General features: G+C 74.6%; 7 protein-coding genes and 1 pseudogene (2 of these 8 only partly in view). 5 read left to right on the forward strand and 3 right to left on the reverse strand.

The features are described from left to right. A protein-coding gene (locus ACOTKD_RS33745; protein WP_424892815.1) for a BTAD domain-containing putative transcriptional regulator crosses the window boundary here: on the reverse strand, window positions 1–1,134 show its 5' portion. It extends 2,313 nt beyond the left edge of the window; the window shows 1,134 of its 3,447 coding nt (coding positions 1–1,134); its start codon is at window positions 1,132–1,134; its stop codon lies beyond the left edge, outside the window. A gap of 634 nt (window positions 1,135–1,768) precedes the next feature. Here ACOTKD_RS33745 and ACOTKD_RS33750 point away from each other — a divergent pair. Further along, complete coding sequence (locus tag ACOTKD_RS33750; RefSeq protein ID WP_424892816.1) at window positions 1,769–6,133, forward strand: SDR family NAD(P)-dependent oxidoreductase; 4,365 nt, start codon at window positions 1,769–1,771, stop codon at window positions 6,131–6,133. A 69-nt stretch (window positions 6,134–6,202) separates the two neighbouring features. Here ACOTKD_RS33750 and ACOTKD_RS33755 read toward each other — a convergent pair whose 3' ends face one another. Further along, complete coding sequence (locus ACOTKD_RS33755; RefSeq protein ID WP_424892817.1) at window positions 6,203–6,394, reverse strand: ferredoxin; 192 nt, start codon at window positions 6,392–6,394, stop codon at window positions 6,203–6,205. Window positions 6,395–6,407: 13 nt separating this feature from the next. Next, entirely contained in the window at window positions 6,408–7,508 is a 1,101-nt protein-coding gene (locus ACOTKD_RS33760; protein ID WP_424892818.1) for a cytochrome P450, read from the reverse strand. 373 nt (window positions 7,509–7,881) lie between these two features. Here ACOTKD_RS33760 and ACOTKD_RS33765 point away from each other — a divergent pair, with 373 nt between their 5' ends. The 4 genes and pseudogenes from ACOTKD_RS33765 to ACOTKD_RS33780 form a co-directional block, all read left to right on the forward strand. Beyond that, a complete protein-coding gene (locus ACOTKD_RS33765) occupies window positions 7,882–31,113 on the forward strand; it encodes a type I polyketide synthase (RefSeq protein WP_424892819.1) in 23,232 nt (7,743 codons plus the stop codon). A 78-nt stretch (window positions 31,114–31,191) separates the two neighbouring features. Next, complete coding sequence (locus ACOTKD_RS33770) at window positions 31,192–42,198, forward strand: SDR family NAD(P)-dependent oxidoreductase (RefSeq protein ID WP_424892820.1); 11,007 nt, start codon at window positions 31,192–31,194, stop codon at window positions 42,196–42,198. Window positions 42,199–42,248: 50 nt separating this feature from the next. Beyond that, window positions 42,249–47,735, forward strand: a pseudogene (locus ACOTKD_RS33775) (SDR family NAD(P)-dependent oxidoreductase); the annotation flags it as partial. Window positions 47,736–47,769: 34 nt separating this feature from the next. Next, on the forward strand, window positions 47,770–57,671 hold part of the coding region annotated (locus ACOTKD_RS33780; RefSeq protein ID WP_424892821.1) for a type I polyketide synthase (this coding region is incomplete at its 3' end). The annotated region continues 4,066 nt past the right edge of the window; 9,902 of 13,968 annotated nt are visible.

A 57,671-nucleotide genomic window follows, 5' to 3' on the forward strand; every position in this document is an offset into this window, starting at 1 on the left:
GCCGCGGCCGGTGAACGGGGACTGGCTCGCCGACCGCGGGGTGCGCCCGGCCGTGCCGGCCCCGTCGGACTCATCGGCTCCATTCGCCCCGCCGACCCCAACGGCCTTGTCGTCCGTCCCTGTCGTACGGAGTGCCCCCGCTGCTTCGGAGGTTCCGCCGGGGGTTCCAGCAGCATGCTGCCCGGCCCCGGCGGCCTGTGCGGCCGGTGTGACGCGCGTAGCGTCGTGGGGCGGGAGGCTCCTGCCGCCTGGAGCGGCAACAGCAACGGTGGCTCTTCGCGCGGCGTCGCCCCCTTCGGCCCCGGCCGCCTCGCCCGTCACCACCGCATCGGGCTGCTCCTCCTCCCGGGCCTCACCTACGGCAGCCGTCGCCGGAACCACCGGGCCGCCCGCAGGCTCCTCCGCCGCCGGCTCATGGCGCAGGATCGCGGTCCGCACGCGGCGGAGCGCGGCGGTGGTGCCCACGCCGAACTCCTCGGCCAGGTGGCTGCGCGTCCGTTCGTACACCTCCAGCGCCTCGGCTTGCCGTCCGAGCCGGGAGAGGGCGGTCATCAGCTGGCCGACGAGGCGTTCCCGCGCGGGGTTGCGGCGCGCCTCCCGGTCGAGGTCCGCGGCCACCTCCTCGGCCGCCCCGAGGGCCAGGCGGGCCTCCGCGCAGGACTCGACGGCCGTGAGGCGGACGTGTTCGAGCCGGGTGCTCTCGTCGCTGAGCGGCGGGTGGCCGTCGAACTCCCCGTAGGGCGCGCCCCGCCACAGCGCCAGCGCCTCCGTGAGCCGGTCGCGCGCGGCGAGCGGATCGCGGCGGTCCAGCAGCCGGCGCCCCTCGGCGACGAGGAGTTCGAAGCGGAAGGTGTCGATCTGTTCGGGGGCGAGCTCCAGGACGTAGCCGCCGGCCCGGTGGCGCAGGACGGACGCGCCGCCGGCCCCGGCCGCCGGCTGGAGGGCGCGGCGCAGGTGGGAGACGTGGCTCTGCAGCGTGGCGACGGCCTGGCGGGGCGGCTCCCCGCCCCACAGCTCCTCGACGAGCAACTCCGTGGGGACGACGCGGCCCAGGCGGATGAGGAGGAGGGCGAGCAGCGCCTGCCGGCGCGGCGGTCCGAGCGGGAGGTCCTGCCCGTCATGGCGGGCCGACATGGGACCGAGCACACTCAGAAGTGGCTCGATCGCAACGGTTACCGCCGGCTCATCCGGGGGCGGCGGATTCGGCGCGGTGGGTGCGGGCATGTCGGTCCCAATCGGTTGGCACGCGCGACCGTGCTGACGGGCAGCCGGCACTGCACTGCCGGCGCCTTCCAAATCGGATCCTTGCATAAGGAAGCAGGGCATTCCAAGATCGCGACCAGCCATCGGCAAGCCGACTGCAAGGTCTTCGCAAGGGTTTCGTCAGATCATTGAAAACCCTCTGCAGCCGGCGGCAAGGAATCGTCAACGGCATGGTCAGGCCACCCGCAAGGGCGGTGGCGCACGATGCGCGTCATCGGAGAACACCGCTCACCCGGGGGACAGGACCATGACGCAAAAGCACACCCTCGCGGAGGTGGCGTGACGCATTCCGCCACCCGGTCGCGTGCGGTCCCGGCGCCCGGCCCCCTCGGGGCCACGGCCGCGGCGCCGAGCGGATCCTCACGGGCGAGCACCTGACCCTGCGCGGGACGAGTCCCGGCGCGGCCGCCGGGGCCTCCTCGGCGTCCCCCCGTGCCGGCGTCCCCCTGAACGCCGTCGACCGGTGCGCCGCAGCGCCGCGTCGGCCTAGGACGGAGAACGCGTCATGAACAACGGAACCGGCGTCCCCGGCCACGACCAGGACATCGCCGTCGTCGGCCTTTCCCTGCGGCTGCCCGGCTCGCGCACCCCCGACGAGTTCTGGGACCACCTGGCCCGGGGCCGCTCCCTGATCACCGAGGTGCCCGAGCACCGGCGCCGGCAGCACCGTTCCGGCCACCCGTCCTCCGAGTCCGACACGACCGGCAGCGTCTGGGGCGGCTTCGTCGACGACGCCGACTGCTTCGATGCGGACTTCTTCCGGATCACCCCGCGCGAGGCGCGGTCCATGGACCTGCAGCAGCGCATCGCCCTGGAGCTGAGCTGGCACGCCCTGGAGGACGCCGGATACCGCGCCGACCGGATGGCGGGCTCCCGCACCGGCGTCTTCATGGGCGCCTGCCAGGCGGACTACGCCGAGCTGTTCGAGCAGGAGGCCGAGGGGGCCGGCGCCTGCGACCCGGCCGGCGCCGCCCTCGCCGACCGGGTGGCCCGGCACTTCGGCTTCCGCGGCCCCGGCGCCGCCGGCGACACCGCGTCCGCAGGCTCTCTGGTGGCCGTCGAACAGGCCGTGCGGGCGCTGCGCAGCGGCGACTGCGACCACGCCCTCGCGGGCGGCGTCAACCTGTCCTGGTCGCCAAGGCACTTCGTGGCCTTCGCCAAGGCGGGCATGGCCTCGCCCGGCGGCCGGTACAGGGCCTTCGACGCGAACGCCAACGGCTACGTGCGCGGCGAGGGCGGCGGCGTCCTCCTCCTCAAGCGAGCCGCGGACGCCCGCCGCGACGGCGACGCCGTCCACGCGCTGATCAAGGGCATCGGCAGCGACCAGGGCGAGCGCACCAGCTCCCTGACCGGCACCGACCCGGCCGCGCAGGCCGAACTGATCACCGCGGTCTACCGCCGGGCGGGCATCGCGCCCGAGACCGTCACGTACGTCGAGACGCACGGCCCCGGCGCCCCCGTCGGCGACCCCATCGAAATCCGCGGCCTCGTGCAGGCCTTCGCCGACCTGCACGAGAACCGGCCCGGCACGGTGGCGAGCCGGCCCGGCACGGTGGCGGGTCGGCCTGACCGGGTGGTGGGCCGGCCCGGCACCGTGCCCGGCCGGCTGGGGACAGCGGCGCGGTCCGGCACCGTTGCGGTCCGACCGGGAACAGCGGCGGGCCGGCCCGCCTCCGCGGTGGGCCGGCCGGGAACCGCGGTGAGTCGCCCGGGAACCGGCAAGGGCCGGCCCGCGACCGCGCGGGGGCACCGCTGCGGAGTCGGCTCGGTGAAGACCAGCACCGGCCACCTGGAGGGGGCCGCCGGCGTCGTGGGCATGCTCAAGGTCATCCTCGCCATGCGCCACCGCAAGCTGCCCGCGACCGTCGGCTTCGAGAAGCTCGACCCGCACATCAAGCTGGACGGCAGCCCGCTGTACATCGTGGACCGCCTGACCGACTGGACCGCCGGGCCGGGCACCGGCCCGGCGGCGCCGCTGCGCGCGGGCGTCAGCTCCTTCGGCTGCGCCGGCACCAACTCCCACGTACTGCTGGAGTCAGGCGATCCCTGTGCTCCGGCCGGGGAAGCCCCGGCCGGCATGGTGGGCAGCGAGCAGTGGCTGCCCGTCTCCGCCATGGACGAGGACCGGCTCCGCGCGACGTGCGCCGGGCTCGCCCGCTGGGCCCGCACCCGCATCGAGCACGCCGACGCCCCGGCCCTGGCCGACGTCGCCCGCACCCTGCGCGAGGGCCGCGTGCCGATGTGCGAGCGGGTGGTGTTCCGCGCGAGTGACCTCGCCGAGTGGGCCGCCCAGCTGGAGAGCGTCGCCGAGGGGGAGCAGTCGCCCGCCGGCTGCTTCCGCGGCCGGACCGGCGCGGACATCTTCGGCGCGGAATCCCCCGACGGGCCCGGCGCGGACTCCCTGGCGGCGCTCGCCGTCCGCCGGCTGGAGCTGGGCTACCACGACGAGTTCGCGGCCGCCTGGGTCCGGGGGATCCCCGTCGACTGGGCGCAGTGGCCGGAGCACGGGCGCCGCGTCCACCTCCCCGGCTACGCCTTCGCCCGGACCCCGCACCGGTTCCTGCCCACCGTCCGCCCGGAATCCGGCGGCGCGCCCCCGCTGTCCGCGCCGGCCGCCGAGCCCGCGCCGCTGGGCACCGGGCGCCGGGACGCCGACGGTTGGACCTTCCCCCTGCACTTCGACGCCGCCCAGGGCTTCGTCCGCGACCACCTCATCAACGGCGCCCGGCTCGTCCCCGGGGTGATCGCCCTCGAACTCGCCACGGCGGCGGCCCGCCAGCAGGCGGTCGCGGGCCCGCACGCCGGGCGGACGCCCCGCGTCCGCGACGCCGTGTGGATCCGGCCGCTGCCCGTCGCCGACCAGGGCCTGGCGCCCAGGCTCCGGCTGACCCCCGCGGGCTCCGGCTACGACTACGCCGTCACCGACGTCAACGGCACCCCCTACGCGACCGGCCGCGTCGAGTACGCCGAGCACGCCGAAGCCCCGCCCCGGGCGACGGACCCGGGCACGCTGCGCGACCGCTTCCCCGAGCGCATCGACGTCGCCGGGGGCTACGCCGCCCTGCTCGGCCACGGCATCGAACACGGCCCCGCGCTGTGCGCCCTGCACAGTCTGCACGGCGGACCGGACGGCGTGCTCGCCGGACTGAAGCTGCCCGCGGGCGCCCCGGCCGACATGGTGCTGCAGCCCGCGATCCTCGGCAGCGCCCTGCTCGCGACCCTGGCCCTCGGCACCGGCGACGACGGCGAGGGCGGCTGGCTCAGCCAGGCCCCGCCCCCGGTCCCGTTCACCCTGGACTGCCTCGAAACCCACGCGGCGACGACCCGGGAGATGTGGGCGTGGCTACGGCCCGCCGCCGGCGGCCGCCCCGGCACCGACATCGACCTGCTCGACGAGAGCGGCCGGCTCTGCGTACGGTTCACCGGCTACACCACCAGGAAACTGCCCGACATCCCCGCGCAAGGGCCCTATCCCGCCGCGGGCGAGGAGCTCATGGAGGTCACCGGCGTCTGGACGGAGGCCCCCGCCCCGGCGCCCGGCGCGACCCCGCGCGACGTGACCGTCCTCAACGCCTTCCTGGACCAGGACCTTGTCGCGGCGAGTGCCGCGCGCCTGGGCGCGGACGTCCTGCACCTGGACGTTCCCGCGGGCGCCCCCGACGCCGTCGCCATGAAGGCGGCCTTCGCCGCCTGCTACCCGCACGTCCAGCGCCTGCTCGGACAGGGCCGGCACGCCCTCGTCGTCGCACCCGGCGCACCGGACTCGCCGGTCCACGCCCCGCTCGCCGCGCTCCTGAGGACCGCCCACCAGGAGAACCCCTCCTTCACCGGCGGGCTCGTCCTCCTCGACGGCCACGACCCCCGCGACCCCGCCGCCTTCGAACGCATCGTCAGGGCGGAGGCGGGCACCGGGGACGGCGGCGGCACGGCCGGCGGCGTCACGGAAATCGCCTACGACCGCGACGGCCGCCGCCTGCGCCGCACGACCGTCGAACTCCCCCCTGCCGCCACGGGGGAGAGCCTGCTGCGCGACGGCGGGGTCTACTGGATCACCGGTGGTGCGGGAGGCCTGGGCCTGCTCGTGGCCGAGCGGCTGTGCGAGCGGCACCACGCGACGGTCGTCGTCGGCGGCCGGCCGGCACACAGCCCGGCCGTCGACGCGCTGCAGGCCCGCCTGCCGCACGGCGAAGTGACCTACCGGTGCACGGACGTCACCGACGCGGACGCCGTGCGCGCCGTGGTCACGGACATTCACCTGCAGTACGGACGGCTCGACGGCGTGTTCCACGCGGTGGACGTCTTCGACGACGGCTACCTCGCCCGCACACCGTTCGCGAGCACCGCCGCCGTCCTCGCGCCCACGGTGGACGGCGCCGCCCACATCGACGCCGCGACCTATGGGCACGGTCTGGACTTCCTGCTCCTGTTCGGCTCCGCGACGGGTGCCTTCGGCAACGTCGCGCAGGCCGGCCACGCCGCCGCCGGGGCCTTCCTCGACGCGTTCGCCGCGCGCCGGCAAGCGGCCGGCAGCGTGACCCGCGCCGTCGACTGGTCGCTCTGGGCGGACGGCGGCACGCGTCTGGACGACGCCGCCCTCGCCCACTTGCGCCGGCGCACCGGCATCGTGCCGCTGCCCACCGAGACGGGCCTGACCGCGATCGAACGCGCCCTGCGCTCCGACGGGCCCGTCCGCCGCGTGGTCCTTTACGGCGAGAAGCCCAAACTGCGCGCGTACGCCGGCCTGGACCCGGCCGGACGCCCCGCCCTGCCCGCACCGTGGAAGAGCGCGGCCGCGCCGGCCGCCGCCCTCGGCGACCTCGAACTCCGCTCCCGCACCCAGGGCTTCCGGAGGACGCTGCGCGCCGCGTGACCACACGCTTGACCCGAGGGACCGCGCCGGCCCGGCGGCGCTCCGGCGGTGGAGCCGGAGCGCCCGGCCTCAGGTGATGCTGATGACCGCCGTCGGGCACCGCTCGGCGGCCTCCTCCACCGCTGCCCGCTGCTCGGCGCCGGGCGCGGCGTCGAGCAGGATCACCGTGCCGTCCTCGTCGTCCTGGTCGAAGACGCCGGGGGCGACGAGCACGCACGTGCCCGCTCCGCAGCACAGGTCCTTGTCGATCTCGATCCGCATCAGGGCCGCCTCCTCACCAGCGCACCGGCAGGCCCAGGACGCCGTACGTCACCATCATCTCCCGGGTGCCGACCTCCTCCGCCGGAACGGCCAGCTCCAGCCCGGGGAAGCGGCGCAGCAGCGACTCGTAGCCGATGGCGAGCTCCAGGCGGGCCAGGTGGTGGCCCATGCACTGGTGGGGCCCGCTGCCGAAGGCGAGGTGGCGGGTGGCGCCGCGGCGGATGTCGAAGACGTCGGGGTCCTCGAAGCCGGCCGGGTCGCGGTTGGCGGCGGGCAGCGACACCGTGACGACCTCGCCCTTGCGGATGGACTGCCCCTCGAACGCGAAGTCCTCGGCGGCCACCCGGATCGGGCCGATCTGCACCACGCTGAGGTAGCGCAGCAGCTCTTCGACGGCACCGTCCATCAGCGACCAGTCGGCGCGCAGGGCCGCCAGCTGCCCGGGGTGGCGCAGGAGGGCGTAGGTGCCCAGCGCCAGCATGTTGGTGGTGGTCTCAAGACCGGCGATGAGCAGGACGATCGTGATGCCGAGCAGCTCTTCGTCGGTCAGGTCGGTCTCGACGGTGAGCCGGCCGAGGATGTCCGGCCCCGGGTCCTTGCGCGCGGCGGCGATCAGGGCGTGCAGCATGCCGCCGAGCAGCACCATCGACTGCTGCATCTCCTCGCCGCTGCTGGAGAGGCTGAAGAGGACGTCGACGTGGTGCCCGAACTGCGCACGGTCCTCCTCCGGCAGCCCCAGCAGCTCCGAAGTGACCAGCGTGGGCAGCGGCTTGGCGAACGCCTCCACCAGGTCGACGGGGCCACCCCCGCTCTCCATGCCGTCCAGCAGGCGGTCCGTCATCTCCTGGATGCGCGGCCGGAGTTCCCGCACCCTCCGAACGGTGAAGTGCTTGCTCAGCAGGCGGCGGTAACGGGTGTGGTCGGGCGGGTCCATGTTGACGAACATGCCCGCGGGCAGCGCGTCGGTGCTCAGCTCGGAGCCGGGCACCTTGACCGGAGAACGCTTCCCGGCCGGCAGTGAGCTGAACCGGGTGTCGCCCAGCACGGCCCGCGCGCTCTGCAGCCCGGTGACCAGGCGGCCGATGTGCCCGTCGGGGTACTGCAGCGGGGTCACCGGGCATTCCTCGCGCGCTTCCGCGAAAGGGGCCGGCGGGTCGAAGGGACAGCCCGAGGGGCGGGCCGTCGGGAAGGTCCGTGCTCCGCGATTCTCGGATTCTCGCGATTGCGTCATGAACGGTGAAACCTCTTCGCCAGAGGAAAAAAGGGGGAAAGGCTATACGGCCCATGACTCTCCTACAACTGCCCCTAGGGTTCTCCTTAGTGATCGCATGTGCGCCGCAGCGACGCGCGAGCGCGCCGTCCGTTTGGGATTCCCCTAGACCTGATCCCGTACCCCGCCGGAAACGCGGCCCCAGGCCCTTAACTAGGGTCACACCGCCATGTGCGCGGTGCCTTTTCGTTCTCTGTGTGGGTGGGTGGAGCGCAATATGGTCGAGTCCGGGCTCAACGGAACGGGGAATCGGGCCGGTTCGGCTTCGAAGGCTTCGGCGGCCTCAGCGGTTTCGACGGCCCCGGCGGCTTCGGCCGAGGCCGTGGCCGTCATCGGTCTGGCCTGCCGGCTGCCGGGGGCCGACGGTCCGGCCGCCTTCTGGCGGCTGCTCGGCGAGGGCGCGGACGCGATCACCGACGTCCCCCCGGACCGCTGGGACGGGGCCGCCGTGGCCGACGCCGACCCGACCGCGCCGGGCAGGACCGACATCCGCCGGGGCGGGTTCCTCGACCGCATCGGCCACTTCGACGCCGGGTTCTTCGGGCTCTCCCCCAAGGAGGCCGCGGCCATGGACCCGCAGCAGCGGCTCGTCCTGGAGCTGGCCTGGGAAGCGCTGGAGGACGCGCACGTGCGCGCCGGGACGCTGCGCTCCACCCGCACCGGCGTGTTCGTCGGCGCCATCTGGGACGACTACGCGACCCTGCACCACCGCTCCGGGCTCACGGCCATCTCCCCGCACACCGTCACCGGCCTGCACCGCAGCATCATCGCCAACCGGGTCTCGTACTTCCTCGGCCTCAACGGCCCCAGCCTGACCGTGGACTCCGGCCAGTCCTCCTCCCTGGTCTCGGTCCACCTCGCGTGCGAAAGCCTCCGCAAGGGCGAGTCGACGATCGCCCTCGCGGGCGGCGTGAGCCTCAACATCGTCCCCGAGAGCACCCTGGGCGCCGCCAAGTTCGGCGGCCTGTCACCGGACGGCCGCTGCTTCACCTTCGACGCCCGCGCCAACGGCTACGTCCGCGGCGAGGGCGGCGGCATCGTCGTCCTCAAGCCCCTGGCCCGGGCGATCGAGGACGGAGACCCGGTCTACTGCGTGATCCGCGGCAGCGCGGTCAACAACGACGGCGGCGGCGACGGCCTGACCGTACCCCTGCAGTCCGGGCAGGAGCAGGTGCTCCGGCTCGCCTACGAACGGGCCGGGGTCGACCCCGCCCACGTCGGCTACGTGGAACTGCACGGCACCGGCACCAAGGTCGGCGACCCCATCGAGGCGGCCGCGCTCGGCGCCGTGCTCGGCACGGGCCGCGACCCCGGCCGGCCGCTGCGCGTCGGCTCGGCCAAGACCAACGTCGGCCACCTGGAGGGCGCCGCGGGCATCACCGGCCTCCTCAAGGCCGCCCTGTCGCTCCGCCACCGCGCCCTGCCCGCCAGCCTCAACTTCGAGACCCCGAACCCGGCGATCCCGCTGACCCGGCTGAACCTCCGGGTGCAGACCGAGCACGCCGCCTGGGAGAACGAGGACGACCGCCCGCTGCTCGCCGGAGTCAGCTCGTTCGGCATGGGCGGCACCAACTGCCACATCGTGCTGGAGGAACACCGCGCGGGCGCGGAGACGGGTGCGGGTGCGGAGGCGGACACGGGAACGGCGGCGCCGACGCCGTGGCCGCTGTCCGCCAAGACCGCCTCCGGGCTGCGCGCCCAGGCCGCCGCCCTGCTCGCGCACGCCGAGGCGCACCCCGGCCTCGCCCTGCCCGACGTCGGCTGGTCGCTCGCCAACGGCCGCACCGCCTTCGAGCACCGGGCCGTCGTCGTGGGCGAGGACCGCGACGACTTCCTGCGCGCCCTGCGCGAGCTGTCCACCGGCGGAATCGACGCCGCACTGACCACGGGCCGCACCGGCCCGCGCGGGCAACTCGCCTTCCTCTTCTCGGGCCAGGGCAGCCAGCGAACCGGCATGGGCCGCGAACTGGCCGAGGCCTTCCCGGCGTTCGCCGCCGCCCTGGACGAGGTGTGCGCACAGCTCGACCCCCGGCTGCCGCGGCCGCTGCGCGAGGTCATGTTCGCCCCCGAGGGCTCCGAGGAAGCGGCCGAACTCGACCGGACCCTCTACACGCAGACCTCCCTGTTCGCCGTCGAGGTCGCCCTGTTCCGGCTCCTGGAGAGCTGGGGCATCACCCCCGGCCTGCTCATGGGCCACTCCATCGGCGAACTCGCCGCCGCGCACGTGGCCGGCGTCCTCTCCCTCGCCGACGCCTGCACTCTGGTCGCCGCGCGCGGCCGCCTGATGCAGGAGCTGCCCGCCGGCGGCGCCATGACCGCGGTCCAGGCCGCGGAGGACGAGGTCCGCGCCCGCATCGGCGACCGCACGGACCGCGTGAGCATCGCCGCGCTCAACGGCCCGGACTCCGTCGTCGTCTCCGGCGACGAGGACCTCGTCACCGAGATCGCCGACGCCTTCGCCGCCCTGGGCCGCAAGACCAGCCGGCTGCGGGTCAGCCACGCCTTCCACTCCCCGCACATGGAGCCCATGCTGGCGGAGTTCCGCCGGGTGGCCGAAGGCCTGACCTTCCACGCCCCGCGCATTCCGATCGTGTCCAACGTGACGGGCCGGCTGTCCGAGGATCCCGCGGGATACGAAGGGCGCTCGGCCGAGTACTGGGTCCGCCACGTCCGCGACGCGGTCCGGTTCACCGACGGCGTCGCCCGCCTCGACGAGCACGGAGTGCGCACCTACCTGGAGCTCGGCCCCGGCGGCGTACTGACCTCCATGGCCCGCGCCGGCGCCGGGGCCGGCAGTGACGCCCTGTTCGTCCCCGCCCTGCGCGCCCGCCGCCCCGAGGCACAGGCCCTGCTGGCAGCGGTCGCGTCGCTGCACGTCCACGGCCTGGACCCGGACTGGACCGCCCTGTTCGGCGGTCAGGGCGCACGTCGTAAGGTCGCGCTCCCCACCTACGCGTTCGAGCGGCAGCGGTACTGGCTGGACGGCGGCACCGCCTCCCCGGACGCCGGCACCACCTGGGCTCCTGCCGTCCCGCAGCCGGACGAGACCGCCGGGACCGCCGCGACCGCGAGCGCGCCCGCCGGCGCCCTGGGCCGGCGGCTCGCCGGCCTGCCCGAGGCCGGGCGCGACGAAGCCGTGCTCGACCTGGTCCGCGCCCACATCGCCGCCGTGCTCGGACACTCCGAAGCCGGCACGGTCGAGACCGAGTGGACGTTCAAGGACCTCGGCTTCGACTCGCTCAGCTCGGTGGAACTGCGTAACCAGCTCAGCGAGGCCACCGGGCTGCGCCTGCCCAGCGGCCTGCTGTTCGACCACCCGACCCCTGCCGCGCTCGCCCGCCACCTCGGCGCGGAATCCCTGGGCGAGGGCGCCGCGGTCGCCCCGCCCGGGACCGTCGCCGACCCCGACGAGCCCATCGCCATCGTGGCCATGAGCTGCCGCCTCCCCGGCGGAGTGCGCTCGCCGGAGGACCTGTGGCGGCTGGTCGCCTCCGGCGGCGACGCCGTCTCCGGATTCCCCACGGACCGCGGCTGGGACGTCGAAGCCCTCTACGACCCCGAGCCCGGCACCCCCGGCAAGTCCTCGACGCGGCAGGGCGGCTTCCTCCACGAGGCGGCCGAGTTCGACGCCGGCTTCTTCGGCATCAGCCCCCGCGAGGCCGCCGCCATCGACCCGCAGCAGCGGCTGGTCCTGGAGACCGCCTGGGAGGCCTTCGAGCGCGCCGGCATCGACCCCGCCACGCTGCGCGGCAGCCGGGCGGGCGTGTTCATCGGCGCGACGGCACAGGACTACGGCCCCCGGCTCCACGAGCCCGTCGACGGCATCGAGGGCTACCTGCTCACCGGCACGACGACCAGCGTCGCATCGGGCCGCGTGGCCTACTCGTTCGGCCTCGAGGGCCCCGCGGTCACGGTGGACACGGCGTGCTCGTCGTCCCTCGTCGCCCTGCACCTGGCCATCCAGTCGCTGCGGAGCGGCGAGTGCACGATGGCCCTGGCCGGCGGCGTCACCGTGATGTCCACGCCCGGCATGTTCGTGGAGTTCAGCCGCCAGCGCGGCCTGTCGGCCGACGGCCGGTGCAAGGCCTTCGCGGCCGGCGCGGACGGCACGGGCTGGGCCGAAGGCGTCGGCATGCTGCTCGTGGAGCGGCTCAGCGACGCCGAGCGCAACGGCCACCAGGTGCTGGCGGTGGTGCGCGGCAGCGCCGTCAACCAGGACGGTGCGTCCAACGGCCTGACCGCGCCGAACGGTCCTTCGCAGCAGCGGGTCATCCGCCAGGCCCTGGCCTCCGCCGGCCTCGCGCCCGCCGACGTCGACGCGGTCGAGGCGCACGGCACGGGCACGCGGCTCGGCGACCCGATCGAGGCGGAGGCCCTCATCGCCGCCTACGGCCAGGGGCGGGACGGCGACCGGCCGCTGTGGCTGGGTTCGCTGAAGTCCAACATCGGCCACACGCAGGCCGCCGCGGGCGTGGCCGGTGTGATCAAGATGGTGATGGCGATGCGGCACGGTGTGCTGCCGCAGACGCTGCACGTGGACGAGCCGACGCCGCATGTGGACTGGTCGGCGAGCGGCGTACGGCTGCTGACCGAGGCGGTGGAGTGGCCCGCGGCTGCGGGCGACATGCCGCGCCGGGCCGCGGTGTCCTCGTTCGGCATCAGCGGCACCAACGCGCACGTCATCGTCGAGCAGGTTCAAAGGAGCGAAGAGCCCGTCCGGGAGACGGCTGCTGCGGGACCGGTCCCGTGGGTGCTGTCGGCGAAGAGCGAGGCGGCGCTGCGGGACCAGGCGGGCCGGATGCTGTCCTTCCTGGACGCGGAGGGTGCCGAGGTCCGGCCGGCCGATGTGGGCTTCTCGCTGGCCACGTCGCGCGCGGTGCTGGAGCGCCGCGCGGCGATCGTGGGTGAGGACCTCGCCGACTTCCGGCGGGGCCTGGAGGCGCTGGTCTCGGGTGCTGCTCCGGTGGGCGGGGCCCTCGGGGGCAAGGTCGGGTTCCTGTTCTCGGGGCAGGGGTCGCAGCGGCAGGGGATGGGGCGTGAGCTGTATGCGGCGTACCCCGTTTTTGCTGCGGCGTATGACGAGGTGTGCGCGGAGCTGGATGCGCCGGTCGATGTCGATGGGGAAACGCTGCACCAGACCGGGTGCACCCAGCCCGCGTTGTTCGCTGTTGAGGTGGCCGTGTTCCGGCTGCTGGAGTCGTGGGGTGTGCGGCCGGATTACGTGGCGGGTCACTCCGTGGGCGAGATTGCGGCTGCGCATGTGGCAGGTGTGCTGTCTCTGCGGGATGCGGCGAAGTTGGTGTCGGCCCGTGCCGGGCTGATGCAGGCGCTGCCCGCGGGCGGTGCGATGGTAGCGGTGCAGGCGACTGAGGACGAGGTGCTGCCGCATCTGACCGACGGTGTCGGCATTGCGGCGATCAACGGTCCGCAGTCGGTCGTGGTCTCCGGTGCGGAGGACGCGGTCACCGCGATCGCCGAGGTCTTCAAGCAGCAGGGCCGCAAGACGTCCCGCTTGAAGGTCAGCCACGCCTTCCACTCGCCGTTGATGGACCCGATGCTCGCCGACTTCGCCGAGGTCGTGGGCGGTCTGTCGTTCAGCGAGCCGCAGATCCCCGTGGTGTCCAACCTGACCGGCCTCGTGGCCGAGGCGTACACCCCCGAGTACTGGGTCCGGCACGTCCGGGAGGCCGTCCGTTTCGCCGACGGTGTCCAGACCTTGCACGAGCTGGGTGTCACGACGTTCGTGGAGATCGGCCCCGGTGGCGTCCTCAGCGCCCTCACCCAGGGCTGCCTGGACGACGAAGCCGTCGTCACCGTCCCTGCTCTGCGTGCCGACCGTCCCGAGCCTGAGGCGATCGCCCTCGCCGTCGGTCAGCTGCACACCCACGGCGTCTCCCCGGACTGGCAGGCGCTGTTCCCCGGCGCCCGCCGCGTCGACCTGCCCACCTACGCCTTCCAGCGCGAGCGCTACTGGCTCGATGCGCCTCAGGCGGCGCTCGCCGGCGCCCCGGAGGCGATGGACGCCGAGTTCTGGGACTCCGTCGAGAGCGAGGACCGCGCGTCTCTCGGTGCGCTCCTGGGGCTGGCCCCCGACGAGCTGGACGTGGTCGCGCCCAAGCTGTCCGCCTGGCGCCGTCAGCGGCGCGAGCAGTCCGCCGCCGACGGCTGGCGCTACCGGATCACCTGGCAGCCGCTCGGTGACATGGAGCGCGCCGTTCCGGCGGGGACCTGGCTCTACGTGGTCTCCGAGGAGACCGCGTGGACCGCGTCGATCCACGCCGGGCTCACGGAACTCGGTGTCGAGCTCGTCCCGTTCGTCGTGGACGAGGACACCGACCGCGACTCCCTGGGCCGGGCCCTGGCCGACGCGGGGCAAGGTCGGGCCGACGGCATCGTGTTCGCCGCGGCAGGTGCTGAAGCGGGGGCCGCGGCAGGGACGGACGCCCTCCAGCGGCTCGTCCTGCTCGTCCAGGCTCTCGGCGACGCCGGGATCGAGGCCCCGCTGTGGTGCCTGACCACCGGCGCGGTGTCGACCGGCCCCTCCGACCCGCTCACCGACCCCGCCTCGGCCCGGATCTGGGGTCTGGGCCGGGTCGTGGCCCTGGAGCAGCCGCAGCGCTGGGGCGGGCTCGTCGACCTGCCCGCCGACCCCGGCTCCCGCTCGCTGGAGCGGCTGGCCGGCCTGCTGACCCGGGCCGACGAGGACCAGCTCGCCGTACGCGCCTCCGGCGTGTCCGCCCGCCGTCTCGTCCGCGCGCCGCAGAGCGCGGCACCGGTGGACGCGCCCTGGTCGCCGCGCGGCACGGTGCTCGTGACCGGCGGCACGGGTGCGCTCGGCGGGCACGTGGCCCGCTGGCTCGCCGGCGCCGGCGCCGAACACCTGCTGCTCACCAGCCGTCGTGGACCCGAGGCTCCCGGCGCCGCCGAGCTCAAGACGGAGCTGGAGGAACTGGGCGCGCGGGTCACCGTCGCCGCGTGCGACGCAGCCGACCGCGACGCGCTCGCCGCCCTGTTCGACCAGCACACCGTGAACGCCGTGGTGCACACCGCGGGCGTGCTCGACGACGGCCTGGTCGAATCGCTCACGGCCGAGCGGCTGAACCACGTGCTGCGTCCCAAGGCGGACGCCGCGCTCCACCTGCACGAGCTCACCCGGGACCGCCGGGACCTCGACGCGTTCGTCCTCTTCTCGTCGATGACCGGCGTCTGGGGCAACGGCGGCCAGGGCGCCTACGGTGCCGCGAACGCCTTCCTCGACGCCCTCGCCGAGCAGCGCCGGGCGCAGGGCCTGCCCGCGCTGGCCGTCGCGTGGGGGTCCTGGGCGGACGGCGGCATGGCCGACGGCGCCGCCGGCGACCACCTGCGGCGGCGCGGCGTCCGGGCGATCGCGGCCCGGCCCGCGATCTCCGTGCTGCACGGCGCACTGACCCACGGCGAGACCTCCGTGACCGTCGCGGACGTGGACTGGGACCGCTTCGTCCCGGCCTTCGCCGGTACGCGCCCCTGCCCGCTGCTGCAGGGCGTGCCCGAGGCCCGTACGGCCCTCGAAGCCCGCGCCCGGGCCGCGCAGAGCACCGAAGCGCCCGCGTCCGCTCTGGTCCGGCGCCTGCTGGACGCCGCACCGGGGGAGCAGGACCGCGCCCTGCTGGACCTGGTCCGCGAGCAGGCCGCCACGGTGCTCGGCCACACGGGCAAGGGCGGTTTCGAGGCCGACCGGACGTTCCGCGAGACCGGCTTCGACTCCCTCACCGCCGTCGAACTGCGCCACAGGCTCAACACGGCCACCGGCCTCAAGCTGCCCACCACCCTCGTCTTCGACCACCCGACCCCCACTGCCCTCGCCCGTCACCTGCGCGAGGAACTCCTCGGCCGGCACGGGCTGGAGGCGGAGGCCGCGCGTGCGACGACCGCCGCCGCGACCGACGAGCCCCTCGCGATCGTCAGCATGAGCTGCCGCTTCCCGGGCGGCGTCCAGTCGCCGGAGGACCTGTGGGAGCTGCTGCGCTCCGGCCGCGACGCGGTCTCCGGCTTCCCCACCGACCGCGGCTGGGACATCGACTCCCTCTACGACCCCGACCCCGACCGGTCCGGCCGGACGTACGCGCGTGACGGCGCGTTCATCGACGGCGCCGACCGCTTCGACGCCGGCCTCTTCGGGATCTCGCCGCGCGAGGCGCTGGCGATGGACCCGCAGCAGCGCCTGCTCCTGGAGACCGCGTGGGAGGCGTTCGAGCGCGCCGGCATCGCCCCCGCGTCCGTCCGCGCCAGCCGGACCGGTGTCTTCATCGGCACCAACGGCCAGGACTACGCCAACGGGCTGCGCAACGCCCCCGAGGAGATCGAGGGATACGCGCTCACCGGCAAGGCGGCCTCGGTCGTCTCCGGCCGCATCTCGTACACGTTCGGCCTCGAAGGCCCGGCGGTCACCGTCGACACGGCGTGCTCGTCGTCGCTGGTGGCCCTCCACCTCGCCGCGCAGGCACTGCGGAGCGGCGAGTGCACGATGGCCCTGGTCGGCGGCGTCACCATCATGACCACGCCGGACCTGTTCGTGGAGTTCAGCCGCCAGCGCGGCCTGTCGCCCGACGGGCGGTGCAAGGCGTTCGCGGCCGGTGCCGACGGCACGGGCTGGGGCGAAGGCGTCGGTCTGCTCCTGGTGGAGCGGCTCAGCGACGCCGAGCGCAACGGTCACCAGGTGCTGGCGGTCGTACGGGGCAGCGCGGTCAATCAGGACGGCGCGTCCAACGGCCTGACCGCCCCCAACGGCCCCTCGCAGCAGCGCGTGATCCGGCAGGCCCTGGCCTCGGCCGGGCTCACCCCGGCCGACGTGGACGCGGTCGAGGCGCACGGCACGGGCACGAAGCTGGGCGACCCGATCGAGGCGCAGGCGCTCCTCGCCACGTACGGCCAGGAGCACTCCGGCGACCGGCCGCTGTGGCTGGGCTCGGTCAAGTCCAACATCGGTCACACGCAGGCCGCCGCGGGCGTGGCCGGTGTGATCAAGATGGTGCTGGCGCTGCAGCACGGTGTGCTGCCGCAGACCCTGCACGTGGACGAGCCGACCGCGCACGTCGACTGGTCGGCGGGCGCCGTGCGCCTGCTGACCGAGCCGGTGGACTGGCCCGGCACCGCCGGACCCCGCCGGGCCGCGGTGTCCTCCTTCGGCATCGGCGGCACCAACGCCCACACGATCATCGAAGAGGCGCCCGCCCCGGCCGCCGCCGCACCGGCCGGGGAGCACCGCCCGGTGCCCGTGCCGTGGGTGCTCTCGGCGAAGAGCGAGGCGGCGCTGCGGGCACAGGCGGAGCGCCTGCTGGCCTTCGCGGCCGACGACGTGTCGCCCGTCGACGCCGGATTCTCGTCGGCCACGACGCGATCGGCGCTGGAGCACCGCGCGGCCGTGATCGGCACCGACGCGGCCGAGCTGCGGGCGGGGCTGGAGGCCCTCGCCGCCGGCGAAGCGCCGGCGAACGTCGTCACCGGGCGCGCGCACTCGGCGGACAAGGCCGGCTTCCTGTTCTCGGGCCAGGGCTCGCAGCGGATCGGCATGGGCCGTGAGCTGTACGAGGCGTACCCCGTCTTTGCCGCGGCCTACGACGAGGCGTGTGCGCTGCTGGACGCGCCGGTGGATGTCGAGTCGGAGGAGCTGAACCAGACGGGGTCGACGCAGCCCGCGTTGTTCGCTGTTGAGGTGGCGCTGTTCCGGCTGCTGGAGTCGTGGGGTGTGCGGCCGGATTACGTGGCCGGTCACTCGGTCGGTGAGATTGCGGCTGCTCATGTGGCGGGTGTGTTGTCGCTCGCCGACGCGGCGAAGCTGGTGTCGGCGCGTGCCGCGCTGATGCAGGCGCTGCCGGCCGGTGGTGCGATGGTGGCGGTTCAGGCCACTGAGGACGAGGTGCTGCCACACCTGACCGAGCAGGCCGGCATCGCGGCGATCAACGGGCCGCAGTCGGTCGTGGTCTCCGGTGCCGAAGGTGCCGTGCTGGAGGTCGCCGAGGTCTTCAAGCAGCAGGGCCGCAAGACGTCCCGCCTGAAGGTCAGCCACGCCTTCCACTCGCCGCTCATGGACCCCATGCTGGAGGAGTTCGCGCAGGTCGTCCGCGGTCTCACCTTCCATGAGCCGCGGATCCCGGTGGTCTCCACCCTCACCGGCCGCCTGGCGGAGCCGTACACGCCGGAGTACTGGGTCCGGCACGTCCGCGAGGCCGTCCGCTTCGCCGACGGGGTCCGGACCCTGCACGACCTGGGTGTCACGACGTTCGTGGAGATCGGCCCCGGCGGCGTCCTCAGCGCCCTCGCCCAGGGCTGCCTCGACGACGACGTCACCACCATCCCCGTGCTCCGCGCCGACCGCCCCGAGCCGCAGGCGATCACCACCGCGTACGCCCAGCTGCACGTCGGCGGCCTCGAAGTGGACTGGCACGCCTTCTTCCCCGGCGCCCGCCGCATCGGCCTGCCCACGTACGCCTTCCAGCGCGAGCGCTACTGGCTCGACGCCCCCGCCTCCGCCGGTGACATGCGCGCGGTGGGCCAGGGCGAGGCCGGTCACCCGCTGCTCGGCGCCGCCGTGCCGCTGGCCGGCGGCGACGGGCACCTGCTCACCGGGCGGCTCTCGGTGCACACGCACCCGTGGCTGGTGGACCACGCCGTGAACGGGGTCGCCCTCCTGCCGGGCACCGCGTTCGTCGAGCTGGCGATCACCGCTGCCGACGCCGTGGGCTGCGACCTGCTGGAAGAACTGACGCTGGAGACACCGCTGCTCGTGCCCGGGCGCGGCGGCGTCGCCCTGCAGGTGCGCGTCGGCGCCGACGACGGCTCGGGCCGCCGGCCGCTGACCGTGCACTCGCGGACCGACGACGGGAACGCCCACGCGCACGAGGACGAGTCCGAGCGGGCCTGGGTCCGGCACGCCTCCGGCTCCCTGGCCGTCGCCACGGCCCCCGTGGACGGCTCGCTCGCCGCGTGGCCGCCCGTGGGCGCGGAGCCGGTCGACGTCGGCGGGTTCTACGACCGCCTCGCGGGCATGGCGCTCGACTACGGCCCCGTCTTCCAGGGGCTGCGTGCCGCCTGGCGGAGCGGGGACGACTTCTTCGCCGAGGTGGAACTGCCCGGCGCGGAGCACACGAACGCGAGCGCGTACGGTCTGCACCCCGCGCTGTTCGACGCCGCCCTGCACACCGTCTGGCTGGGTGCGGTCGAGCCCGAGGCCGGGACGGGCAACGGGCTGCTGCCCTTCGCCTGGAGCGGCGTGCGCCTGGCGGCCGCCGGAGCCTCCGCCCTGCGGGTGAAGGTCTCGCGCGCCGGCACCGGCACCTCCACGGTGTCGCTGGTGCTGGCCGACGGCACCGGCGAGCCGGTCGCACGGATCGACTCCCTCACCCTGCGCCCGGTCCCCGCCGACCAGTTGCGCGCCGGTTCCGGTGACGACTCGGTCTTCGGCCTGGAGTGGACACCGCTCAGCCTGCCGGCCGCGCCGGACGGCACGAGGACCGAGACGTACGAAGACCTCGCCGCGCTGCAGGCCGCCGGCGCACTGCCGGACGCCGGCACCGACGCGGTGGTCGTGCCGTGCCCGACCGGGTCCGGTACGGACACCGCCGCCCGGGCCCGCGAGGTCGGCAACGCCGTGCTGGAGCTGGTGCAGTGGTGGCTGGCCGAGGAACGCCCGTCGCGGCTCGTGCTGGTGATGCGTACGGGAGACCTTGCCCAGTCGGTGGTCCGCGGACTGGTGCGCTCGGCACAGAGCGAGAATCCCGACCGCATCGTGCTGGTCGAGACCGATGGCGCGCCCGATTCCGACGCAGGTCTCGCCGGGCTGCTGCCCGCCCTGATCGCCTCCGGCGAGCCGCAGGCCGCGGTGCGCGCGGGCGAGGTCCTGGTGCCGAGGCTGGTCCGCACCGCCGCGCCGGACACGGAGACGCAGCTCCCGGATCTCGGTTCCGGCACCGTCCTGCTCACCGGCGCGTCCGGCGGGCTGGGCGGACTGTTCGCCCGGCACCTGGTCGCCGAGCACGATGTTCGCAGCCTGCTGCTCGTCAGCCGCCGCGGCGGGGACGCGCCCGGCGCGGCCGAGCTCGCCGCCGACCTGACCGCGCGGGGCGCCGACGTCACCTGGGCCGCCTGCGACGTGGCCGACCGCGATGCCGTCCGTGAACTCCTGACCGGGCGGAGCCTGTCCGCGATCATCCACACCGCCGGCGTCCTGGACGACGGAATCATCGGTTCGCTGACTCCCGAGCGGCTGGACGGCGTGTTCCGCCCCAAGGTGGACGCGGCGCTGAACCTGCACGAACTGTCCGGTGAGCTGCCCGGCGGCCTGTCCGCGTTCGTGCTCTTCTCCTCCGTGGCGGGCACCCTCGGCACGCCGGGTCAGGGGAACTACGCCGCCGCCAACACCTTCCTCGACGCCCTCGCCGAGCACCGCCGCGCCCAGGGCCTGCCCGCCACCTCGCTGGCCTGGGGCCTGTGGGCGCAGGACAGCGACAGCGCGATGACCGGCGGCCTCGACCACACCGATCTCACGCGCATCAAGCGCATGGGCCTCGCCGCGATCCCGCCGGCGGAGGGCCTGCGCATGTTCGACGCGGCCCTGGCTACCGGGCGGGCGGCGGTCGTCCCGGTCCGGCTGGACACCTCCGCCTTCCGCGACGGGCAGGGACAGCAGTCCGTGCCGCCGGTCCTGCGCGGACTGGTCCGGCTCGCGCCGGTGCGGCGCGCGGCAGCGGCGGCGAAGGCGGCCTCGTCCTCCCTGGGGCAGCGGCTGGCCGGGCTGCCGGAGGCCGAGCGCGAGCAGGCGGTGCTGGACCTGGTCCGCACCGAGGTCGCCGCCGTGCTCGGGCACGCCGGCGCACAGTCGGTCGGCGCGGACGACTCGTTCAAGGACATCGGGTTCGATTCGCTGACCGCCGTCGAACTGCGCAACCGGCTCAACGCGGCCGTCGGCATGCGCCTGCCCGCCACGCTGATCTTCGACTACCCGAACCCGCTCACCCTCGCCCGCTTCCTCACCGCCGAAGCCGCAGGCTCCGGCGAGGCGGCGGCCGTGCCGGCGACCGTCCCCACGGCCGGCGGCACGGTGGACGAGCCGATCGCGATCGTGGGCATGGCCTGCCGGTACCCCGGTGGCGTGCGGTCGCCCGAAGACCTGTGGCAGCTGGTGTTCTCCGGCCGCGACGCGGTGTCGGGCTTCCCCACCGACCGCGGCTGGGACGTCGAGAAGCTCTACGACCCGGACCCCGACCAGTGGGGCACCAGCTACACCCGAGAAGGCGGCTTCCTGCACGACGCGGCCGACTTCGACGCCGAGTTCTTCGGGATCTCGCCGCGGGAGGCGCTGGCGATGGACCCGCAGCAGCGGCTGCTGCTGGAGACGTCGTGGGAGGCGTTCGAGCGCGCCGGCATCGATCCGGCCTCGGTGCGGGGCAGCAGGACCGGTGTGTTCGCCGGCGTGATGTACCACGACTACGGCGGGCGCGTGCACACCTCGCCCGCGGGCCTTGAGGGCTACCTCGTCAACGGCAGTGCCGGCAGTGTCGCTTCGGGCCGCGTCTCGTACACGTTCGGCCTCGAAGGCCCGGCGGTCACGGTCGACACGGCGTGCTCGTCGTCCCTGGTGGCCCTGCACCTGGCGACCCAGGCGCTGCGGAGCGGCGAGTGCTCGATGGCTCTCGTCGGCGGTGTCACGGTGATGGCCGGCCCGTCCGTGTTCGTGGAGTTCAGCCGTCAGCGCGGCCTGTCGGCGGACGGCCGGTGCAAGGCGTTCGGGGCCGGTGCGGACGGTACGGGCTGGGCCGAGGGCGCGGGCATGCTGCTCGTGGAGCGGCTGTCCGATGCCCGGCGCAACGGGCACAAGGTGCTGGCCGTCGTCCGCGGTACGGCAGTGAACCAGGACGGTGCGTCCAACGGCCTGACGGCCCCGAACGGCCCGGCGCAGCAGCGGGTGATCCGGCAGGCGCTCGCGAACGCCGGTGTGTCCTCGGACCAGGTCCACGCGGTCGAAGCGCACGGTACGGGCACGAAGCTGGGCGACCCGATCGAGGCGCAGGCGCTCCTCGCCACGTACGGGCAGGAGCGTCCCGAGGGGCAGCCGTTGTGGCTGGGTTCGCTGAAGTCCAACATCGGTCACTCGCAGGCGGCCGCGGGCGTCGGTGGTGTGATCAAGATGGTGATGGCGATGCGGCACGGCGTGCTGCCGCGGACGCTGCACGTGGACGAGCCGACGCCGCACGTGGACTGGTCGGCGGGCGCGGTGCGGCTGCTGACCGAGGCGGTGGAGTGGCCCGCGGGCGACGCGCCGCGGCGGGCGGCGGTGTCCTCGTTCGGTGTGAGCGGTACGAACGCCCACGTGATCGTCGAGCAGGCACCTGCCACCGCCGAAGAGTCCCCGGCTCCGATGCCTGACACGGTTGTGCCGTGGGTGCTGTCGGCGAAGAGCGAGGCGGCGCTGCGGGACCAGGCGGGCCGGATGCTGTCCTTCCTGGACGCGGAGGGTGCCGGGGTCCGGCCGGCCGATGTGGGCTTCTCGCTGGCCACGTCGCGCGCGGTGCTGGAGCGCCGCGCGGCGATCGTGGGCGGGGACCTCGCCGAGATCCGGCGGGGCCTGGAGGCGCTGGCCTCGGGTGCTGCTCCGGTGGGCGGGGCCCTCGGGGGCAAGGTCGGGTTCCTGTTCTCGGGTCAGGGGTCGCAGCGGCTGGGAATGGGAGGTGAGCTGTATGCGGCGTACCCCGTCTTTGCTGCTGCTTATGACGAGGTGTGCGCGATGCTGGACGCGCCGGTGGATGTCGGCTCGGAGGAGCTGAACCAGACCGGTTCGACGCAGCCCGCGCTGTTCGCGGTCGAGGTGGCACTGTTCCGCCTCCTCGCATCGTGGGGTATCCGGCCGGATTACGTGGCGGGTCACTCGGTCGGTGAGATTGCGGCTGCTCATGTGGCAGGTGTGCTGTCTCTGCGGGATGCGGCGAAGTTGGTGTCGGCCCGTGCCGCGCTGATGCAGGCGCTGCCGGCCGGTGGTGCGATGGTCGCCGTGCAGGCGACCGAGGACGAGGTGCTGCCGCACCTGACCGACCAGGTCGGCATTGCGGCGGTCAACGGTCCGCAGTCCGTGGTGATTTCGGGCGCTGAGAGCGCCGTCACCGCGATTGCCGAGGTGTTCGCCGGTCAGGGCCGTAAGACGTCCCGTCTGAAGGTCAGCCACGCCTTCCACTCTCCGCTCATGGACCCCATGCTGGAGGAGTTCGCGCAGGTCGTCCGTGGCCTGACTTTCAGTGAGCCGCAGGTCCCGGTGGTTTCCACCCTCACCGGCCGCCTGGCGGAGCCGTACACGGCCGAGTACTGGGTCCGGCACGTCCGGGAGGCCGTCCGTTTCGCCGACGGCGTGCGGACCCTCAGCGACCTGGGCGTGACCACGTTCGTGGAGATCGGCCCGGGTGGTGTGCTGAGCGCCCTCACCCAGGGTTGCCTGGACGACGAAGCCGTCGTCACCGTCCCTGCCCTGCGTGCCGACCGTCCCGAGCCTGAGGCGATCGCCCTCGCCGTCGGTCAGCTGCACACCCACGGCGTCTCCCCGGACTGGCAGGCGCTGTTCCCCGGCGCCCGCCGCGTCGACCTGCCCACCTACGCCTTCCAGCGCCAGCGCTACTGGCTTGACGTACCGCGAGCATCCGGTGACGTCCGGGCCGCGGGTCTGGGGGCGGCGGACCACCCGCTGCTCGGCGCCGCGATCGCGACCGCCGGCAGCGACGGGGTACTGCTCACCGGGCTGCTCTCCCTCGACTCCCACCCGTGGCTCTCCGACCACGCCGTGAACGGGACCGTTCTGCTGCCGGGCACCGCGTTCGTCGAGCTGGCGGTCCGGGCGGGCGACGAGGCCGGCTGCGGATGGATCGAGGACCTCACCCTGGAACTTCCCCTGGTCGTGCCCGAGCGCGGCGCCGTCACCCTTCAGGTGGCGGCCGGACCCGAGGACGAGGCGGGCCGGCGGCAGCTGACCGTGCACTCACGCGTCGAGGAGGGTTCCTGGGTACGGCACGCGACCGGTGTGCTGTCCTCGGCGGAGGCGCCGCCCGCTGCGGACATCGGCGCATGGCCGCCCGCAGGTGCGGAGGCCGTCGACCTGACCGCGTTCTACGAGGGCATGGCCGCCTCAGGCCTGGACTACGGTCCGGTCTTCCAGGGCCTGCGGGCGGTGTGGCGCGGCGGGGACGACGTCTTCGCCGAGGTCGAACTGCCGGAGGAGCCGGGCGCCGACGCGGCTTCGTTCGCCCTGCACCCGGCGCTGCTGGACGCTGCTCTGCACGCCCTGGCCGCCGGCGGGCTGGTCTCCCTGGACGACGGCCCGGCCCTGCCGTTCGCATGGTCCGGTGTCGCCGTCCACGCCACCGGCGCGGCCATGGTGCGGGTGAAGCTGTCGCGGACGGGCAGCGGTTCGATGACGCTGGCCGTGGCCGACGGCGCCGGTGAACCGGTGGCCTCGGTCGAGTCGCTGTCGCTGCGGGCCGTGTCGGCGGAGCAACTGCGCGGGGCCGGTGACGGCAGCCCGCTGTTCGGGCTGGAGTGGACGCCGTTCACCCTGCCCTCCGCCTCCTCCGAAGCGCTGGTGATCGAGTCCGTCGCGGACTTCGCCGCGCTGCGGGAGCCGGAAGGGACCTCGAACACCCCGGGCATCCCGGACGTCGTAGTCGTGCCCTGCCCGGCAGGGACCGGCGAGGACATCGCCGCCCGGGTCCGTGACGTCACCCATGCCGTGCTGGAGCTGGTGCAGCAGTGGCTGATGGAGGAGCGTCCGGAGCGCCTGGCGCTGGTGACCCGACCCGGTGACCTGGCCCATGCCGCGGTGCGGGGTCTCGTGCGCTCCGCTCAGTCGGAGAACCCGGACCGGATCGTGCTGGTGGAGGCCGAGGACACCGACGAGGTCGTCCGCGTGCTGCCCGCCGTTGTTGCTGCCGGTGAGCCGCAGTTCGCGGTGCGCGGCGAGCAGGTCCTCGTACCGCGCCTGACGAAGGCCACCGGAGCCGCCTCCGGCACGCCGGACTTCGGCGCCGGCCCCGTCCTGCTGACCGGCGCGTCCGGCGCGCTGGGCGGCATCGTCGCCCGGCACCTGGTCGCCGCCCACGGCGTGCGCAGCCTGCTCCTGCTCAGCCGGCGCGGCGCGGACGCCCCCGGCGCGGTCGAGCTGGAGGCCGATCTGGCCGCGCGGGGCGCCGAGGTGCGCTGGGCGGCCTGCGACGCGGCCGACCGCGACGCCCTCTCCGCCGTGCTCGCCGACGCGCCGGTGACGGCCGTCGTGCACACGGCCGGCGTCCTCGACGACGGCGTGATCGCCGCGCTGACCCCGGAGCGCATGGACGCGGTGCTGCGCCCGAAGGTGGACGCCGTGCTGAACCTCCACGAGCTGACGGGCGACCTGTCGGCGTTCGTGGTCTTCTCGTCGGTGTCCGGGATCCTGGGCAGCGCCGGGCAGGGCAACTACGCGGCGGCGAACACCTTCCTCGACGCCTTCGCCGAAGCCCGCCGCGCCCAGGGCCTCCCCGCGACCTCGCTGGCGTGGGGCCTGTGGGAGCAGGGCAGCGGCATGGCCGACCGCCTCGACCAGGCCGACCTCACCCGGCTCAAGCGGGTGGGCCTGGCCCCGATAGCCGTCGGCGAAGGACTGCGGATGTTCGACGCGGCGCTGGCCCTGGACCGGGCGACCGTCGCCCCGCTGAGACTGGACCTCGGCGGTCTGCAGGGCACGGTGCCTCCGGTGCTGCGAGGACTGCGCGGCCCCGTACGGGGAACGGCGCGGCGCGCGGCGCAGACCGCACCGAAGGGAACGCTGGGGCAGCGGCTGGCCGGGCTGCCGGAGGCCGAGCGCGAGCGGGCGGTGCTGGACCTGGTCCGCACCGAGGTCGCCGCCGTGCTCGGACACGCCTCCGTCCAGGCCGTCCAGCCGGAACACGCCTTCCAGGACGCCGGATTCGACTCGCTCACCTCGGTGGAGCTGCGCAACCGCCTGAACGCGGCGACCGGGCTGCGGCTCCCCGCGACCATGGTCTTCGACCACCCGACGCCCGCCGCGCTCTCCCGCTTCCTGCTGGCCGAGACGCTGGGCGTCCAGGAGCGGTCCGAGGCCGCGGTCGCCGCGGTCGCCGGGACGGACGAACCGATCGCGATCGTGGGCATGGCCTGCCGGTTCCCCGGCGACGTGCGGTCGCCCGAGGACCTGTGGCACCTCGTCGCGTCCGGCGGCGACGCGATCTCCGGCTTCCCCGAGGACCGCGGCTGGGACGTCGAGAACCTCTACGACCCCGACCCCGACCGCTCCGGCAAGTCCTACGTGCGCCACGGCGGCTTCCTCCACGAGGCGGCCGAGTTCGACCCGTCCTTCTTCGGGATCTCGCCGCGCGAGGCGCTGGCGATGGACCCGCAGCAGCGGCTGCTGCTGGAGACGTCATGGGAGGCCTTCGAGCGCGCCGGCATCGACCCCGCCTCGGTGCGGGGCAGCAGGACCGGTGTCTTCGCCGGCGTGATGTACCACGACTACGGCGGCCGGGTGAAGACGGCCCCGGAGGGCATGGACGCCTACCTGGGCAGCGGCAGCGCGGGCAGCATCGCTTCGGGCCGCGTCTCGTACACGTTCGGCCTCGAAGGCCCGGCGGTCACGGTCGACACGGCGTGCTCGTCCTCGCTCGTGGCCCTGCACCTGGCGACCCAGGCGCTGCGCACCGGCGAGTGCTCGATGGCCCTGGTCGGCGGCGTCACCGTCATGGCGACCCCCTCCACGTTCGTGGAGTTCAGCCGTCAGCGCGGCCTGTCGGCGGACGGCCGGTGCAAGGCCTTCGCCGCCGGTGCGGACGGTACGGGCTGGGCCGAGGGCGCGGGCATGCTGCTCGTGGAGCGGCTGTCGGACGCGCGGCGCAACGGGCACAAGGTGCTGGCCGTCGTCCGCGGTACCGCGGTGAACCAGGACGGTGCCTCGAACGGGCTGACCGCACCCAACGGTCCCTCCCAGCAGCGCGTGATCCGGCAGGCGCTCGCGAACGCGGGCCTGTCCTCGGACCAGGTCCACGCGGTCGAAGCGCACGGCACGGGCACGAAGCTGGGCGACCCGATCGAGGCGCAGGCGCTGCTCGCGACGTACGGGCAGGAGCGGCCGGAGGACCGGCCGTTGTGGCTGGGTTCGCTGAAGTCCAACATCGGTCACTCGCAGGCGGCCGCGGGCGTCGGTGGTGTGATCAAGATGGTGATGGCGATGCAGCACGGCGTGCTGCCGCGGACGCTGCACGTGGACGAGCCGACGCCGCACGTGGACTGGTCGGCGGGCGCGGTGCGGCTGCTGACCGAGGCGGTGGAGTGGCCCGAGAGCGGCCTGCCGCGCCGCGCGGCGGTGTCGTCCTTCGGCATCAGCGGCACCAACGCCCACGTGATCGTCGAACAGGCGCCTGCCACCGCCGAAGAGTCCCCGGCTCCGAAGCCTGACGCGGTCGTGCCGTGGGTGCTGTCGGGCAGGACGGAAGCGGCGCTGCGGGCGCAGGCCGAGCGCCTGCTGTCCCTCTCCGACGCGGCCACGGACCTGCGGCCGGCCGACATCGGCTTCTCGCTTGCCACCTCGCGCTCGGCGATGGAGCACCGGGCCGCCGTCGTGGGGGAGAGCCGGGACGAACTCCTGGCAGGGCTCCGCGCGCTGGCCGCGGGGTCCCCGTCCGCCCGGGTGGTCATGGGCGAGCCGGGCGCCGTGGGCAAGACCGGGTTCCTGTTCTCGGGCCAGGGTTCGCAGCGGATCGGCATGGGCCGTGAGCTGTACGCGGCCCACCCCGTGTTCGCCACCGCGTATGACGAGGTGTGCGCGATGCTGGACGCGCCCGTCGACGTCGACTCGGAGGAACTGAACCAGACCGGGTCGACGCAGCCCGCCCTCTTCGCTGTTGAGGTGGCGCTGTTCCGGCTCCTCGCATCGTGGGGTATCCGGCCGGATTACGTGGCGGGTCACTCGGTCGGTGAGATTGCGGCTGCTCATGTGGCAGGTGTGCTGTCTCTGCGGGATGCGGCGAAGTTGGTGTCGGCGCGTGCCGGGCTGATGCAGGCGCTGCCTGCGGGCGGTGCGATGGTCGCGGTGCAGGCGACCGAGGACGAGGTGCTGCCGCATCTGACCGACGGTGTCGGCATTGCGGCGATCAACGGTCCGCAGTCGGTTGTGGTCTCCGGTGCGGAGGACGCGGTCACCGCGATCGCCGAGGTCTTCAAGGAGCAGGGCCGCAAGACGTCCCGCTTGAAGGTCAGCCACGCGTTCCACTCGCCGCTGATGGATCCGATGCTGGAGGAGTTCGCGCAGGTCGTCCGCGGTCTCACCTTCCATGAGCCGCAGATCCCCGTGGTGTCCAACCTGACCGGCCTCGTGGCCGAGGCGTACACCCCCGAGTACTGGGTCCGGCACGTCCGCGAGGCCGTGCGCTTCGCCGACGGCGTGCAGACTCTGCACGAGCTGGGTGTCACGACGTTCGTGGAGATCGGCCCGGGCGGCGTGCTGAGCGCCCTCACCCAGGGCTGCCTCGACGACGGCGCGGTCACGGTCCCGGTCGTACGGGCCGACCGCCCCGAGCCGCAGGCCGTCGTCACCGCGCTCGGTGAACTGCACGTGCACGGCGTCTCCCCGGACTGGCAGGCGCTGTTCCCCGGTGCTCGCCGCGTCGACCTGCCCACGTACGCCTTCCAGTACGAGCGCTTCTGGCTCGAAGCGCCCGAGGAGTTCACCGGCGGTGCCGCCGCCACCGGACTCGGCCTGGGTGCGGCCGAGCACCCGCTGGCGGGTGCGGCGGTCGCGCTGCCGGGCGCCGGAGGGTACCTGGTCACCGGGCGGCTCTCGCTCAGGACCCACCCCTGGCTCGCCGACCACACGGTCATGGGCAGCGTGCTGCTGCCGGGCACCGCGCTCGTGGAGCTGGCCGTGCGCGCGGGCGACGAGGCCGGTTGCGCGCAGATCGAGGACCTGACGCTGGAAGCGCCGCTGATCGTCCCCGAGCGCGGCGGTGTCGCCGTGCAGGTGTGGGTCGGTGCCGAGGAAGAGGAGCCGGGCCGGCGCGCGCTGAGCGTGCACTCGCGGCGGGAGGACGCGCCGGACGACGCGCCGTGGGTGCGGCACGCGGTCGGCTTCCTGGCGGACGCTCTGCCCGAGCCGCCGCACGGTGCGGACGCCGGCGCGTGGCCGCCGGCGGGCGCGGAGGCCGTCGACCTGACGGCGTTCTACGAGGGCCTGGCCGGTCTCGGTCTGGGCTACGGCCCCGTCTTCCAGGGCCTGCGGTCGGTGTGGCGCAGCGGGGACGACGTCCTCGCCGAGGTCGCCCTGCCCGAGGGCACGGAAGCCGGCGCGTACGCGCTGCATCCAGCGCTGCTGGACTCGGCTCTCCACGCGATCGGCGCGGGCGGGCTCGTCCCCGTCGGCGACGGGCCGCTGCTGCCCTTCGCCTGGTCCGGGGTGAGTGTCCGGGCCGCGGGGGCGGCGGCGCTGCGGGTCAAGGTCTCGCGGACGGGCACCGACGCGGTGTCGCTGACCGTGGCCGACGCCGCGGGCGGCCTGGTGGCCACGGTCGGCTCGCTGTCGCTGCGGCCGGTGTCGCGCGAGCAGCTGCTCAGGGCCGGCGGCTCCGGCAGGGGCGCCGACGACTCGCTGTTCGGCCTCGCATGGCAGCCGGCGGCTCTCACCGGGACCGGCGCCGGGCTCGGCGTACGGAGTTACGCGGACCTGGCCGCTCTGTCCGCCGAACCGGCCCTTCCCGACGTCGCGGTCGTGCCGTGCCCGGCAGTCGCCGGTACGCACGGCGCCGAGCAGGTGCACGGCGTCGCGAGTGAGGTCCTGGAGCTGGTGCAGTGGTGGCTGGCGGAGGAGCGTCCGGGGCGGCTGGCGCTGGTGACCCGTCCCGGCGACCTGGCCCATGCCGCGGTGCGGGGTCTCGTGCGCTCTGCGCAGTCGGAGAACCCGGACCGGATCGTGCTGGTGGAGGCCGAGGACACGGAGGAAGCACTTCGCGTGCTGCCCGCCGCGGTCGCTTCCGGTGAGCCGCAGTTCGCGGTGCGCGGCGAGGACGTCCTCGTACCGCGCCTGACGAAGGCCGCCGCAGCCGCCTCCGACGGCGGAGACGTGCCGGACCTCGCCGACGGCACCGTCCTCGTGACCGGCGCCTCCGGCTCGCTGGGTGCGCTCGTCGCCCGGCACCTGGTGTCCGAGCACAAGGTGCGCCGGCTCCTGCTGGCGAGCCGCCGGGGCGCCGAGGCCCCCGGTGCGGCAGAGCTGGAGGCCGAGCTGGCCGCGTGGGGCGCCGAGGTCACCTGGGCGGCCTGTGACGTGGCGGACCGGGACGCCGTCTCCGGAATGCTGGAGCGGCTCGGCGGTCATCCGCTGTCGGCCGTCGTGCACACCGCGGGCGTTCTCGACGACGGGGTCGTCGGCTCGGTCACGCCCGAAAGGATGAGGGAGGTCTTCCGGCCCAAGGTGGACGCCGTGCTGAACCTGCACGACTGCACCCGGGAAATGGACCTGGCCGCCTTCGTGGTGTTCTCGTCCGTCGCCGGACTGGTCGGCAGCGCCGGCCAGGCGAGCTACGCGGCGGCAAATTCCTTCCTCGACGCCTTCGCGTCGTACCGCCGCCGTGAGGGCCTGCCCGCCCTTTCGCTGGCGTGGGGCGTGTGGGAGCAGTCCGGCGCGATGACGGACGGCCTCGCCGAGGCCGACCGGGCGCGGATGGCGCGCAGCGGCGTGCTGCCGCTGTCGCCGGAGGAGGGGCTGCGGCTCTTCGACGCGGCACTGGCGTCGCACGAGGCGGTGCTCGCCCCGGTCCGCATCGACACCGGTGCGCTGCGCACCGGTGAAGCGCCGGCGGTGTTGCGCGCTCTCGTGCCCGCCGCGGCCGCCCGGAGGACCGCGCAGGCCGCCGCCGTGCCCTCCGTGTCCTCGCTGGCCGAACGGCTGGAGGGGCTGCCGGAGGCCGAGCGGGGCAAGGCGGTCGAGGACCTGGTCCGGGCGGAGGTGGCCGCGGTCCTGGGCCACGCGTCGGCCCAATCGGTCCGGCCGGAACACGCCTTCCAGGACCTGGGATTCGACTCCCTCACGGCCGTGGAACTGCGCAACCGGCTGAACAAGGCCACCGGTCTGCGGCTTCCCGCGACCCTGGTCTTCGACTATCCGACGCCCGCTCTCCTCGCCCGTCACGTGCTCACGGAGACGGCCGGGGCGGCCGAACCAGCCCTAGTGGATTCCCTACTTGCTGACCTGGACAGGGTCGAACAAGAATTGGTCACGAAGTTGTCAGAGAGTGAAGCTCGCGACCGGATCCTGTCAAAGCTCCAGGCCGTATTGGCGATTGCCGGTGAATCCGGCAAGGCGCCGGTACCGGAAGGCCCTGGAACGGGCAGCGATCTGGAATCGGCCACGGACGACGAAGTATTCGATCTGCTCGGCAAGGAATTCGGGATCTCCTGACCGTTCCGGTTCCGGTGCGTCCCCAGTGACCCCTTGCCGAATTCCGGTAAGTCTTCGCAAGGGTGAGGGACGATTTCGGTGGCGAACGAGGACAAGCTCCGCTATTTCCTGAAGCGAGTCACCGCAGACCTCCAGGAGACCCGGCGGCGCCTTCGTGACTACGAGGACGCCGCCGGGGAGCCGGTGGCCATCATCGGGATGAGCTGCCGCTACCCGGGCGGGGTCAACTCGCCCGAGGACCTGTGGGAGCTGGTCGCCGGCGGCCGGGACACCGTCTCGGAGTTCCCCGCCGACCGCGGCTGGGACCTGGACGCGCTCTACGACCCGGACCCGGAGAACCGCGGGACCAGCTACGCCCGCGAGGGCGCCTTCCTGCGCGACCTGGCGCGGTTCGACGCTGGCCTCTTCGGGATCTCGCCCCGCGAGGCGCTCGCCATGGACCCCCAGCAGCGGCTGCTGCTGGAGACGTCCTGGGAGCTCTTCGAGCGGGCCGGCATCGACGCCTCCTCCCTGGCGGGAAGCAGGACCGGCGTGTTCGCCGGCGTCATGAACCACGAGTTCCTCGCCACCTTGCAGAACTCCCCGGAAGACCTCGAGGGTTACCTGGGCACGGGCACCTCGGGCAGCGTCGCCTCCGGCCGGGTGGCCTACACCTTCGGCCTCGAAGGCCCGGCCGTCACGGTCGACACGGCCTGCTCGTCGTCCCTGGTCGCCCTGCACCTGGCCGTCCAGTCGCTGCGCAACGGCGAGTGCTCGCTCGCCGTCGCGGGCGGCGTCACCGCGATGGTCGGCCCCGCCACCTTCGTCGGCTTCAGCCGCCAGCGCGGACTGGCCCCGGACGGCCGCTGCAAGGCGTTCGCCGCCGGCGCCGACGGCACCGGCTGGGGCGAGGGCGCCGGCCTGCTGCTGGTCGAGCGCCTCTCGGACGCCCGCCGCAACGGACACGAAGTGCTCGCCGTCGTACGGGGTTCCGCCGTCAACCAGGACGGCGCGTCCAACGGCCTGACCGCCCCCAACGGCCCCTCGCAGCAGCGCGTGATCCGCCAGGCCCTGGCCGCCGCGCAGCTGACCACGGCACAGGTCGACGCGGTCGAGGCGCACGGCACGGGCACGCGGCTCGGCGACCCGATCGAGGCACAGGCGCTGCTCGCGACGTACGGGCAGGGCCGTACCGGCGACAAGCCGCTGTGGCTGGGCTCGATCAAGTCCAACATCGGCCACACCCAGGCCGCGGCCGGCGTGGCCGGCATCATCAAGATGGTCATGGCCATGCGCCACGGCGAACTCCCGCGCACGCTGCACGTCGACGCGCCGTCCCCGCACGTCGACTGGTCGGCGGGCGCCGTACGGCTGCTGACCGAGAGCACGCCCTGGCCGGCGTCGGACCAGCCCCGCCGGGCAGGCATCTCCTCCTTCGGGATCAGCGGCACCAACGCGCACACGATCATCGAGGAAGCCCCGTCGGCCGAAGCGTTCACCCAGGACGCAGAGGCCACCCCGGAGACTCCCGGGGAAGGAGCGGAAGGCCCCCAGGCAGCGGAAGGCTCCCGGGCCGTCGTCGCGGAGGTCGCACCCCCGGCCGAGGGCGGGCCCGTGCCGTGGGTGATCTCCGGCAAGACCGAAGAGGCCCTGCGCGCCCAGGCCGAACGCCTGCTGTCCCGCGCGGACGACGCCGACGCCTCCCCGCTGGACGTGGCGTTCTCGCTCGCCACGACGCGCACGGCCCTCGAACACCGCGCCGTGGTGCAGGGCGGGACCCCGGCGGAGCTCGCCGAGGGGCTGCGGGCCGTGGCCTCCGGCGCTCCGGCCCCGGGCGTGGCGCGCGGCCACGCCGGCACCGGCGGGCGCGTCGCCTTCCTCTTCTCCGGCCAGGGCTCGCAGCGCCTGGGGATGGGGCGCGAACTGTACGCGTCCTACCCGGCGTTCGCCGCCGCGTACGACGAGGTCTGCGCGCACCTCGACGCCCCGGTCGACGTGGACTCGGAGGAGCTGCACCGCACGGGCGCCGCCCAGCCTGCCCTCTTCGCGGTCGAGGTGGCGCTGTTCCGGCTCCTCGAATCCTGGGGTATCCGGCCGGACTACGTGGCGGGTCACTCCGTGGGCGAGATCGCGGCTGCTCATGTGGCGGGTGTGTTGTCGCTCGACGACGCCGCGAAGCTGGTGTCGGCGCGTGCCGCGCTGATGCAGGCGCTGCCGGCCGGTGGTGCGATGGTGGCGGTCCAGGCGACCGAGGACGAGGTGCTGCCGCACCTGACCGACGGGGTCGGCATCGCGGCGATCAACGGGCCGCGGTCCGTGGTGATCTCCGGTGCCGAGGATGCCGTGCTGGAGATTGCCGAGGTCTTCAAGCAGCAGGGCCGTAAGACGTCCCGTCTGAAGGTCAGCCACGCCTTCCACTCTCCGCTCATGGACCCCATGCTGGAGGAGTTCGCGCAGGTCGTGCGCGGGCTGACCTTCGAGAAGCCGCAGCTCCCCGTCGTCTCCAACGTCACGGGCCGGTTCGTCGACGCCTCCACCGCCGACTACTGGGTCCGCCACGTCCGCGAGGCCGTGCGCTTCGCCGACGGCGTGCGGACCCTGCACGAGTCGTGTGTCACGACGTTCGTGGAGATCGGCCCCGGCGGCGTGCTGAGCGCGCTCACCCAGGGCTGCCTGGACGAGGGCGTCGTCACCGTGCCCGTCCTGCGCGCCGACCGCCCCGAGCGGTCCGCCCTTGTCGCCGCGGTCTCCGAACTGCACGCGCACGGCGTCTCCCCGGACTGGCACGCCTTCTTCCCCGGCGCCCGCCGCGTCGGCCTGCCCACCTACGCCTTCCAGTACGAGCGCTACTGGCTCGACGCCTCACCGGCCGCGCCCGGCGACGTGCGCGCCGCCGGCCTGGGCTCCGCCGACCACCCGCTGCTGGGCGCGGCCGTCTCCCTGGCCGGTGGCGACGAGCGGCTGCTGACCGGCCGGCTGTCCCTGCGCACGCACCCGTGGCTGGGCGACCACACCGTCCTCGGAAGCGTGCTGCTGCCGGGCACCGCGTTCGTCGAACTGGCCGTGCGCGCCGCCGACGAAGCCGGCTGCGAGCTCCTGGAGGACCTCACCCTCGAGGCGCCCCTGCTCCTGCCCGAGCGGGGCGGCGTCGCCGTCCAGGTCTGGGTCGGCGCCGCCGACGGCTCCGGCCGCAGGCCGCTGACCGTGCACTCGCGCCCCGAGGACGACACCGACCTTCCGTGGGTGCGCCACGCGACCGGCTTCGTCACCGAAGAGGCCGCCGCCCCGGCAGCCGGCCAGGACCTCACGGAGTGGCCGCCGAAGGGCTCCGAACCGGTCGGCCTCGACGGCTTCTACGACCGGCTGGCCGGCCTCGGCCTGGCCTACGGACCGGCGTTCCGCGGTCTGCGCGGCGCCTGGCGCGCGGGCGGCGAGGTCTTCGCCGAGGTCGCCCTCCCCGACGGTACGGACACCGGCTCCTTCCTCCTCCACCCGGCGCTGCTGGACGCCGCGCTGCACGCGATCGGCGCGGGCGGCTCTCTGGTGGCCGAGGCGGACGGGCCGCTCCTGCCGTTCGCCTGGTCCGGCGTCTCCGTGCGCGCCACCGGTGCCTCGACCGTACGGGTGAGGCTGTCGCCGGCCGGTACGGACACGGTGTCCCTGCTCGTGGCCGACGCCGCCGGCGAACCGGTGGCGTCCGTGGAGGCCCTGACGCTCCGCGCGGTCTCGGCCGAGCAGCTCCGCAAGAGCTCCGGCGACGCGATGTTCGCGGTCGAGTGGGCGCCGCTGACCCTGCCGGCCGACGGGGTGGACGCGACGACCCTCGTGTACGCCCCGGACATCGCCGCCGCACTGGACGGCGTCGACGCGCCGGCGCGGCCGGACGCGGTCGTGGTTCCGTGCCCCGACGGCCCGGAGGGTGCCTCCGAGGCCGAGCGGGTCCGCGCGGTCACCGCCGAGGTACTGCAGCTGATCCAGCGGTGGTTCGCCGAGGACCGGACGCCGCGCCTCGTGCTCGTGGCGCGCTGCGACGACCTCGCCCACGCCGCCGCGGGCGGACTCGTGCGCTCGGCCCAGGCGGAGAACCCCGGCCGGATCGTGCTCCTCGAAACCGACCATGGGACCGACCCCGAAACCGACCGCCCGGCGGACGTTTCCGGGCTCGTGCCCGGTGTCCTGCACTCCGGCGAACCGCACGTCGTCGTCCGCGACGGCGAGACAAGCGCACCGCGGTTGGTCCGCGCCGCGTCCGACGCGACGGAGAACCCCGCGTCTCCGGCGGGGGAGAGCTACGCGTCTCCGGCGGGGGAGAATCCTGGGTCTCCGGTCGCGGAGGGCGTCGCCTCTCCGGCGGGGGAGGCCCCCGCGTCTCCGGCCACGGAGAGAACTGCTTCTCCGGCGACTGGCATCGCCGCCTCCTCAGCGGCGGAGGACACCGCTTCCTCTGCGACGGGGGGCACCGCTTCCCCGGCCACGAAGGACACCGCCGCACCGGAGCACGTCCCCTCTCCGGCGACGGAGGGCGTCGTCTCCTCCGCGACGGAGAAGACCGCGCCGGCCGCGAAGGGCGCCGCCGTGCCCGGCCTCACCGAGGCTGCCGCTTCCGGCCTCGCCAAGGGCACCGCCCTCGGCACCGCCCTTGGCGCCGTGCTGCTCACCGGCGCCTCCGGCGCGCTCGGCGGAACCCTCGCCCGGCACCTCGTCACCGTGCACGGCGTGCGCCGGCTGCTGCTCGTCAGCCGCCGCGGCGCGGACGCCCCGGGCGCCGCGGCCCTCGAAACCGAACTCGCCGCGCTCGGCGCCGAGGTGACCTGGGCCGCCTGCGACCTCGCCGACCGCGACGCCGTCGCCCGGCTGCTGGCCGCCACTCCGGTCGACACGGTCGTGCACACCGCCGGCGTCCTCGACGACGGCGTGATCGCCGCGCTGACCCCGGAGCGCGTGGACGCCGTCCTGAAGCCCAAGGCCGACGCCGTGCTCAACCTGCACGAGCTCACCGGCGCGGACACGGCGTTCGTGCTGTTCTCGTCCGCCGCGGGCGCCTTCGGCAACCCCGGCCAGGGCAACTACGCCGCGGCCAACGCCTTCCTCGACGCCTTCGCCCGGCACCGCCGCGCCCAGGGCCGGCCCACGATCTCGCTGGCGTGGGGCCTGTGGGAGCAGGAAGGCGCCATGGCCGACGCCCTCGACGAGGCGGGCAGGTCGCGGATGGCGCGCTCCGGCGTGCTGCCGCTCTCCACCGAGGACGGCCTGCGGCTGTTCGACGCGGCACTCGCCTCGGACGAGCCCGTGCTCGTACCGGTCCGCCTCGACATCACCGCCCTGCGGAACCGGGCGGCCGGCACCGTACCGGCACTGCTGCGCGGACTCGTCCGCGTCACCACGCGCGGCACCGCCCGGCGCGCCACCACCGGATCACTGGCCGATCGTCTCGCCGGACTGGCCGCCGACGAGCGCGACGAGGCCGTCCTGGAACTGGTCCGGTCCGAGGTCGCCGCCGTGCTCGGGCACTCCTCGTCCCGGGCGGTCCGGCCCGCGCACGCCTTCCAGGACCTGGGCTTCGACTCCCTGACGGCCGTCGAACTGCGCAACAGGCTGTCCACGGCCACCGGCCTGCGCCTGCCCGCCACCCTCGTCTTCGACCACCCCACGCCCGCCGCCCTGGCCCGCCACATCGGCACCGAACTCCTCGGCGAGGCCCCGGCGTCCACCGCCGCGGCGCAGCAGACCGCGGCCGCCGCCGACGAGCCGATCGCCATCGTCGGCATGAGCTGCCGCCTCCCGGGCGGGGTGCGCTCGCCGGAGGACCTGTGGCGGCTGGTGGCCTCCGGCCGGGACGGCATCACCCGCTTCCCCGACAACCGCGGCTGGGACGTCGACGGACTCTACGACCCCGACCCCGAGCGCCTCGGCAAGACCTACGCGCGCGACGGCGGCTTCCTGCACGAGGCGGCCGAGTTCGACGCCGGCTTCTTCGGCATCAGTCCCCGCGAGGCCCTGGCGATGGACCCGCAGCAGCGGCTGCTGCTGGAGGCGTCCTGGGAGGCCTTCGAGCGCGCCGGGATCGACCCGGCGACGCTCCGGGGGAGCAGCACCGGCGTCTTCACCGGCCTGATGTACCACGACTACGGCCAGGGCCCGCGCGAACTGCCCGAGGGCGTCGAGGGCCTGCTCACCACCGGCGGCTCCGGCAGTGTCGCCTCCGGCCGCGTGTCCTACACCTTCGGCCTCGAAGGCCCGGCCGTGACCGTCGACACGGCGTGCTCGTCCTCGCTGGTCGCCCTGCACCTGGCCGTCCAGGCGCTGCGGAGCGGCGAGTGCACGATGGCCCTGGCGGGCGGCGTCACGGTCATGGCCAGCCCGACGGTCTTCGTGGAGTTCAGCCGCCAGCGCGGCCTGTCGCCCGACGGGCGGTGCAAGGCGTTCGCGGCCGGTGCCGACGGTACGGGCTGGGGCGAAGGCGTCGGCATGCTGCTCGTGGAGCGGCTCAGCGACGCCGAGCGCAACGGTCACCAGGTGCTGGCTGTCGTGCGAGGCAGCGCGGTCAATCAGGACGGCGCGTCCAACGGCCTGACCGCCCCCAACGGTCCCTCGCAGCAGCGCGTCATCCGGCAGGCGCTGGCCTCGGCCGGGCTCACCCCGGCCGACGTGGACGCGGTCGAGGCGCACGGTACGGGTACGAAGCTGGGCGACCCGATCGAGGCGCAGGCGCTGCTCGCCACGTACGGTCAGGAGCGCCCGGAGGGGCAGCCGTTGTGGCTGGGCTCGCTGAAGTCCAACATCGGCCACACGCAGGCCGCCGCGGGCGTGGCCGGCGTGATCAAGATGGTCATGGCGATGCGCAACGGCGTCCTGCCGCAGACCCTGCACGTGGACGAGCCGACGCCGCACGTGGACTGGTCGGCCGGTGACGTCCGGCTGCTGACCGAGGCCGTCGACTGGCCCGCGTCGGACCGCCCGCGCCGTGCCGCGATCTCGTCGTTCGGCGTCAGCGGCACCAACGCCCACACCATCATCGAACAGGCCCCCGCAGCCGCCGAGCCGCCCTCCGCGCCGGAGCCCGGCGAGGTCGTGCCGTGGGTGCTCTCCGGCAGGACCGAAGCGGCCCTGCAGGCGCAGGCCGCCCGCCTCGCGTCCTTCCTCGGCAGCGGCGAGAGCGATGCGGCCCCGGCCGACACCGCCTACTCGCTGGCCACGACCAGGGCGGCCTTCGAACACCGCGCCGTGGTGGTCGCGGACACCCCCGAGGCGCTCCGGCAGGGGCTGGCCGCCGTCGCGGACGGCTCCACACCGGCCGACGTGGTGACCGGCACCGCACGCACCGGCGGCAAGACGGTCTTCGTCTTCCCCGGACAGGGATCCCAGTGGGTGGGCATGGCCACCGAACTGCTGGAGACCTCGCCGGTCTTCCGCGACCGGATCGACGCCTGCGAGCGCGCCCTCGCGCCGCACGTGGACTGGTCGCTGACCGCGGTGCTGCGCGGCACGTCCGACGTTGAGCAGGACCGGGTCGACGTGCTGCAGCCCGTGCTGTGGGCGATGACGGTCGCCCTGGCCGAGGTGTGGCGCTCTTTCGGCGTGGCTCCCGACGCGGTCGTCGGGCACTCCCAGGGCGAGGTCTCCGCGGCGGTGGTCGCCGGAGCGGTCTCCCTGGAGGACGGCGCGCGCATCGTGGCGCAGCGCAGCCTCGCGGTGCGCGAGCTCCAGGGCCTCGGAGGCATGGCGTCGGTGACGCTCCCGGAGGAGGAAGCACAGGAACTGATCGGCCGGTGGGCCGGCCGCCTGGGCATCGGCGCCGTGAACGGGCCCGGGACCGTCGTGGTCTCCGGAGACACCGACGCCCTGGAGGAACTCCTCGCGCACTGCGAGCAGGAGGGCGTCCAGGCCCGCAAGGTCGCCGTCGACTACGCCGCGCACTCGCCGCAGATCGAGCGCGTCGAGGCGCAGGCCGCCGAGGGATTCGCCGGCGTCAGCCCGCTGCCCGGCGCCGTGCCCTTCTACTCCACGGTGACGGGCGGGAAGCTGGACGCGGCCGGGCTCGGCTCCGGCTACTGGTACCGCAACATGCGGCAGACGGTGCGGTTCCACGCCGCGATCCGGTCGGCCCTCGCCGACGGGCACGACGTGTTCGTCGAGGTCAGCCCGCACCCCGTGCAGCTGGCGGGCATCCAGGACGCCATCGAGGCGGCCGAGGCCGAGGCCGTGGCCGTACCGACGCTGCGCCGCGGCGACGGCGGCCGGCACCGGCTGCTGCTGTCGCTGGCACAGGCCCACGCGCACGGCGTCGCCGTCGACTGGGACGCCGTCCTGCCGGGCGCCCGCCGCACCGACCTGCCGACGTACGCGTTCCAGCACGAGCGGTACTGGCTCGAAGCGGGCGCGCCGGCCGGTGACGTACGCGCGGCCGGACTGGACTCCGCCGACCACCCGTTCCTGGGCGCGGCGGTGGAACTGCCCGACGCCGGCGGCCACCTGCTGACCGGGCTGCTGTCGCTGCAGGCCCAGCCCTGGCTGGCCGACCACGCGGTACTGGGCACGGTGATCCTGCCGGGCACGGCGTTCGTGGAACTGGCCGCCCACGCCGCGGCCGAGACCGGCTGCGACCTGGTCGAGGAGCTCACCCTGCAGGCACCGCTGCTGCTGCCCGAGCACGGCGGCGCCCAGCTCCAGGTCCTCGTGGGCGCCCAGGACGACTCCGGCCGGCGCCCGCTGAGCGTCCACTCGCGCGCCGGAGAAGGCCCCTGGATCCGCAACGCCACCGGCGCCCTCGCCACCGGCGGGACCCCCGCCGCCACCGACCTGAGCAGCTGGCCCCCGGCCGACGCGCAGCCCGTGGACCTGGACGGCTTCTACGACCGGCTGGCGGACCTCGGCCTGAGCTACGGCCCGCTCTTCCAGGGGCTGCGCGCCGCCTGGCGCGGCAACGACGCGGTCTACGCCGAACTGGCCGTCCCCGGCGACGCGCAAGCGGACGCGGGCGCCTTCGGCGTGCACCCGGCCCTGCTCGACTCCGCCCTGCACGCCCTGGGCGCGGGCGGTCTGGTCCCGGCCGCCGACGGGCCCCTGCTGCCCTTCGCGTGGTCCCGCGTCACGGTGCACGGAACCGGAGCGGCCGCCCTGCGGGTACGGCTCTCGCAGGCCGGCGGGGACGCGGTGCGGCTGGAGGCCGCCGACGGCACGGGCCGGCCCGTCGTCTCGGTGGAATCGCTCACGCTGCGCCCGGTGTCGGCCGACCAGCTCCGTACGAGCTCCCGGGACTCCCTGTTCACCGTGGAGTGGGCACCGCTCGCCGGACCCTCCGAGGCGAACGGCATCACCGTGCGCGCCTACGACGACATCGCCTCCCTCCGCTCCGCCCCGCAGGCGGAGACCGGGACCGATGCGGACGCGGACGCCGTCGTCGTGCCCTGCCCGGCCGGGGCGGGCACCGACGCCGACCGGGTCCGGGACGTCCTGGCCGAAGTGCTCGGGCTGGTGCAGTGGTGGCTGGCCGAGGACCGGGCCGCCCGCCTCGTGCTCGTGACCCGGGGCGCGGTCGCCACCGGAGACGGCGACGGCGGGGACGATCCGGCACAGGCGGCCGCGTGGGGCCTGGTGCGGTCGGCGCAGTCCGAGAACCCGGACCGCATCGTCCTCCTCGACACCGGCGAGGACACCGACCGGCAGCGGGACGCGGCGGCCGTACACCGGCTCGTCGCCTCCGAGGAGCCGCAGGCCGCGCTGCGCGGCGACACGCTCCTGCTGCCCCGGCTCGCCAGGACCGCCGCCGACGCCCCGCGGAACACCCCGGACTTCGGCACCGGAACGGTGCTCCTGACCGGCGCGTCCGGCGCCCTGGGCGGACTCGTCGCCCGGCACCTCGTCACCGAGCACGGCGTCCGCAGCCTGCTGCTGATGAGCCGGCGCGGCGCGGACGCCGACGGCGCGGCCGAGCTCCGGGCGGAGCTCACGGCCGCGGGCGCCGACGTCACCTGGGCCGCCTGCGACGTCGCCGACCGCGACGCCCTCGCCGCGGCGCTGGACGGGACGCGGGTGACGGCCGTGGTGCACACGGCCGGCGCCCTCGACGACGGCGTGATCGGCTCGCTCACCCCGGAGCGCCTGGACACCGTCCTGCGCCCCAAGGCCGACGCGGTGCTGAACCTGCACGAGCTGACGGGCGAGGTGTCGGCGTTCGTCCTCTTCTCCTCGCTCGCGGGCACCCTCGGCACGCCCGGCCAGGCGAACTACGCCGCCTCCAATGCCTTCCTGGACGCCTTCGCACGGCGCCGCCGGGCGCAGGGGCTGCCCGCGGTGTCACTGCCGTGGGGCCTGTGGCAGCGGACCGGCACCATGACCGAGGACCTCGGCGGCGCCGACCGGACCCGGCTCGCCCGCGGCGGCGTGCTCCCGCTGTCCGACGAGGACGGCCTGGAACTCCTCGACGCCGCGCTCGCACTGGACGAACCCCTGGTGGTGGCCGCACGGCTGGACCTCGCCGCCCTGCGGAACGCGACCGCGCCGGTGCCGCCGCTGCTCAGGACCCTCGTCGGCGGCCGGCCGCGGCGTACGGACCGGGCCGTCGCCGTACCGCTGGCGCAGCGCGTCGCGGACCTGCCCGAGAGCGAGCGCGAAGAGGTGGTGCTGGACCTGGTGAGGTCCGAGGTGGCCGCCGTCCTCGGGCACAGCTCGGCCAAGTCCGTCCAGCCCGACCAGGCCTTCGGCGACCTGGGCTTCGACTCGCTGACCGCGGTGGAGCTCCGCAACCGGATGAACAAGGCCACCGGGCTGCGGCTGCCCGCGACGCTGGTCTTCGACTACCCGACGCCGGCGGTGCTCGCCCAGCGGGTCCTGAAGGACCTGCCCGGCGGCACGGGCGGCACGGTGTCGCTGTTCGACGAGCTCGACCGCCTCGCCGCCGCCCTCGACGGCACCGGAGCGGACGGCGTCGACAACGTCACCCGAACCAAGATCAACATGCGTCTCCAGGCGCTGCTCGCCCGCTGGAACGGGAACGAGCCGGCCGATCCGGGAGGCGCCGGCGGAGCCGGGGACGAAGACGACCTCAGCTCGGCGAGCGACGAGGAGCTGTACGAGCTCCTCGACGACGAACTCGGCATCTCCTGAACTGCGCAGGCCAAAAGGGGCGGGCAACACCGATGATGAACGAAGACAAGCTCCGGGACTACCTCAAGCGGGCCACCACCGACCTGCGCCAGGCCCGGCGGCGCGTGCGCGAGCTGGAGGCCCGGGACCAGGAGCCCATCGCCGTCGTGGGGATGAGCTGCCGGTTCCCCGGCGGCGTCGACTCCCCCGAGGCGCTGTGGCGGCTGCTGGCCGACGGCGGCGACGCGATCTCGCAGTTCCCCGAGGACCGCGGCTGGGACGTCGACTCCCTCTACGACCCCGACCCCGAGCGGCCGGGCAAGGTCTACACCCGGCAGGGCGGATTCCTGCACGGCGCGGCGGACTTCGACGCGGACTTCTTCGGGATCTCGCCGCGCGAGGCCCTGGCGATGGACCCGCAGCAGCGCCTGCTGCTGGAGACCGCGTGGGAGGCCTTCGAGCACGCGGGCATCGACCCCGCCCCGCTCAAGGGCAGCCGCACCGGCGTCTTCGCCGGCCTGATGTACCACGACTACGGCTTCACGCCCGGCGTCCTCCCCGACGGCGTCGAAGGGCTGATGAGCACCGGCAACTCCGGCAGCGTCGCCTCCGGGCGCATCGCCTACACCTTCGGCTTCGAGGGCCCCGCGGTCACCATCGACACCGCCTGCTCGTCCTCGCTCGTCGCCCTCCACCTCGCCGTGCAGGCACTGCGCAACGGCGAGTGCTCCATGGCGCTCGCCGGCGGCGTCACCGTCATGGCGGGCCCGAGCGCGTTCGTCGAGTTCAGCCGCCAGCGCGGCCTCGCCCCCGACGGCCGCTGCAAGTCCTTCGCGGCCGCCGCGGACGGCGCGTCGTGGTCCGAAGGTGCCGGGCTGCTGCTCGTGGAGCGGCTGCGGGACGCCCGGCGGCTCGGCCACCGGGTCCTCGCGGTCGTCCGGGGCAGCGCGGTCAACCAGGACGGCGCCTCCAACGGCCTGACCGCCCCCAACGGCCCCTCGCAGCAGCGCGTGATCCTCGAAGCGCTGGCCAGCGGCGGGCTGTCCGCCGAGGAGATCGACGCCGTGGAAGCGCACGGCACGGGCACGAACCTCGGCGACCCGATCGAGGCACAGGCCCTGCTCGCGACCTACGGACAGGACCGCGAACGGCCGCTCCTGCTCGGCTCGCTGAAGTCGAACATCGGCCACACGCAGGCCGCGGCGGGCGTCGCCGGCGTGATCAAGATGGTGCTGGCGATGCAGCACGGGGTGCTGCCGCGGACGCTGCACGTGGACCGGCCGACCCCGCAGGTCGACTGGTCCGCCGGTTCGGTCGAGCTGCTCACCGAGGCGGCCGCGTGGCCGGAGGCGGACCGCCCGCGCCGGGCCGGCGTCTCCTCGTTCGGCATCAGCGGCACCAACGCGCACGTCATCCTTGAGGAGGCGACGGAGCCGGAGGCGGAGGAAGCGGCCGGCGACGAGCCCGGGGGAGAGGCCGCGGCCGGGGAGACGCTGCGGCCGCGGACCCCGGTGGTGCCGTGGGTGCTCTCCGGGAAGACCGGGGAGGCGCTGCGGGAACAGGCACAGCGGCTGCTGTCGTCCCTGGACCTCACGGCCGGGTCACCGGCCGACGTGGGGTTCTCACTGGCGGCCACCCGGTCGGCGCTGGAGCACCGGGCAGCGGTGGTCGGCGCCGACGCGGCCGGGCTGCGCGCAGGGCTGACGGCGCTCGCGGCAGGCGAACCCGCCGCACATGTGGTGACGGGGCGCGCCGAGGCCGCCCGGGGCAAGGTCGGGTTCCTGTTCTCGGGGCAGGGGTCGCAGCGGCTGGGGATGGGGCGTGAGCTGTATGCGGCGTACCCCGTTTTTGCTGCGGCGTATGACGAGGTGTGCGCGGAGCTGGACGCGCCGGTCGATGTCGATGCGGAAACGCTGCACCAGACCGGGTGCACCCAGCCCGCGTTGTTCGCTGTTGAGGTGGCCCTGTTCCGGCTGCTGGAGTCGTGGGGTATCCGGCCGGATTACGTGGCGGGTCACTCCGTGGGCGAGATTGCGGCTGCTCATGTGGCAGGTGTGCTGTCTCTGCGGGATGCGGCGAAGCTGGTGTCGGCCCGTGCCGGGCTGATGCAGGCGCTGCCCGCGGGCGGTGCGATGGTCGCCGTGCAGGCCACTGAGGACGAGGTGCTGCCGCACCTGACCGACCAGGTCGGCATTGCGGCGGTCAACGGTCCGCAGTCCGTGGTGATTTCGGGCGCTGAGAGCGCGGTCACCGCGATTGCCGAGGTGTTCGCCGGTCAGGGCCGTAAGACGTCCCGTCTGAAGGTCAGCCACGCCTTCCACTCTCCGCTCATGGACCCCATGCTGAAGGACTTCGCCGACGCAGCCCGCGGCCTGACCTTCCATGAGCCGCAGGTCCCGGTGGTCTCTACCCTCACGGGCCGCCTGGCGGAGCCGTACACGGCCGAGTACTGGGTCCGGCACGTCCGGGAGGCCGTCCGCTTCGCCGATGGCGTGCGGACCCTCAGCGACCTGGGCGTGACCACGTTCGTGGAGATCGGCCCGGGTGGTGTGCTGAGCGCCCTCACCCAGGGTTGCCTGGACGACGAAGCCGTCGTCACCGTCCCCGCACTCCGCGCCGACCGTCCCGAGCCGGAGGCGATCACCCTCGCCGTCGGTCAGCTGCACACCCACGGCGTCTCCCCGGACTGGCAGGCGCTGTTCCCCGGCGCCCGCCGCGTCGACCTGCCCACCTACGCCTTCCAGCGCCAGCGCTACTGGCTCGAAGGCACGGCCGCGCTCGACGTCTCCTCGGCGGGCCTCGACTCCTCCGGCCACCCCCTGCTCGGCGCGGTGGTGGAGACCGCCGGGGCAGAGGACATGCTGTTCACCGGCCGGCTGTCCGCGGCCGACATGCCCTGGATCGCGGAGCACACGGTCGGCGGCGTGCCGGTGGTCCCGGTCGCCGCGTTCGTGGAGCTCGCGCTGTGCGCGGGCCGGCAGGCCGGCTTCCCGCACCTGGAACAGCTGGACGTGGACGCCCCGCTGGTGCTGGCCGAACAGGGCGCCGTCCGCATCCAGGTGCAGGTCGGCGCGGGCGACGACGCCGGCCGGCGGTCGGTGCGGGTCTTCAGCCGGGCCGCCGCCGGCGGTGCCGGCGAGCCGTGGGTCCGCCACGTCACCGGGGAACTCACCCGCAACGCCCCGGTGGCCGAATTCGACATGATGATCTGGCCCCCCGCGGGAGCCGAGCCGGTGGACGTCGAGGACCGTCCGGGCCTGTCCGCCGCCTGGCGCGCCGGGGACGAGCTGTACGCCGAGGCCGCGCTGCCTCCCGCCGAGCGCGACCGGGCGGACCGCTACGGCCTGCACCCCATACTGCTGGACGCGGTCCTGGACACCCTGACGCTCGGCAGCGCCGGCGACCCCGGCGCGGTGCTCATGCCCTACGCCTGGAGCGGCGCGTCCGTGCACGCCCCGGGAGCAGGGGCCGTGCGCATACGGGTTAGGCCCGCCGCCGGCGGCGACGCCGTGGCGATCGAACTGGCCGGCGCCGACGGTGCTCCTGTCGCCTCGGTGGCCTCCGTACGGACGCGGACGATGTCCCCGCAGCAGGTGCTGGCGTCGCGCGTGGCCCACCAGGACTGGATGTTCGAGGTCGACTGGGTCGAGCACACCGCTCCCGACGCGGTTGCTCACGCCTCCGAGGCCGCGTGGGCAGTCCTCGGCAGCGACGGTCCCTGCGCCGGTCTCGACGCGCTCCGCAAGGCCGTCGACGACGGCGCGGCCCCGCCCGCCCACGTCCTCCTGCCCTGCGCCCCGGCCGAGGGCGACGCCGCTTCCGCGACGCGCACGTTGCTGGCCGGTGTGCTGTCGGCCGTCCAGGAGTGGGTCGCCGACGAGCGGTTCTCCGACGCGCGGCTCGTGGTGATGACGCGCGGAGCCGCCGGCCCGGACGGCGCGGCCCCGGACCTCGCGCACGCCGCCGTGGCGGGCCTGGTGAAGTCGGCGCAGGCCGAGCACCCGGACCGGCTCCTGCTCGTCGACGCGGACAACGCTGACGACGTGTTCACCGGCGGAGTCGTGGACCCGGCGCTCGCCGCGGCGCTCGCCGCCCTGGACGAGCCGCAGGCCGCGGTGCGCGGCGGCAAGCTGTTCGTGCCCCGCCTCGCCCGGACCGCCCCGGCCGGGGAGCCCGCCGGTCACGCGTGGGACCCCGAGGGGACCGTGCTGCTCACCGGCGCGACCGGCGGCCTCGGACTGTCGCTCGCACGCCACCTCGTCGCCGAACGCGGCGCACGCAGGCTGCTCCTGGTCAGCCGCCGCGGCCCCGCCGCGGAAGGCGTCGGCGAACTCGTCGCCGCCCTCTCCGGGCTGGGCGCGCACGTCGACGTGGCGGCCTGCGACATCGCGGACCGGGACGCCCTCGCGAAGCTGCTGGCCTCGATCCCGGCCGCACACCCGCTCGTCGCCGTGGTGCACGCCGCGGCGGCCCTGGACGACGGCGTGATCACCGCGCTGACCCCGGAGCGCCTGGACACCGTGCTGCGGCCGAAGGCCGACGGCGCGCTGCACCTGCATGAGCTGACCAAGGACCTGGACCTCTCCGCGTTCGTGCTCTTCTCCTCCCTGGCCGGAGTCCTGGGCAGCGCCGGCGCCGCGAGCTACGCGGCGGCCAACGCCTTCCTGGACGGGCTCGCGCGGCAGCGCCGCGCCGCGGGCCTGCCCGGCACCTCGCTGGCGTGGGGCCTGTGGACGGACAACGGCGGCATGGGCGACCGGATCACCGACGCCGACCGCAACCGCATGGGCCGGTCCGGGGTCGTGCCGTTCACCTCCGCGGAGGGCCTGGCCCTGTTCGACGCCACGCTCACCGTGGACAGGCCGGTGATCGTGCCCGTCCGGCTGGACGTCCCGGGCCTGCGCGCCATGGCCCGCGCCGGCCTGCTGCCCGCGGTCTTCCGCGGCCTCGTGGGCGACACCGGCGGCCCGGCCGAGGAGACCGCGGCCGCCGGCACCCCCGCCCTGGCCCGCCGCCTCGCCGGCATGCCGGAAGCCGACCAGGAGAAGGTGCTGCTGGACCTGGTCCGCAACCAGGCCGCCGCCGCCCTCGGCCATGCGAACGCCGCCCGGATCGAACCCACCACGGCCTTCCGCGACATCGGCTTCGACTCCCTGACCGCCGTGGAGCTCCGCAACCGGCTCAAGGCCGCGACCGGGCTCCGGCTCAAGCCCACCCTCGTCTTCGACCACCCCAACCCGGTCGCGATCGCCCGGCTCCTGCACAAGGACCTGGTCCTCGACCTCGCCGCCGAGAGCTCGCCCGTGCTCGACGAACTCGACCGGCTGGAAGCCCGGCTCGCCGCGCTCGCCCCCGAGGACGCGGTACGGGACAAGGTCACCGCCCGGCTCAAGGCGCTCCTGTGGAAGTGGACCGACACCCACCAGGACGCCGCCGCGAACACCGACGGCGCCGGCAGCGGACCCGGCACCGACCGCGACTTCGACCTCGACCGGATCGACGCCGCCACCGACGACGAGATGTTCGACCTCATCGACCAAGAGCTCGGGTCTCTCTAACTCTTCTCACGCACTGCTACCGAGGACGTAAAACATGTCGAACGACGACAAGCTCAGGGATTACCTCAAGCGCGTGATGGTGGACCTGCGCCACACCCGCAGGCAGCTGGGTGAGCTGGAGGCGAAGGACACCGAGCCCATCGCCATCGTCGGGATGGCCTGCCGCTACCCCGGTGGGGTCGGCTCCCCCGAGGACCTGTGGCAGCTGGTCTCCTCGGGCGGCGACGGCGTGACGGAGTTCCCCGCCGACCGCGGCTGGGACCTGGACGCGATCTACGACCCCGACCCCGCGCGGACGGGCCGCACGTACGTGCGCGAGGGCGGCTTCCTCCACGACGCCGCCGAGTTCGACCCCGCGTTCTTCGGGATCTCCCCCCGCGAGGCCCTGGTCATGGACCCCCAGCAGCGGCTGCTCCTGCAGACCTCGTGGGAGGCCTTCGAACGCGCGGGCATCGACCCCGCCACCGCGCGCGGCACCCGGGCCGGAGTGTTCGTCGGCACCAACGGCCAGGACCACGCCTACCTCCAGCGGCAGGGCGACAGCGACATCGAGGCCCACCTCGTCACCGCCAACACCGCGGCCGTGGTGTCCGGCCGCATCTCGTACGCCCTCGGCCTCGAAGGCCCCGCCGTCACCGTCGACACGGCCTGCTCGTCTTCGCTGGTGGCCCTCCACCTCGCCGCCCAGGCGCTGCGCCGGGGCGAGTGCTCGCTCGCCCTGGCCGGCGGCGTGACCGTGATGGCCACGCCGAACACGTTCATCGCGTTCAGCGCGCAGCGCGGCCTGTCGCCCGACGGCCGCTGCCGGGCGTTCTCCTCGACCGCCGACGGCACGGGCATGTCCGAAGGCGTCGGCGTGCTCCTGCTGGAGCGGCTCTCCGACGCCCGCCGGCTCGGCCACGACGTGCTCGCCGTCATCCGCGGCAGCGCCGTCAACCAGGACGGCGCGTCCAACGGCCTGACCGCCCCCAACGGCCCGTCGCAGGTCCGCGTCATCCAGCAGGCGCTGGAGAACGCACGGCTGACCGCCTCCCAGGTCGACGCGGTCGAGGCGCACGGCACGGCCACCACCCTCGGCGACCCCATCGAGGCCGAAGCGCTGCTCGCCACCTACGGCCAGGAGCACTCCGGGGACCAGCCGCTGTGGCTGGGATCCATCAAGTCCAACATCGGTCACACGCAGGCGGCTTCCGGTGTCGCCGGTGTGATCAAGATGGTGATGGCCATCCGCAACGGCGTGCTGCCGCAGACCCTGCACGTCGACGAGCCGACCGACCAGGTCGACTGGTCGGCCGGCGGCGTCCGGCTGCTGACCGAGGCCGTCCAGTGGCCCGCGTCGGACCACCCGCGCCGTGCCGCCGTCTCGTCGTTCGGTGTCAGCGGCACCAACGCCCACACGATCCTCGAACAGGCCCCGGCCCTCGACGAGGAGCCCGCCGGCGAGGCCGCCGAGGCCCCCGCAGCCGGCGCGCTGCCGTGGGTGCTCTCGGCCAAGAGCGACGCGGCGCTGCGCGCCCAGGCCGAGCGCCTGCTCTCCTTCCTGGAGAACGGTCAGGACGGCCAGGACGGCCCCGGCGCCTCTCCCGCCGACATCGGCTTCTCCCTCGCCACGACGCGCGCCGCCTGGGACCGGCGGGCGGCCGTCGTCGGCGAGAGCACGGAGGAACTCACCGAAGGCGTACGGGCCCTGGCAGCGGGCACCCCGTCCGCGGCCGTGGTCCGGAGCACCGCCCGCCTCGGTGACAAGACCGGGTTCCTGTTCTCCGGCCAGGGCTCGCAGCGGATCGGCATGGGCCGAGAGCTGTACGCGGCGTACCCCGTGTTCGCTGCCGCATACGACGAGGTGTGCGCGCTTCTGGACGCACCGGTGGACGTCGATGCGGAAACGCTGCACCAGACCGGGTGCACCCAGCCCGCGCTCTTCGCGGTCGAGGTGGCCCTGTTCCGCCTCCTGGAGTCGTGGGGCATCCGGCCGGATTACGTGGCCGGTCACTCGGTCGGTGAGATCGCGGCTGCGCATGTGGCGGGTGTGTTGTCGCTTGCCGACGCCGCGAAGCTGGTGTCGGCGCGTGCCGCGCTGATGCAGGCGCTGCCCGCGGGCGGTGCGATGGTGGCGGTTCAGGCGACCGAGGACGAGGTGCTGCCGCATCTGACCGACGGTGTCGGCATCGCGGCGATCAACGGTCCGCAGTCGGTCGTGGTCTCCGGTGCCGAAGGTGCTGTGCTGGAGATTGCCGAGGTCTTCAAGCAGCAGGGCCGCAAGACGTCCCGCCTGAAGGTCAGCCACGCCTTCCACTCGCCGCTGATGGACCCCATGCTGGAGGACTTTGCCGAGATCGTCCGCGGTCTCACCTTCAGTGAGCCGCGGATCCCGGTGGTGTCCAACCTGACCGGTCGTCTCGCCGAGCCGTACACGGCCGAGTACTGGGTCCGGCACGTCCGCGAGGCCGTCCGCTTCGCCGACGGCATCCGGACCCTCAGCGACCTGGGTGTCACGACCTTCGTCGAGATCGGCCCCGGCGGCGTCCTCAGCGGCATGGCGCAGGGCTGCGTGGACGAGGCCGTCACCGTCCCGCTGCTGCGTGCCGACCGCCCCGAGCGGCAGGCCGTCGTCACCGCGCTCGCCGAACTGCACGTGCACGGCGTCTCCCCGAACTGGCAGGCGCTCTTCCCCGGTGCGCGGAGGACCGGCCTGCCCACCTACGCCTTCCAGCAGCAGCGCTACTGGCTGGAGGTCCCCGAGGCCGAGGCGGCCGTCGTGGACGCGGTCGACGCCGAGTTCTGGGCGAGCGTCGAGCGTGAGGACGCCCAGTCGCTCGCCGCCACGCTGGGCCTGAGCGCCGAAGAGCTGGACGTCGTGGTCCCGAAGCTGTCCGCCTGGCGGCGGCAGCGCCGCGAGCAGTCCGTCGTCGACGGCTGGCGCTACCAGCTGACCTGGCAGCCGCTGAACGGCCTGCCCGCAGGCGACCTCTCCGGCAGCACCTGGCTGTTCGCCGCGCCCGAGGGCGACGAGTGGGCCGAGACGGTCCGCGCGGCCCTCGCCGGACGCGGCGCGCACCTGAGCCCGCTGACGGCCGGCGCGGACGCCGACCGTGCGACCCTGGCCGGCGAACTGACCCGGGCCGCGGCCGAAAACGGTGCCCTCGACGGTGTCCTGTCGCTGCTCGCGACCGACGAGACCGCCTCGCCCGAGCACCCCGCGCTCTCCCGGGGCCTCGCGCAGACCGTGGCCCTGGCCCAGGCGCTGGGCGACGCGGGCATCGACGCGCCGCTGTGGTGCGCCACCCGCGGAGCGGCCGCCACCGGCCGCTCGGACGACGCACCGCTCAGCGCGGTGCAGCACCAGGTGTGGGGCCTCGGCCGCGCCCTGGCCCTGGAGCACGCCCGGCGCTGGGGCGGCCTGATCGACCTGCCCACGGCGGTCGACGAGCGCGCCGCGGGCCGTATCGCCGCCGTCCTGAACCAGGGCACCGGCACCGCGGAGGACCAGGTCGCCGTCCGCGCCTCCGGCGTGTTCACCGCCCGGCTCACCCACGCCCGCAGCGGCACCGGCCGTACGTGGTCGCCGCGCGGCACGGTGCTGATCACCGGTGGTACGGGTGCGCTGGGCGGGCACGTCGCCCGCTGGCTCGCCGGCGCGGGCGCCGAGCACCTGGTGCTGGCCGGCCGCCGCGGCGCCGAAGCCCCCGGAGCGGCCGCCCTCAAGGCCGAACTGGAGGATCTGGGGGCGCGCGTCACCCTCGCCGCGTGCGACGTCGCCGACCGCGACGCGGTGGCGGCCCTGCTCGCCGAGCACACCTTCACCTCCGTCTTCCACGCCGCGGGCGTGGAGCAGTTCGCCCCCTTCGACGAGCTGACCCCGGCCGACTTCGCCCGCACGATCGCGGCGAAGGCCGGCGGCGCGGCGCACCTGGACGAGCTGCTGGGCGACCAGGAGCTCGACGCCTTCGTCCTCTTCTCCTCGATCGCCGGCGTGTGGGGCAGCGGTCTGCAGACCGCCTACGCCGCCGCCAACGCCTTCCTCGACGGGCTCGCCGCCCGGCGCAGGGCCGGGGGCCTGACCGCCACCGCGATCGCCTGGGGCCCCTGGGCCGACGGCGGCATGGTCACCGACGCCGACGAGCAGCACCTGCGCCGCCGCGGCGTCATCACCCTGCCCGCGGCCCTCGCCGTGACCGCGGTCCAGCGCGCCCTCGACTGCGACGACACCGCGGCCGTCGTGGCCGACATCGACTGGGAGCGGTTCATCGGACCGTTCACCCTCGGCCGCCCGAGCGCCCTGCTGTCCGAGCTGCCCGAGGTGCTCCGCGCCGGGACCGCCGCACCGGCGGCCGACGCCGCCACGGGCGCCGCACCCTTCGCCGCCCAGCTCGCCGGGCTGCCGGAGGCCAAGCGCACCGAGACCCTGATCGACCTGGTCCGCGCCCACGTCGCGGCCGTCCTCGGCCACGCCTCGGCGGCGGACGTCGAGCCCGACCGGGCGTTCAAGGACCTGGGCTTCGACTCCCTGACCGCCGTCGAACTCCGCAACGAGGTCAACGCGGCGACCGGCCTCACGCTGCCGCCCACCCTCGTCTTCGACTACCCCAACGCCACGGCCCTCGCCCGCTTCCTGCAGAGCGAACTGCTCGGCTCGCAGGCCACCGCGTTGCAGGAGCAGCACGCGGCCGCCGCCGACGACGAGCCCATCGCCATCGTGGCGATGAGCTGCCACCTGCCCGGCGGCGTCGACTCGCCCGAGGCCCTCTGGGACCTGGTGACGTCCGGCGGCGACGCCATCTCGGAATTCCCCGCCGACCGTGGCTGGGACGTCGACGGACTCTACGACCCCGACCCCGACCGCCCCGGCAAGACCTACGCGCGCGACGGCGGCTTCCTCTACGAAGCCACCGGCTTCGACGCCGGCTTCTTCGGCATCAGCCCCCGCGAGGCCCTGGCCATGGACCCGCAGCAGCGCCTGCTGCTGGAGACCTCGTGGGAGGCCTTCGAGCGGGCCGGGATCACCCCCGCACAGCTGCGCGGCAGCCGGACCGGCGTCTTCGTCGGCATGGCCTACCAGGGCTACGGAGCCGACGTGCGCCGGACGCCGGAAGGCGTCGAAGGACACCGGCTGGTCGGCGGCGCGTCCAGCGTCGTCTCCGGCCGGGTGGCCTACACCTTCGGCCTCGAAGGCCCCGCCGTCACGATCGACACGGCGTGCTCGTCGTCCCTCGTCGCCCTGCACCTGGCCATCCAGTCGCTGCGGAGCGGCGAGTGCACGATGGCCCTGGCCGGCGGCGTCACCGTGATGGCCAGCCCGAACGTCTTCGTCGAGTTCAGCCGGCAGCGCGGCCTGTCGCCCGACGGCCGCTGCCGGGCGTTCGGCGCGGACGCGGACGGCACCGGCTGGTCCGAGGGCGTGGGCGTCGTGCTCGTCGAGCGCCTCTCCGACGCCGTACGCCACGGCCACGAGGTCCTGGCGGTGGTGCGCGGCAGCGCCGTCAACCAGGACGGCGCGTCCAACGGCCTGACCGCCCCGAACGGCCCGGCACAGCAGCGCGTGATCCGCCAGGCCCTGGCCTCCGCCGGGCTCGCGCCGGGCGACGTCGACGCCGTGGAGGCCCACGGCACCGGTACGACGCTGGGCGACCCGATCGAGGCGCAGGCCCTGCTCGCCACGTACGGACAGGAGCGTCCCGAGGGGCAGCCGCTGTGGCTGGGCTCGCTGAAGTCCAACATCGGCCACACGCAGGCCGCCGCGGGCGTGGCCGGCATCATCAAGATGGTCATGGCGATGCGGCACGGTCTGCTGCCGCGTACGCTGCACGCGGACGAGCCGACGCCGCACGTGGACTGGTCGGCCGGTGACGTCCGGCTGCTGACCGAGGCCGTCGACTGGCCCGCGTCGGACCGCCCGCGCCGTGCCGCGATCTCGTCGTTCGGGGTCAGCGGCACCAACGCCCACACCATCATCGAGCAGGCCCCCGCAGCAGCGGAGCCGGTCCCCACCCCCGACTCCGGCGCCGTTGTGCCGTGGGTGCTCTCCGGCAAGGGCGAGGCCGCGCTGCGTGCGCAAGCCGCCCGGCTGGCCGGCCACCTCGACGCGACGGACGGCTGGACCGCTTCCGACGTCGGCCTCTCCCTGGCCTCCCGTGAGGCGTTCGAAGACCGCGCCGTGGTCCTGGCGCAGCGCCCGGACGAGTTCCGGCAGGCACTCGCCGCGCTCGCGGCCGGCGAGCCGGCGGCGAACGTGACGCTGGGACGCGCCGGGTCCGAGGGCAAGACCGGGTTCCTGTTCTCCGGGCAGGGCTCGCAGCGGATCGGTATGGGGCGTGAGCTGTACGAGGCGTTCCCGGTCTTCGCCGACGCGTACGACGAGGTGTGTGCGCGTCTGGACGCGCCTGTTGACGTCGATGCGGAGTCTTTGCACCAGACGGGGTCCACGCAGCCTGCTCTCTTCGCGATCGAGGTGGCGCTGTTCCGGCTCCTCGAATCGTGGGGTGTGCGGCCGGATTACGTGGCCGGTCACTCCGTGGGCGAGATCGCAGCCGCGCACGTGGCGGGTGTGCTGTCACTCGACGACGCCGCGAAGCTGGTGTCGGCGCGTGCTGCGCTGATGCAGGCGCTGCCGGCCGGTGGTGCGATGGTGGCGGTCCAGGCGACCGAGGACGAGGTGCTGCCGCACCTGACCGACGGTGTCGGCATCGCGGCGGTCAACGGCCCGCGGTCCGTGGTGATCTCCGGTGCCGAGGACGCGGTCACCGCGATCGCCGAGGTCTTCGCACAGCAGGGTCGTAAGACGTCCCGTCTGAAGGTGAGCCACGCCTTCCACTCGCCACTCATGGACCCCATGCTCGACGAGTTCGGCCGGGCCGTGGCGGGGCTGACGTTCCACGAGCCGCGGATCCCGGTGGTGTCCAACCTGACCGGTCGTCTCGCCGAGCCGTACACCGCCGAGTACTGGGTCCGGCACGTCCGCGAGGCCGTCCGCTTCGCCGACGGCGTGCAGACCCTGCACGACCTGGGCGTGACCACCTTCGTCGAGATCGGCCCCGGCGGCGTCCTCAGCGGCATGGCGCAGTCCTGCGCGGACGACGTGGCCGCCGTGCCCGTCCTGCGCGCCGACCGCCCCGAGCGGCAGGCCCTCACCGCCGCGCTCGCCGAACTGCACGTGCACGGCGTCTCCCCGGACTGGCAGGCGCTGTTCCCCGGCGCCCACCGCGTCGCCCTGCCCACCTACGCCTTCCAGCGCGAGCGCTTCTGGCTGGAAGGGGACGAGGACCTGGCCGCCGCCACCGACGCCGCGGCCGACCCGGCGGACTCCGGATTCTGGGACACCGTGGAGCGGGAGGACGTGGAGTCCCTCGCCGCGACCCTGGGCGTCGGCGCCGACGCCTCGCTCGGCGCGATCCTGCCCCGGCTGTCCGCGTGGCGCCGTCAGCGCCGCGAGCGGTCCGTGGTCGACGGCTGGCGCTACCGCGTCACCTGGAAGCCGCTCGGCACGCTCCCGGAGCCCGACGCGTCCGGCACTTGGCTGCTCGTGACGGCCGGGGAGAGCGAGTGGACCGCCTCCGTGCGCACCGCGCTCGAAGAGCGCGGCCTGGAGCTGGTGACGCTCGTCGCCGGGCCCGGCACCGAGCGCGGGACGCTGGCCCGCGACCTGGCCGGCACCGGCCCCGTGGACGGCGTGCTGTCCCTGCTCGCCGAGGACGAGAGCGCCTCCGCCGGTCACCCCGGCCTGTCGCACGGCCTCGCCGCGACCCTCTGCCTGGTGCAGGCGCTCGGCGACGCGGGCATCGACGCGCCGTTGTGGTGCGCCACCCGCGGCGCGGTGGCCACCGGCCGCTCCGACCTCGTGGACCGGCCGCTGCAGGCACAGGTGTGGGGCTTCGGCCGGGCGGCGGCGCTGGAGTACCCGCAGCGCTGGGGCGGTCTCCTCGACCTCCCCGAGCTGCTGGACGCCCGCACCGCGGCCCGCGTGGCCGCCGTCCTCGGGCAGTCGGCCGAGGACCAGGTGGCGGTCCGCGCCTCGGGCGTCTTCGGACGCCGGCTCGTCCGGGCCGGCCGTGCCGCCGACGCCGCCCAGGGCTGGTCGCCGCGCGGCACGGTGCTGATCACCGGCGGTACGGGTGCGCTGGGCGGGCACGTCGCCCGCTGGCTCGCCGGCGCCGGGGCCGGGCACCTGGTGCTCACCAGCCGCCGCGGCCCCGCGGCGCCCGGCGCCGCCGAGCTCGTCGCGGAGCTGGAGGAACTCGGCGCGACCGCGACCGTCGTGGCCTGTGACGCGGCCGACCGGGACGCCCTGCGGGCGCTGCTGGCCGAGCACCCCGTCAACGCCGTCGTCCACGCCGCCGGCGTCGGCGACCACGTCATGATCGAGGACTCCGACCCGGCCGGGTTCGCCCGCACGGTGTCGGCGAAGGCCGCGGGCGCGACGCACCTGGACGAGCTGCTGGCCGGCCAGGAGCTCGACGCGTTCGTCATGTTCTCCTCGGGCGCCGGCATCTGGGGCGGCGCCAGCCAGGGCGCCTACTCGGCGGCCAACGCCTACCTCGACGCCCTCGCCGAGCACCGGCGGGCCCGCGGGCGCACCGCGCTCGCCGTCTCCTGGGGCGGCTGGGCCGAGGGCGGCATGGCAGGCGTCGGCGACGGCGAGGAGATGCTCCGCCGCCGCGGCCTGCCGCCCATGCGGCCCGCCCTCGCGATCTCCGCGCTGCAGCAGGCCCTCGCCGACGGCGAGACCACCCTGACCGTGGCGGACTTCGACTGGGAGCGGTTCATCGGACCGTTCACCGTCACCCGCCCCAGCGCCCTGCTCTCCGACGTGCCCGAGGCGCGCCGCGCCCTGGAGGCCCCGGCCTCCGCCGGCGCAGGCGCCGGCAACGCGCTCGCCGCGAAGCTGGCCGGGCTCGCGGCGGCCGAGCAGGACCGCACGCTGGTGGACCTCGTCCGCACCCACGCGGCCGCCGTCCTCGGCCACGACGGCGCCGCGGCCGTGGAGCCCGGCCGGGCCTTCAACGACCTCGGCTTCGACTCGCTCACCGCCGTCGAACTCCGCAACAAGCTCACGGCCGACACCGGCCTGAAGCTGCCCACCACGCTGGTCTTCGACTACCCGAACGCCACGGCCCTGGCCCGGTTCCTGCGCGCCGAACTCCTCGGCGCGCAGACCGCCGAGCCGCAGGTGCGGCACACGGCCGGCGCCGACGACGAGCCCATCGCGATCGTGGCCATGAGCTGCCGCCTGCCCGGCGGCGTCGGCTCGCCCGAGGACCTGTGGCAGCTCGTGATGTCCGGCGGCGACGCGATCTCCGGCTTCCCCGAGGACCGCGGCTGGGACACCGAGAACCTCTACGACCCCGACCCGGGCACCCCGGGCAAGACCTACGCGCGCGACGGCGGCTTCCTCTACGACGCGGGCGACTTCGACGCCGCCCTGTTCGGGATCTCGCCGCGCGAGGCGCTGGCGATGGACCCGCAGCAGCGCCTGCTGCTGGAGGCCTCGTGGGAGGCCTTCGAGCGGGCCGGCATCGACCCGGCCTCGCTGAAGGGCAGCCGCACGGGCGTTTTCGTCGGCATGTCCTTCCAGGGCTACGGCGCCGGCCTCCCGCAGGTCCCCGAAGGCGTCGAGGGCCACCTGCTCACCGGCAGCGCCGCGAGCGTCGTCTCCGGGCGCGTGGCCTACTCGTTCGGCCTGGAGGGCCCGGCGGTCACCGTCGACACGGCGTGCTCGTCGTCCCTGGTCGCCCTGCACCTGGCCATCCAGTCGCTGCGCAACGGCGAGAGCACGATGGCCGTCGCGGGCGGTGTCAACGTCATGGCCGTACCGGCCGCGTTCGTGGAGTTCAGCCGGCAGCGCGGGCTGTCCGCCGACGGCCGCTGCAAGGCCTTCGGCGCCGGCGCGGACGGCACCGGCTGGGCGGAGGGCGTGGGCGTGGTGCTCGTCGAGCGCCTCTC

The sequence above is a fragment of the Streptomyces sp. XH2 genome (genome assembly GCF_049725035.1).
Classification (GTDB): Bacteria; Actinomycetota; Actinomycetes; order Streptomycetales; family Streptomycetaceae; genus Streptomyces; species Streptomyces roseoverticillatus.

Coding starts and splice junctions, on each gene's coding strand:
- ACOTKD_RS33755 (WP_424892817.1), bottom strand. CDS start 6,394: ATGCGGATCGAGATCGACAAGGACCTGTGCTGCGGAGCGGGCACGTGC.
- ACOTKD_RS33765 (WP_424892819.1), top strand. CDS start 7,882: ATGGTCGAGTCCGGGCTCAACGGAACGGGGAATCGGGCCGGTTCGGCT.
- ACOTKD_RS33750 (WP_424892816.1), top strand. CDS start 1,769: ATGAACAACGGAACCGGCGTCCCCGGCCACGACCAGGACATCGCCGTC.